Annotated in this window: 29 protein-coding genes (2 of these 29 only partly in view); 5 read left to right on the top strand and 24 right to left on the bottom strand. The window is 37.1% G+C overall.

Features of this window, described 5'->3' with window-relative positions:
* From ACT29I_RS00650 to ACT29I_RS00620, 7 genes are all read right to left on the bottom strand, one after another.
* Positions 1 to 354, bottom strand: the 5' portion of a protein-coding gene (locus ACT29I_RS00650) for a family 78 glycoside hydrolase catalytic domain (RefSeq protein ID WP_444792473.1). 2,430 nt of this gene lie to the left of the window's left edge; the window shows 354 of its 2,784 coding nt (coding positions 1-354); its start codon is at positions 352 to 354; the stop codon falls past the left edge of the window.
* Positions 355 to 379: 25 nt separating this feature from the next.
* Entirely contained in the window at positions 380 to 1,846 is a 1,467-nt protein-coding gene (locus ACT29I_RS00645) for a sulfatase family protein (RefSeq protein ID WP_430932572.1), read from the bottom strand.
* Between the two features lie 152 nt (positions 1,847 to 1,998).
* Positions 1,999 to 2,931: a hypothetical protein gene (locus tag ACT29I_RS00640; RefSeq protein WP_430932571.1), complete on the bottom strand. Its 933-nt coding sequence runs from the start codon at positions 2,929 to 2,931 to the stop codon at positions 1,999 to 2,001.
* A gap of 99 nt (positions 2,932 to 3,030) precedes the next feature.
* Positions 3,031 to 4,827, bottom strand: a complete 1,797-nt coding sequence (locus ACT29I_RS00635) for a RagB/SusD family nutrient uptake outer membrane protein (RefSeq protein WP_430932570.1) — start codon at positions 4,825 to 4,827, stop codon at positions 3,031 to 3,033.
* A gap of 56 nt (positions 4,828 to 4,883) precedes the next feature.
* Positions 4,884 to 7,925: a SusC/RagA family TonB-linked outer membrane protein gene (locus ACT29I_RS00630; protein ID WP_430932569.1), complete on the bottom strand. Its 3,042-nt coding sequence runs from the start codon at positions 7,923 to 7,925 to the stop codon at positions 4,884 to 4,886.
* A gap of 33 nt (positions 7,926 to 7,958) precedes the next feature.
* Positions 7,959 to 9,818, bottom strand: a complete 1,860-nt coding sequence (locus ACT29I_RS00625; RefSeq protein WP_430932567.1) for a RagB/SusD family nutrient uptake outer membrane protein — start codon at positions 9,816 to 9,818, stop codon at positions 7,959 to 7,961.
* A gap of 35 nt (positions 9,819 to 9,853) precedes the next feature.
* Positions 9,854 to 12,934: a SusC/RagA family TonB-linked outer membrane protein gene (locus tag ACT29I_RS00620; protein ID WP_444792472.1), complete on the bottom strand. Its 3,081-nt coding sequence runs from the start codon at positions 12,932 to 12,934 to the stop codon at positions 9,854 to 9,856.
* 466 nt (positions 12,935 to 13,400) lie between these two features.
* On the opposite strand from ACT29I_RS00620, the gene ACT29I_RS00615 reads away from it, so the two are divergent.
* Positions 13,401 to 17,483, top strand: a complete 4,083-nt coding sequence (locus ACT29I_RS00615; protein ID WP_444792471.1) for a hybrid sensor histidine kinase/response regulator transcription factor — start codon at positions 13,401 to 13,403, stop codon at positions 17,481 to 17,483.
* 135 nt (positions 17,484 to 17,618) lie between these two features.
* Here the strand turns inward: ACT29I_RS00615 and ACT29I_RS00610 are convergent, their stop codons facing one another.
* The 14 genes from ACT29I_RS00610 to ACT29I_RS00545 all read right to left on the bottom strand — a co-directional run bounded on the left by ACT29I_RS00610 (position 17,619) and on the right by ACT29I_RS00545 (position 44,689).
* Positions 17,619 to 19,298 (bottom strand): glycoside hydrolase family 88 protein, encoded by a 1,680-nt coding sequence (locus ACT29I_RS00610; RefSeq protein ID WP_444792470.1) that lies wholly within the window; start codon positions 19,296 to 19,298, stop codon positions 17,619 to 17,621.
* A gap of 173 nt (positions 19,299 to 19,471) precedes the next feature.
* Positions 19,472 to 21,190: a sulfatase gene (locus ACT29I_RS00605; protein WP_430937348.1), complete on the bottom strand. Its 1,719-nt coding sequence runs from the start codon at positions 21,188 to 21,190 to the stop codon at positions 19,472 to 19,474.
* A gap of 3 nt (positions 21,191 to 21,193) precedes the next feature.
* On the bottom strand, positions 21,194 to 21,904 hold the full coding sequence (locus tag ACT29I_RS00600; RefSeq protein ID WP_430937346.1) for a 3-keto-disaccharide hydrolase: 711 nt from the start codon (positions 21,902 to 21,904) through the stop codon (positions 21,194 to 21,196).
* A 102-nt stretch (positions 21,905 to 22,006) separates the two neighbouring features.
* Positions 22,007 to 22,870 carry a T9SS type A sorting domain-containing protein gene (locus ACT29I_RS00595; protein ID WP_444792469.1) on the bottom strand — a complete coding sequence of 288 codons (864 nt, stop codon included), beginning with the start codon at positions 22,868 to 22,870 and terminating at the stop codon, positions 22,007 to 22,009.
* Between the two features lie 60 nt (positions 22,871 to 22,930).
* Complete coding sequence (locus ACT29I_RS00590) at positions 22,931 to 26,197, bottom strand: glycosyl hydrolase (RefSeq protein ID WP_430937312.1); 3,267 nt, start codon at positions 26,195 to 26,197, stop codon at positions 22,931 to 22,933.
* Positions 26,198 to 26,733: 536 nt separating this feature from the next.
* Complete coding sequence (locus tag ACT29I_RS00585; RefSeq protein ID WP_430936937.1) at positions 26,734 to 29,901, bottom strand: BNR-4 repeat-containing protein; 3,168 nt, start codon at positions 29,899 to 29,901, stop codon at positions 26,734 to 26,736.
* A 288-nt stretch (positions 29,902 to 30,189) separates the two neighbouring features.
* Positions 30,190 to 31,518, bottom strand: a complete 1,329-nt coding sequence (locus tag ACT29I_RS00580) for a family 43 glycosylhydrolase (RefSeq protein ID WP_430936935.1) — start codon at positions 31,516 to 31,518, stop codon at positions 30,190 to 30,192.
* Between the two features lie 133 nt (positions 31,519 to 31,651).
* A complete protein-coding gene (locus ACT29I_RS00575; protein ID WP_430936933.1) occupies positions 31,652 to 35,197 on the bottom strand; it encodes an alpha-L-rhamnosidase-related protein in 3,546 nt (1,181 codons plus the stop codon).
* An 85-nt stretch (positions 35,198 to 35,282) separates the two neighbouring features.
* A complete protein-coding gene (locus ACT29I_RS00570) occupies positions 35,283 to 35,702 on the bottom strand; it encodes a LytR/AlgR family response regulator transcription factor (RefSeq protein WP_430936931.1) in 420 nt (139 codons plus the stop codon).
* A gap of 260 nt (positions 35,703 to 35,962) precedes the next feature.
* Positions 35,963 to 36,277 (bottom strand): L-rhamnose mutarotase, encoded by a 315-nt coding sequence (rhaM, locus tag ACT29I_RS00565; RefSeq protein ID WP_430936929.1) that lies wholly within the window; start codon positions 36,275 to 36,277, stop codon positions 35,963 to 35,965.
* 103 nt (positions 36,278 to 36,380) lie between these two features.
* The gene (locus ACT29I_RS00560) at positions 36,381 to 38,642 is read right to left on the bottom strand and encodes a glycoside hydrolase family 3 N-terminal domain-containing protein (RefSeq protein ID WP_430936927.1); all 2,262 of its coding nucleotides are present in this window, start codon (positions 38,640 to 38,642) and stop codon (positions 36,381 to 36,383) included.
* A 314-nt stretch (positions 38,643 to 38,956) separates the two neighbouring features.
* Positions 38,957 to 40,888: a hypothetical protein gene (locus ACT29I_RS00555; protein ID WP_430936925.1), complete on the bottom strand. Its 1,932-nt coding sequence runs from the start codon at positions 40,886 to 40,888 to the stop codon at positions 38,957 to 38,959.
* Between the two features lie 77 nt (positions 40,889 to 40,965).
* Positions 40,966 to 42,384, bottom strand: a complete 1,419-nt coding sequence (locus ACT29I_RS00550; protein WP_430936923.1) for a BNR repeat-containing protein — start codon at positions 42,382 to 42,384, stop codon at positions 40,966 to 40,968.
* A gap of 40 nt (positions 42,385 to 42,424) precedes the next feature.
* On the bottom strand, positions 42,425 to 44,689 hold the full coding sequence (locus tag ACT29I_RS00545; RefSeq protein ID WP_444792468.1) for a glycosyl hydrolase: 2,265 nt from the start codon (positions 44,687 to 44,689) through the stop codon (positions 42,425 to 42,427).
* Between the two features lie 407 nt (positions 44,690 to 45,096).
* Between ACT29I_RS00545 and ACT29I_RS00540 the strand changes: the two genes are divergently transcribed.
* Genes ACT29I_RS00540 through ACT29I_RS00530 form a run of 3 tightly spaced genes read left to right on the top strand, consistent with a single transcriptional unit; the run spans position 45,097 to position 50,788 of the window.
* Positions 45,097 to 49,152, top strand: a complete 4,056-nt coding sequence (locus tag ACT29I_RS00540) for a hybrid sensor histidine kinase/response regulator transcription factor (protein ID WP_444792467.1) — start codon at positions 45,097 to 45,099, stop codon at positions 49,150 to 49,152.
* Positions 49,149 to 50,363 (top strand): pyridoxal phosphate-dependent aminotransferase, encoded by a 1,215-nt coding sequence (locus ACT29I_RS00535; RefSeq protein WP_444792466.1) that lies wholly within the window; start codon positions 49,149 to 49,151, stop codon positions 50,361 to 50,363. Before ACT29I_RS00540 ends, ACT29I_RS00535 begins: the two co-directional genes overlap by 4 nt.
* Complete coding sequence (locus ACT29I_RS00530; RefSeq protein ID WP_430936915.1) at positions 50,360 to 50,788, top strand: RidA family protein; 429 nt, start codon at positions 50,360 to 50,362, stop codon at positions 50,786 to 50,788. Before ACT29I_RS00535 ends, ACT29I_RS00530 begins: the two co-directional genes overlap by 4 nt.
* A gap of 316 nt (positions 50,789 to 51,104) precedes the next feature.
* On the opposite strand, the gene ACT29I_RS00525 is transcribed toward ACT29I_RS00530, so the two are convergent.
* Genes ACT29I_RS00525 through ACT29I_RS00515 form a run of 3 tightly spaced genes read right to left on the bottom strand, consistent with a single transcriptional unit; the run spans position 51,105 to position 56,451 of the window.
* A complete protein-coding gene (locus tag ACT29I_RS00525) occupies positions 51,105 to 51,599 on the bottom strand; it encodes a hypothetical protein (RefSeq protein ID WP_430935298.1) in 495 nt (164 codons plus the stop codon).
* A 26-nt stretch (positions 51,600 to 51,625) separates the two neighbouring features.
* Positions 51,626 to 53,101, bottom strand: coding sequence for a RagB/SusD family nutrient uptake outer membrane protein (locus tag ACT29I_RS00520; RefSeq protein WP_444792465.1), 1,476 nt, complete (start codon positions 53,099 to 53,101; stop codon positions 51,626 to 51,628).
* An 11-nt stretch (positions 53,102 to 53,112) separates the two neighbouring features.
* Positions 53,113 to 56,451, bottom strand: coding sequence for a SusC/RagA family TonB-linked outer membrane protein (locus ACT29I_RS00515; protein WP_444792464.1), 3,339 nt, complete (start codon positions 56,449 to 56,451; stop codon positions 53,113 to 53,115).
* Between the two features lie 1,035 nt (positions 56,452 to 57,486).
* Here ACT29I_RS00515 and ACT29I_RS00510 point away from each other — a divergent pair.
* A protein-coding gene (locus ACT29I_RS00510; RefSeq protein ID WP_444792463.1) for a saccharopine dehydrogenase family protein crosses the window boundary here: on the top strand, positions 57,487 to 57,671 show its beginning. Its footprint extends 1,018 nt past the window's final position; only the first 185 of its 1,203 coding nucleotides appear in the window; the start codon lies at positions 57,487 to 57,489; its stop codon lies off the right edge, out of view.

Genomic DNA, 57,671 nt, shown 5'->3' with positions numbered 1-57,671 from the left:
ATAAAACAAACTACCATTATCCAGTTTCGGTCCATTATACTTTAGGCGTGAATTATTTCTAGTTTCTATTTTCCCTGAATCCCATACATTACCAACATTCCTTTCAATGTCATCCCTGTTGTTGGCAATAATTACCTGAACTGAAGACTCCATAAAATCGCTTACATTACTTTTTGTTTGCCATGAAAAAACTGGATGGTTATCTATATTTGTAATAAACTGTGTTTGGATAGATGTGATTTCAAATTGACTTTCCTCTCCTTTGCACCCTTGAAAAAACACGCTTATACCTAACAAGAGACAGACAAAGAAAATATTCTTAACAAGGTGCACTTTTATATGGTTAATCATCATTTTTTATTAATGTTAATTTTTAAGATCAGTTAAACAACCCAACAGGCCTTTTTTGTTGATAACTAGCAGAATCAGTCAATGCCACCAGCGAATCGATCTGTGATTTCTGATAGAACTCATCCCCTATACTCTCCATCCACCCCTGCGTTATTCCCCATAACTCATTTTTAATAACATTGGTGCTTGAATCATCAAAATTATTTGAAAGTTGATATGGGTCATTTACTCTATCAAAAAGCACGTTATGCAACTTGCTATCTCCCGCTTTTGAACGTGCATAGGTATATTCTTTTGTAATCACGCCCCTATAGCCATTCTCGTTGTGTAACCAGATGGGCAGAAAATCTACTGCATCCTCATTACCCGAAAGAATTGCTTCGGAAAGATTCTTACCTTGACATTCCTTAGGAACTTCCTGCTCCATTAAACCAAGTATGGTTGGCATAATATCAAGCGCGCTAAAAAGCAAACTGGTGGTTGTTTCTTTAATAATTTTATGAGGATAGCTGATAATAAACGGAACTTGCAATGAATAGTCGTGCGGATATTGTTTAGGATAAATAGCGTTCTGATATTCTAACATATCCCCATGATCCGAAGTAAAAATAACAATGGTATTTTCATCGGCACCAATTTCCTTTAATTTATTCATTAGATTCCCAAATGCAATATCAACACCAGTGGTCATGGCCATATGTCCATGATACATGTGCCGCAAGTCGGGTGTTGATTCAATGCCAGGGCGTACTTTAATGCTGTCGCGATTATAATAGGACATCAATTCCTGAGGGGCATCATAACGGTAATGCATTTTCCCATCTTCACCTTTAAACTTACCCCAATCGTGAGGAGGATGCCACGAAACAAATAGTGCAAAAGGACTTTCGCTGTCTTTTACACTTTCTAAAAAATCGATGGCCTGATTGGTTTGGCCATACACTTCCCATTCGTTAAAGTATTCCTTTTTATCGTTTTCGTTCCAGAAAAAGCATTTCCCCGGTCTAAAATCAACATGACAGTTATTGGAATAAAATACATCGTCGAAACCGTAGCGCATTGGCCCTTCCGGAATAGGGCGATTCCTATCCCCCCCCAACAAATGCCACTTCCCGACATACCCGGTATAATAGCCATCATCACGCAGCACTTCGGCAAACTTTTTACCATTACCCGGAAGAAGAGGCCGATCGTTAGTAAAACAACCATTATAAAGGGAATATTGCCCGCTCATCAACATTCCTCTATAAGGAGTACAAATTGGACTATTCGAAAAACAATTGGTGAAACGCAGACCTTCTGTAGCCAGTTTATCAATATTTGGTGTAATTATCTGCTTGTTACCATAACACCCTACCATGTCAAAGGCTTGCTGATCGCTAAAAACGAACAGCAGGTTTGGTTTTTGCTTTACAGGTGTATTGGTACATGATATCAACACCAATAAAAGAAATGATAAACTTCTTATTTTAAACGCGACAAAGTATTTCTTCATTATCCTAATTAATAGATCGTTAGATTTTAGATAAAACAGATATCTAATTTTTATTATTAACATTACAAATATGTTATATCGCACTCCTTTAATTTATTTATTCTGTTTTACTTTTTATTGATTTCGTGTTTTATTACTGATTTTTCGCCAGTTTAAGGAATGTTCTTACGGATTTCATATATTGATGATCTTATTTTTTCCAAATCATCAACAATCAAATAATAATCGTATTCGTACACCGATTTTTTGCCAAGTATAGCCTTTTTAACCGGTGCAATGTATGAGGTTGCGGCATCGTTGGCTTCAAAACCGGGATTACCTGCCATACCGGCTAAAAAATTGGAACAAATAGGCGTATATACTGCCATGCCCCAAAGATCATCATCAACAAAAGCCATCCAGTTTTCGGCAACCATTTGGTTTTTATACTTCCCCCAAAAACCATCCCTCAAATTTTTCACATGCGGATTACTTAATGGTTCTCCCGTAAAAGGTTTATCTCCAAAATAAGTATACAAGTTTTTCAAGGAGGATATGGGATATACGGCAGGCAACTCTTGGTTATTATTGGCTTCTTCTCCATAAATGCTATCAGTACGATGACAACTTAACTTATTGCGTACTTTTATTACATTTCCGCTTAAAGTAGTCCACTGTTCCATCACAGCCTCTGCAGCTTTATTATCCATATCCCATAACATGGGTACGCATTTTACATATAAGGTATTCACACTCTGTTTCTGTTCCAGAATCTTAGCCCTGTTCCTGTAACAGTCCCCTACCTGAATGGGGTTCCATGACCATGGTGACCAAGCTGACTTTTGACCTTCGGACTGTCGGTTAACCTTTTTGCCTGCATAATATGATTGCTGAATATATCGCCCTTCATCATGAATATTGACTATATTTCTATCACCTCCTGATTTGGAAATATAACAAATGGCACCTCCGCGGGTTAAATCAAGTTTTAAATGCAAAGTGTCATTATCCAATGACAAGTATTGCTGGCCATATAGACCTACACTGTAAAACAGTATGCTCAAGATAAATAGCGTACTTTTTTCAATCTTTATATATGCTTTCATTTTTTAATGATTTATTGAAGAAACAAGGTCCATAACTTAATGCCTAGATATGGACCTTCTGAAAAAAGAAACAATTTTACTTACCGTATTTGCCTATCTCTAATTCCATGCATCAGGTTGCCCCATACCTGTTAATCTTCTTGCTTCCTCAAAATGTATTGGGAGCACCAGATACCTGTCAGATGTTGCATTTCGAGGCACATCGATTTTAACCCTCTCATAAGAAAAAGGACCATTATCACCTCCTGTGCTTGTAATTTTCATACCACTAATAACTTCATTGGTTTGAGCAAGAACTTTCCATCTTCGTTGATCGTAAAAGCGATGTCCCTCAAAACAAAACTCAACTCGTCTTTCGTTACGTATTCTTTTGATGATAAACGCTTTGGTATTCTGAAAGCCAGGAACATCAGCAATAGCAGGCTGGCCAGCTCTTTGTCTCACCATATTTAATGCTATTTTTGCAGCATCTAAATTCCCTGCCTCACATTGAGCTTCCGCCAAATTCAAATATATCTCTGCTAATCTGAAATAAATTTTAAATGAGTTGGTGCCACCGGGTGTTGAACCCCAATATGAAGCAGAGCGGAACTTTTTACTATAATACCCCGTTGTACTGCGTCTTTTGTCCAACTCATCCTGCGAAGTAAAACTAGGGTTATATCCCGTGCCGTCTTTTCCTTCATAGGTATAAATGACTAGGTCTGAAGAAGCAGCAGGCTGTCCCGGATACCTGCCATAATTGATTCCATTATAGGCAATAGCGGCACTTAACCTCATATCTCTATTAGCATAGATATCCGCACCGGTTGTTTCATTGTAACCTTCAGCAAAGGTTACGTCTGTATGCTCCGCAGTATTATAAGCGCTTATCGGCAAGGTACCATCCGTCAACTCGAAACAATCCACCAACTCTTGAGTCGGTACTGCGCCGCAGTTACTACTTTGTTTTACCGTACCTAATGCTTTTAAATCAACTCCATTGTTTTCGTTTAATGTAGCTGCACTATTGGTATTGGAAGCGAGGATTATTTCATTATTTTGTGTAGTGTATGAATCACTAAACAGTAAACCATAGTCACTCATGGACAATAAACCATAATCGTTACCTATAGCACTCAAACATTCCTGCGCTGCAGTAGCTGCCCTTTGCCACTTTTCGGCATCCTCATTTGGGTTATTCAAGGTACTGGCATTATATAAAAGCACCCTGGATTTTAAGGCATATGCTACGGCTTTATTAACCAAACCATATTCACCAGCCACCTGATATCTTAAAGGTAAGTGATCATCTTCAATCACCTCATCACACTCTTGGGCAATACGCGACGCAATCTCCTCAAACGAAGGTCTTTTAAGATCAGCCCAACCGGCAAAACCCGGCTCCAATGGCTTGTCTACAAATGGTACGGCACCAAAATTTTTGATTAATTCAAAATGATACCATGCTCTTAGCAGTTTTGCTTCTGCCACCCACATATTTAAAGTCTCATCATCCAGTTTATCCTTAGGAACTGTTGATTTCGGTATATAAGTAATAGCCAAATTACACTTTCTGATCCCTTCCCAGCAATCGTTCCATATTTTTACACCCATAAATGTTTTAGTGGTACTCAATTGTGCATTATGCCAATCAAAAGTACTCCCCGTACCGGCCATAAAAGCATCATCACTATATACTTCAAGAGGAGCACCATCACTATGTACGGTAAATGACTTATTTAACTTTAAGTAACAATTATCTCTGAAATCTCTTAGAGGGTCTTCCTTATTTAATAACCTATCTATACTAACCTTGTCTGAAGGTGTTACTTCCAATACTTCTTCGCAAGAATTAAGCAATAAAAGAAAAAGGATGATCCCTAGATTTATATGAAAAATATTTTTTCTCTTCATTTTCTTTTTTTTAAAATGGTTTGATTCGACGTTCTCAAAACGTTAACTCTTCGTCTTTAAAACTTCAAATTAATTCCAAAGTTATAGGCTTTTTGGATTGGATAATTTGTCAGCGAAGCATTACCCGACTCCGGATCAAAGTAATCACTTGACAAGTGATCCCATGTCAATAAGTTTAACCCATTCGCATATATCCTTATCGAGCTTGCTTTTATTAAATTACATAACTTATCTGGCAAGGTAAATCCAAGCTCTATATTTCTTAATCGGACATATGAAGCATTGACCATCCAATAATCACTCTTGATGTAGTTACTTGATTCTTTACCTAACCGGGGATAACTAATATCCTCGCCTGCAGCAAACTTTTCAGCAGTCCATGATTTTTTCATCACTTCAGTGAAATTATCCTGGTTAGATGATACCCCTAGTCCGCTCATGTAAATATTACGATTTGCAGTCCCATGAACAAAAGCTGTTAAGTCGAACCATTTATAATTTACAGCCAGCTGAGCACCATAGGTTATTTCAGGAGTTTGCCCTATGCCTAACGGTGCTTTATCTTTCTCATCCACAACACCATCTCCTGTCAAATCCATATATTTTATATCGCCCGGTATTGGAGACCCTCCCAGTGCTGTTTGGTCTGCCCAACCCTCGATTTCCTCGTCTGAGCTGAACAGGCCATCCGTTTTATATCCCCAATGATACCCCCCTGCATATCCTTGGCTTCTGTAGGCATATGCATAGGTTTGATCATAAGGCATTTCTGCTGTAAACGTTTTTTCATTTTGGTTATAAGAAACATTACCATTCAAATTCACGAAGAAATCTTCATTAATTTCTTTGTTGTATCCAATTACCAATTCAAATCCTTTATTTATTGATTCACCAAGGTTGGCAGGTGGTAAAGAAGCACCCCCTAATCCCATCATTCCATCAGGAAGTATCGCAATATCTTTGATGATTAAATCAGAATTATCATGATAAAAGAAATCGGCTCCTACATATAAGGAATTAAACAATTCTGTTTCAATACCTACATTATATTTTGTTGACGTTTCCCACTGGATATTTTCATTTCCTAATTGATTTTCGGTAGAATTTGAGTTCCATGACGTAAGGTATAGATACTGGTTATCCTTACCATATGCGTACGCATTATTACCTACTTGACCAGCCGATGCGCGTAACTTTAAAAATGTTACTGTTGAATTATTCTCTAAGAATCCTTCGTTGGATACTACCCAGCCCAAAGCGAATGATGGGAAAAAGCCAAATCGGTTACTTTTTGCGAATTGCTCAGATCCCTGGTACGCAAAGCTGGCATCCATAAAATAACGGTTATTATATGCGTACGACATTCGCCCAGCCAATCCCATATAATTGGTAGGAAGATAAATCTCTTTCTGCTGCATTTGCCTTTGAGCCATCAACATGGCAGTTACATGATGTTTTTGACCAAAGGTTTGATCATAATCTAACGAAGCACGCATATTGTACATATAATAGAAATAGTTCGTACGAGAATCTGAGAGTGTTGAATTTTTTGTACCTACATTTTTAACATAGCCCAATGAGTCCAATCCATTTACATCTAACAAAGTCTGTACTTCATATCCTTCATAGGTTCTCTTACGGATTTGTGAATTGTTTGAGTTAACATCAAATGCCAATTGGGCTGTGGCTGAAAGCCCAGGTATTATTGATTCTAATTTTTGTCTGGCTCCAAAAGTATTGTTAAGTCTCAGGTTCGTACCTAAGGTAGATCCTGTGCGGTATAAATCACCATAAATGGAATTGTTGTTTCTAAAAGTCAACTTGTCCTTTTTAATGATTACTTCACCATCAGGGGTAAGATCCTGATAAGCATTATTGGGTGTTTTATATAATTTTTCTATTAAACTATTCCATCCTAATCCGCCAGCGTAAGGCGCATTCATTTTACCCATACTTCCCCCAATATTCAACCAAACATCCAGCTGTGGGTTGAGTGTGATATCCAGATTGGTACGAAAATTAAACAGGGTTGATTTTGATTCAGCATCATAGCTGTATTTATCAAATGGTTCATGTTCAAAAATAGAACCTTGCTGACTATACCCTAAAGAAGTAAAGTAACGCATCTGCTTTGATCCCCCCTGGAAGTTTACATTAACCCTGGTTTGCTTGGCATAATCCTTCATAAATTCGTCTGCCATATCCCTCACTGGATAAAAACCTGTTGAATCTGCCAGCATGTACCTTTCTATTTCTCGCTCAGTATAAGGTTCTCCTCCTGAACCATTATAAAGAAAATCATTTTCCAGTCGCTGATTATACAAATGAGCATAATCATAAGCCGAAACAAAAGAGGGTAGTCGTGTTGGTGCTTGCATTGAATGATCCAGAGATACCGAAATTTTTGATTTACCTACAAAACCACTCTTGGTGTTAATTAACAACACACCACCGGCACCACGCATACCATAGATTGCAGTAGCTGCCGCATCTTTAAGCACCGTTACTCTCTCTATTTCGTAAATATCAATACCTGCAGCCGAACGCTCAACTCCATCCACAACAAACATTACCCCATTAGAATTAGGAGAATCAAACCCTCTGATTTGTGTGTTAAAAGTTTCTTTTCCTGGTTCACCATCCTTTTGGATAATAGTTAATCCCGGCAACCTGCCTTGCAATGCAATCATCAGATTAGTAGACCGGCTCCTTAATAATTCCTCACCTGATATGGAAAAAATGGAGCTGGTAATACTATGCTTTGCTTTTTTACCGTATGCCACATATTCCATATCTTCTTTTACAAGCTTAATTTCAACATCATCGGTTGTCTTGTCAATAACCTGAAGCAACCTTTTGAAATCGGCCTTTTTAAAAATTAACGTAGTCGGAAGTTCTGCCACCTCTATTGAAAACTTACCGTCGATATCTGTAAACGCCTTATTGTTGTTTCCTTTTTCAGAAACAACTACACCGGGCAATACCACCCCCTTAGAATCTGCCACTGTACCTTTAATTACCGCAGCTGCATGGGTAACCAGTGAGGCCAGAAAAACTCCACAGACAATTAGTATATATCTTTTAAATATGTTTTTCATATGTTTTAATTTGAATTAATTCTTGAATATTAGCTATTGCCAAGCTTCCGGCTGTTCCAGGTTTGGTAAATATTTTCCGTCGACCAGAGGAATAGGGAGCACCTTATATTTTTCGTTATGGCAGGCCCAAACCCAAGGTGTCTGATAACGGGTATGCGTATAAGCAGCACCAACTTTCTCCACTAACATTCCACTAACAGTGTTGTTTTGTGTATTGCTGATGATATCCCACCTGCGTACATCATAGAAACGGTGATCTTCTAACACCAATTCCACGCGACGTTCGTTTCTGATTCTTCTCATCAACCAATCTGTATTGCCACTTTGATAATCCGGCACCGAGCTTATTGGAGGCTGGTTGGCTCTTACACGAGTCATATCTAAAGCGTAACAAGCTTCATCAAAATGACCTGCCCCACAAAGTGCCTCGGCATAATTCAAGTATATTTCTGCATAACGCATCATCATGCTGTGATGGTTAACGCGTCCGAAAGCTGCACCCTTTGATCCCTTCCCATAAAACAATGGGTCTCTGTCTTTACCATAATAATAACCGGTATAAGTTTGTCTTTGACTGCCTGATGTTACATTACCATTGGTTCCAGTACCCGGCGCTCCTTTATAAGTCCAAACTGTAATGGCCCCCATTTGATAGGATTGTCCAAAATTGTTTCCATTGTACATGATATCCCTGGAAAGTCGGTCGTCCCTGTTTTCGTAAGGAGCATTATAATCATCGTAACCTGCGGCAAGCGCTTCAGGTGTAAAGGTAGGATTGGCATGGGTTGCATCATATTCCTGTACTACCATGGCCCCGTTCTTCAGCTCATAACAGTCTACCATCTCCTGGGTCGGAGTTTCACCGCACTTAACAATGGTAAAATTAGACTTTTTAGGCACGGCCTTACCCAGGTTAATACCCTGTACATTACTCAGTTGCGCCACCCTATCTCTTGCCCTCCAAATCACTTCTGTTGCTTCCAGGTTTACAGAATATTCGGAGATATACATCTTTTTAGTATTCTCCCAGGGCTCTAATGAATAGGCTCCCAGATCAAGAAACTGTTTGGCTGCTGCTGCAGCTTTTTCATATTTATTTACATCTCCATCAGGGTTATTAAGCGGACTGGCATTATATAATAACACACGTGATTTCAGCCCATATACAAAACCTAATGGCATACGATATTTATCGGTAACATTAGAAGGATCGCGTTTCATAGGAAGGATACCTCGGTCTATCACGCCTTGCAGCTCCTCAGCAATCCTGTTGGCTACCTCATCGTATGTAGGCCGTGTCATATCTTTCCATCCATCATATTCCAATGGAAATACAAAGTCGATAAACGGTAGAGGGCCATACATACTGATTAACTTAAAATGAAAATAAGCTCTAAGCGCTATGACCTCTTCTCTCATAAGGTCTCTTTCTGCCTGAGGCAATTCTTCATCGGAGACAGTAACCTGGGGCAGATTTTCAAGAAAAACATTACAAAAATGAATACCTCCCCAATATCTGCCCCACCATGATCCGGTATTGGGTTGGCTATAGGTATTACTTCTTTCTCCGGCCCATACTGCACCATTGGATGGACTCAGATTACCGTTACGCCAATTTCCCATACTCTGGGCTTGCTGATCAAAACAGTTGTCAGTTAGTGCTTCTTCGGTTGTCCAGAAATAAAGATAAACCCTACTTTTGGGTATGCCCTGGTAACAAGCATGAAACATCCCTTTAACTTTCGTTGCATCCCCAAGCATTCCTTCAATTGATTCTCTTGAATCTGCTTCTCTTGCTAAAGCGTTGTCAAAAGCGTCTTCGCACCCTGTTGTTGTGAGCAGTAATAACAATACAAAAGGTATAATGCAAAATATTTTATTTCGTTTTTTCATTCGTTAAAATTTTAATGATTTACAAGTCTATTTTACTAGAAAGTAATGTTAATACCCGCATTATAATTTGCATATAATGGGTGATTTAAAGAATTAGTAAGCTCAGGATCCAAATATTTAAATGGCATATTATCAAAGGTTAATAGATTTAAACCATTCAAATAAATCCTAACATTGCTTAATCCTATAGACTTCATCATACTTTTAGGAAAAGTATAACCTAGCTCCACATTTTTTAATCTAACATACCACATGTCGATTAACCAATAATTACTAGGTAGCTTGCTTACTGAAGATCCATCGATATGCATTCTTGGATAACGGATATCACCACTATTAGCTTGTTTTTCAGGAGTCCAGGCATATTTATGCAATCCAAAATAGTTTTTAAGTCCATCGATATTATTACCATGCCAATCCCAAATTCCTCGTTGAGAGAAATCAAAAGTATAATTGGTGACTCCTTGTAATAATGCACTAAAATCAAATCCCTTATAATTTACTTTAAGTGAATAAGATAAGTTTAATTCTGGCACCTTTGTGTAGTTCATTCTAATCTTATCTCTTTCATCAATAATTCCATCGTCATTTTGATCCTTGTATTTTAAATCTCCCGGAAGTACTGCTCCTAAACTCTCATAAGACGACCATCCTGCTATTTCTTCTTCATCTTTAAAATACCCTAAACAGTCATAACCATAGATAGATCCTCTGGAAAAACCTTCTACGCGGTATGGGTAGGCAAAGTCATCTCCCAAAGAAACTTCGTTTGCATTTATAATTTTGTTCCGAGCAAAGGAACCGCCCAATGTAGTAGAAACCCTTAAATCATCGCTTAATTTTTTATTATAAGTTAACGAGGCTTCAATACCTTGGTTTGTCATTACCCCATCATTTCTTTTAGGTAATGCTGTTTGTCCGAACATATACACAGGAATTGGTACCTGACTCATTAGGATGGAACTCCTTTTTTCGTAGAACACGTCCACATCTAATTCAAACCCATTGATAAAGTTTGTTTCCAGACCAATATTGCTTTTGTTAGCTACCTCCCAAGTCACCAAAGTATTTGGCATAGACTTTTCATACACAGGAGTCGGTAAACCAGAATAACCACCTAATCCTCTAAAGAAATCACTTGATCCTTGTGTCCAGTTATCCAAATATGCAAATCGGCTTCCTCCCATTCTGTCGTTACCGACTTGTCCAAATGATCCTCGAAGTTTCATAAAGCTAATGGCGCTTGAGTTTTTCATGAAATTTTCTTCGCTGATAACCCAACCTAATGAAACCGAGGGGAAAAATCCAAATCGTCGTCCTTTAGCAAATTGTTCCGACCCGTTCATACCAAAGTTAAATTCTCCGAGGTAACGTTGTTTGTATCCATAGGTTGCGCGACCTACAATACCAACATATTTATACGGAACTGCACCATTTACTATTCTTTGAGTTTGGTTATACAGAAACAACCCGGTAACGTTATGATCTCCAAAAGAATTATTATAATTCAATGAAGCATCCAAATTAAAACGTGTAGAATTGCTTTGTGTTAATACCGGTATCAGTTCAGAATCTTCACGTGTACCTGTTTGGTTGTATACAACAGCTGAATCTTGCCCTGCTGCATCCTTTAGCATCTCTGCCCGAAATGAACTATAGGTTCTTCTAAACCCTCTGATGTGTGTATCTTTTGTATCGTACGACGCAACTACTTTAGCCTTTAGGCCTTTAGTTATCATTTTCAGGTCTTGTTCAAAACCTACTGTATTCTGAATATCATTATTTGTTGTTACACGATATCCGGTTCTGTTTAATTGACCATAAATTCCATCCACAACATTACCATCAGGATCTACATTAGGTCCTTTTAATATAGAGGCACGGTCGGCAAAACCTGCCAATAGAACATAGTACCACGATGCAGTGGTGGCTGCACTTGGCTGGTCACCTCTAATAATAGGGTCATTTTTATCTTGTAACGAACCAGAAAGATTCATCCAACCTTTTAACGTAGGTGTAATTTGTGTACTAAAGTTAGCACGGTAAGTAAACCTGTCTAATCGTTGCTCATTATCATAATTATATTCATCCCATCGTTCTGTTTTAAAAGGCCCTCCCTGACGGGTATATCCTAAACTGGCAAAATACTTGGTTTTTTTTGTTCCTCCACTCATGTTTACGTTTCCTTTAACCATGGGTGTATATTTGTTCACAAATTCCTCATACCAGTTTCTATCTCTGTAATATTCAGGAAAATCACCGTTGCGGTAATGATCTATCACCTCTTCCGGGTATGGAACAGGGTTGTTCGGATTATCAAGTGCAACAACTTCATTACGCACATTCATATAATCAATCGCATTCAACGGATCCGGCAACCTGGTTAGGGTTTGCATAGAATAATTCACATTAGCAGTAACTCTGGCCTTCCCTACCTCACCTTGCCTGGTTGTAACCAAAATAACACCATTTGCACCACGTACACCATAAACAGCTGTTGCTGATGCATCTTTTAATATAGAAATAGATTCAATATCATAAGGATCGATATTGTTTATTCCACGCTCAATACCATCCACTAATATTAAAGGATTAGTGCTATTCATAGAAGCCTGACCACGAATATATAAGTTAACATTCTCAGCTCCTAGCTCACCACTTGTTTGCATGATAGTTAGACCAGGCATTTTACCTGCCAATCCTACAGATAAATTCGCTGCTGGCGATCTTACAATATCAGTACTACTTATAGTAGATATTGCAGCCACCACACTTTCTTTTTTCTGTGTACCATATCCCACTACAACCACTTCTTCAATATCAGAAAATTCAGGTTTTAATTGTACATCTAACTTTTTTCTTCCATCCAGATCAATTTCCTGAGATTCCATCCCGATAAAAGAAAACACTAGCTTCGCATTGGAATCGCTTAGCTGAAGAGAATATACTCCTTCAAAATTCGTTATTGTTCCTTGTGTTGTTCCCTTTATTATTATGCTGGCCCCCACAACCGGCTCCATAGCTTCATCAGTAACACGTCCTGTCACCAAATGTTGCTGCGACATACCCCAAACCGACATGAAGCATAAGAGAAACATTAGCAATGATTTTTTCATAAATTATTTTTATTAATTAGACTTAAAACACCGCTAAAGTATTAGATGTGCAATCGCATTTTTCTCACATTTACACTTCGTTTTCTTTATTCCGTTCCAACATCTCCATAAATCGATTTTTCGTTAAAATAAGTTGCAATCGTCAGTTACCCTTGAAATATCACTGTCCCATATCCATCCACCAGAAAAGATACATCGACAGGCAAAAACATTAATATCCCGACCTCATTAAGTCTAATTTATTTAGAAACCACCACCTTTAACACATCCGCTTGAAACGGTAACAAGTCTGTTTTATCGTTTTTGTTTCAGCTTTTATCACTTTTGAAACACCAAGAAAGCATACCGAATAGTTTCTTTACTTTCTTGATTCATATTTGCCTTATTTTATAACTTTAAAAAGTATATTTATTTAACTTTGCGTTACTTCTGCAATTGACAAATTGAAACTTAAGACAATCCATAAATGCTGAACTATTTCTTTCTTAATGCAATTAGTTTTAAAATCATAAATACAAGCTTAAAAAAGTGTCTATTTGCATTGTCTTTATTTACTACTGCATTATTATATTCGCAAGATGATTTTACTTACCTCCCCCCAAAATTTCAAAACCTATCTTTAAAAGATGGATTATCTAACCTGGCTATACATTCAATTTGTCAGGATAATTTGGGATATATTTGGATTGGTACTGCCAGGGGACTTAATAGATATGATGGGATTTCGTTTAAACACTATTATTACAACGATGATGAAAATTCATTATTCCATGATAATATCATTGAGCTGCACAAAGCTCCCAATGGAGATATTTTTTGCAGAACAAGCTCAGGCATTAATATATATAGCATTGAAAAGGAAAAGCTAATAAAAAAGAAATCTATCGTTTCCTGGCATAAGTCCTTCACCAACTATGATTCTGTGGTTTACTCAACCAAACAATCCAAAGGACTTTATCAATACAATACCGATCACAAACAAATTAAACAAGTAGAAAACTTCCCAAAGAATGACCTCATAGACGAACTCCTAAGTGAAGAAATGACTGGAATCTGGGGGAAATCTATCAATAATCAATTCATCATAAACTATAATCCTAAAACTTCAGATTACAAAAAGTATTTCCTTCCTGATTCTGACACACTTATAGTTGGTGGCACCCTTTCACTTATTCAAAAGCACTTAATAATAACTACAAATACAAACATCTCAATATTTAATATAGAGAAAGAACAATTTGAAGATTTACATGAGAACTATGGTGGCTTAGTTGCTATTCAAAACCAAACAATTAGTTTTATAAAGCAAGTAGAAAAAAACATTTTATGGATAGGTACAAAATCGCATGGGCTTTACGTATACAATACAATAAGTCAATCGCTTAAAAACTATCACAAAACAAAAGATTCAAACACACTAAATTCGAATCACCTGACTTGCTTTTTCAAGGATATTAACAATAACATTTGGTTAGGTACATTTGACAGAGGGGTAGAAATAGCTTTTGAAAGTCGTAAAAACTTTAATTTTGATTTAACCTTACAGGATTTTACAAAGGACAAATTTGTGACTTCGATATGCACCGACTACAAAGGCAATTATTATATAGGAACCAGATTAAGCGGACTTTTTACATATAATACAAAAACAAAAAAAACATCCGTTTTAAACGAGAAAAACAGTTTTATTAAAGACAATAATATTAGAAGCTTATTATTGAGCTCCAACAACGAACTGTGGATAAGCTCAGAAAAACAATTGCATATTTTAAACCTAAAAAACGGTAAGCACAGGAATATCGAAATTCCGAAACCCAACAATGGTCTGGTTAACTTTTGTGAAACAGACCATCAAATATTTGCAGGTTCTGACAAACAAGGGTTACTTGTTTTCTCCATTGATGGTAAACTACTGGATACAATAACTAAGTTTAATAAAAATGTTACTCAAATATTACAGCAAAAAGATGGTAAGCTAATTGTTGCTGCACATTCTGTTGGATGTTTTATTTATGACTATAAAAACAATCAGAGTGAAAATATCCAAAAAATAATCGCACCGACCCTAAAAAATTTAGGACAGATAGTTACCATTTATTTGGATTCGAAAGAGAACCTATGGATAGGTAATTTTAAATTTGGTTTGTACCGAATATCGAAGGATAAAAAAGAGGTAACAATTTATACCATGAAAAATGGACTTCCCAGCAATGATATTACGGGTATCATTGAAGATGAAAAAGGAAACATGTGGATTAGTACTGCCTATGGTTTGTCTATGCTAAACAAGAAAAGTGAATTTATAAACTACTCCTACAACGAAGGACTTGAGAATATTCAATTTCACCAAAAAGCCACCTTGAAAGATGAATTTGGCACACTATTCTTTGGTGGAAACTTTGGCCTTACTTTCTTTAATCCCAAAGTTTTTGACTTTGAAAACAAACAAGCACCCAAAATACGACTTGAAACATTGAAAGTTTCCAACCGCCAGGTAACACCCGATGACGACACTAATATTTTAACTAAAAGCCTGGCACTTACATCTGAAATAACCTTATCACATCATTATCCCAGTTTTAGCATCGAATATAAAGGCTTTGACTATGTTTCCGCCAAAAACATGAAATATGCCTACATACTGGAAGGTTCTGACACGGATTGGAACTATGTGGACAACAGGACTTTTGCCAGTTATCAGAATTTAAAACCCGGTGATTATATTTTTAAAGCAAGAGTTCAAAACGACAACGGAAACTGGTCAAGTAACTTAGCAACACTAAATATTAAAATTAAACCAGCCCCTTGGCTTACAATATGGGCTTTAGCAGGCTACATTTTGTTTTTAGCTCTATTAATACTGGGTGCATTTAAGTTTGTTTTATACATAAAACACTACAAAAAAGAACTTGAAGTTGAACAAAACGAACGAATTCGAGAAAATGAAGTTTCACAAATGAAGCTGAGATTCTTCACCAACATATCCCACGAGATAAGGACTCCGGTAACTTTAATAAAAGGAAATGTCGATTATCTTAAATCAGAATTAAATGAGAAGAAAATGACATTAAATTCTATTGGTAGTTTAAGTAACAGTACCGACAGATTATTAAAACTAATCAACCAACTACTTTCTTTCCGCCAATTGGAAAACGATGCGCTTGATTTAGAAATTAAAAATCAGGATATTATAGAAATAACAAAAGAGCTGGTTATATCGTTTCAATACACGGCTAAGCTTAAACATATTTCTATAGAAATTGATACAAAAGTCAAAGACTTAATTATTCCTGTTGATAAAGACAAATACGAGAAGATATTAAACAACCTACTGTCCAATTCTCTTAAGTTTTCGAAAAAAAACGGTCAAATTAAAGTTGTCATTGAAAAACTAAACGCAAAAGACCTTGCCCATGAATTTAAAGTTGACAATACCATAAATAACTTTATTAAGGTTTCTGTTATTGACAATGGTAAAGGTATATCACCCGATCAGTTACCCCATATTTTTGACAGATACATTCAATATAACAATAACAACAGCAAACCGGACTACTCAAGTACTGGGATAGGGTTAAATTTTACCAAACGACTTATTGAACTCCACCATGGAGCTATTGCGGTTACCAGTGAAAAAAATGTGTTGACTTGCATGCGTTTTATTTTACCAATAGATGCACATGTTTATGCATTGAAAGATATGGCGGTAAAAGAAAGAGAACAAACATCAATATTCACTGAAGAGCTTGTACCTGATTTGCACAAAGTAAATAAACCCGAAAAAGTGATTTTATTAGCTGAAGATGACATTGAGCTAAACAAGTTTATTCAAAAAGCATTGTCGGGAATGTTTCAAGTTATTCCCACCTATGATGGAAAAGATGCGCTTAAACTGGCAAAAAAATCACTTCCTGATATTATAATATCTGATGTTATGATGCCCGAGATGGATGGCATTACTTTGTGTAAATCAATCAGAGAAGACAATTTAATATCGCACATTCCCATAGTTTTGCTAACAGCTAAAGCTGAAATTGAAAATAAAATATTAGGCTTTGATTATGGTGCAGATGAATACATTACCAAACCTTTTGATTTGAATATTTTAAAAGCCCGCATTCAAAATTTAATAAAACAAAGAAGTGCACTTCAAGAATATTATAAAAAAGCAATGCCGGTTGAATATAAAACAGATACAGTAAATCAATTTGAAGTTAACTTTATGAAAAAGATTAATTCTGTAGTTGAAGAAAACTATAAATCTGTAGAATTTAATGTTCATCTATTAGCCGAAAAAATGAACATGAGCCGCACAAGTTTCTATCGAAAGTTTATGAATATCACAGAAACCCCTCCAAAAGATTATATCACAAATTTCAGAATCAACAAATCATTAGAGTTAATCCATAAAGGATACGAAAGTCTGGGCGAAATTAGCTTCATGTGTGGTTTTAGCAGTCAAACCATTTTTTCTAATTCTTTTAGAAAAGCAAAAGGAGTATTACCTCTTCAGTATAAAAAATCATTAAAACAAGCACACAACAACTAAACAAATAAAGCCCCTTTGTTCAATGGTTTGGCTCCTTCTATAGGCGCAAAACAACGTATTCCCAAATGTTTATCATTTATCATCAACAATAAGAAGCCGTTTCTGAAAATTAAATAAGATTAAAGTTTACATACACTAATTAATTACAAGTTTCGTATTAACATTAAAACCTCGACCTTTAATATTCAGGATGTATATTCCATTTGAAATATCATTCATTAATAGTTTGGTAGGCAAGCCATTGTTTAACAATTCAAGATTTTGATATAAAAATAATTTACCTTTAGTATCAAAAACCTGAGCCGTCGCTTTGCCTTTAATGTTAGTGCTTGTTTTAATGTATATATAATCCTGATTTACAGGATTGGGATATACACTTATTTTCGGATTCATTTGACGATGTCTATCCAGCGAGGTGAACTGATCCCTATTTACCCAAAAATATTTACCACTTGCGTTAGCGATAGTTTTACCTGAAACGCTTGTAATATTATTGAATGATATTCCGTAGCCCCCATTGTAAATATTAGATAACGTTAACTCGCAACTTAAGCCATCTTGCGAAAGAATGGCATATTCAACATTTACATCTTTATTAATTAGGTAGCTTGAAACATCTTGCGCAGAACACTTTTCTGCAGGTTCAAAAAAGTCAATTTTAAGTATTGAAGCATCATTCATTTTAACACTCTTCACAAAAAAGTCATTGGGCTTGGGCATTTCCCCTTCTGCCAATTGAATAACTTCCGTTCCTGCCAACAAAAAATTCCCCTCACCATATTCGCGGGAAGTATTTATGGTGACTGGCTGTGCATCTTTAGGTTCATCAGCTACCCCTTGTACATAACCTATACGACCATTAGACGTTAAAGCTGTTGAAACTAAACCATTCCACCCTTTAATTACAGTCGGCAAATATGTTTCTTTATCCAAAAGTCCATTATTGATGCCCCATGCCATACCGTAAACAAAAAAGGCAGTACCACTGGTTTCCTGTCCCGGGAATTCTGTTGGATCTCCCAAACTCACATTCCAAAAACCATCACTTCGCTGTACACTTTTAAGTGCTTCTGCCATTTTTTTGAATGTATCAATATATTCCTGACGGTGAATATCATTCTCCGGCAAATATTTAAGCGTGCGTACATGGCCTCCAAATACCCATCCATTTCCTCTCGACCAGTAGCATTTTTTACCCCCTGAAGTTGTATATGGAGGGTCAAACCGCTTATCGCGATGCCATAAACCAAACGAAGCATCGTATAATCCCTGACTCACTTTTGTACTATGATACAAGGCATACAACTTTTCGAAATAACGTGAGTCGTTATTCCATATACCGTATCGGGTTAACACTGGCATAGCCATATAAAGTGCGTCAATCCAATCCCAGTCATCAACAGCGGTGCGATTAACCAAATTGCTTACACTTGTGCCGACTTTACTTATCATATATGTATCCTTAGCCCCATAGGCATAATAAATATCCATGTAAACTTGACCTACACATTGATTGTCGGCCTCGTGAGGTCTATTTCCTATATTCCAATCATTATTAATACCCCACTGCAATGCATAATCCAAGCCCTCTTGGGTCGGGTGCAAATCAAATAAAGCCATATGCCCGTTAAAATACGATCCCTCTAACCAGTTTGACGCTCCTGAAGATACCGTTTCTGTTTCCGGATTCGCATTCATATAATACTGGTTCACTTTTATAAGGTCCGCTAAAACTTCGGCTTTTGAGGGCAATTCTTGTGCATTGTTTACTGCTGCTATTCCCCAAAAAAAGATGATAAATATAATTCTATACATACGTTTAAATTTTGTTTTTTACAGTCGCATAGTCTGCTCCGTAATTTAAGCGGTGGAACTCGCAAAATATAATCATACTCATGTACCGGCATTAGGCATGTAAAAAAATAATTATCCAGCTCGTTTCATATGGCTTGTATTTAAGCAATATGGACTAATTTGGTTTATACTTTTTAATTGGCACTAAAAGCTACATTCCCTCCTCTTCGATAGATGTCTATCAAGTTTATAAACTTGGCCTTGCGAGGATCATTTAACGTATTATAATCTGGATTTACTTTGGGCCAATATGTACTTTTAGCATTGTTATCGAGCCAAACTATCAACTTATGAAATAACGCATTGGTAAGTTCAGGCATTTGTTTTGCCAGGTTATTAGTTTCAGAAATATCTTCTTTAATATTAAACAGCTTAAGTCTTCCATGCCAATCAAAAATCAGCTTGTAGTCTCCTTCTCTAATTACAGAGTGAGGTGTTAAATTATAACCATCGTATGGATTAGTATAGATAACGTTGAATGGATAATGCCAAAAATGTGTATTGCGCGTATATGTTTGTTTTGTATTACTTACGTCATTCATAAGTCCAACAATACTGCGTCCATCAATACCACCTTCTTTAGTATAGTGAGGGTTTGGATCATAACCTGCAGCTTCAATAAATGTAGGAAAGATATCGCAGCAATCTACTGGCACGTTACTCCATTTTCCACCTTCGATTTTTCCTTTCCATCTAAATATCAATGGAACCCGTATTCCTCCTTCTGTAACACATGCTTTACCTCCATTAAGTGGAAAGTTACTGGTTACTTTCCCGTTTGGTGTTACCCTGCCATCAATACCACCATTATCGGACATAAAAACCACTAGAGTATTCTCATCCAGCCCTGTTTCTTCCAACTTTTTTAGAATTCTTCCTACTGAGTTATCCAAACCACGTATCATACCCGCATAAGTCGCATCCTTATGATTGTTCCAACCTTTGGTCGGCTTATTTTCAAAGTAATTGATATCCTCTTGCTTTGCCTGGTATGGGCCATGTACGGCAAAATGACAGAAATATAGAAAGAAAGGTTGATCTTTTATAATAGAACGTTTCTCAATATAACGAACTGCCTGTTCTGTTAAATCCTCAGTTAAAAAATCCTTCCCTGTTTCTTCTCCGGCTGAACCCACCAAAAGTTCTTTTTGAGGAATATTGGGAAATGAGGTTATAGCCCGATTATTCCATATTCCTCTCCATTTAAAATAGGTTGAAGCTCCGGCATCACACCAAGCTAATGTCTCAAACCCCTGATCACTTGGGGTATATCCTTCAGCTCCATGCCCTCCAATATGCCATTTCCCAATAAATGCAGAATGGTAATCAGGAAGTGCCTCTGCAATCGTAATTTCATCGAGGCCATTATCTGCAGGTGCCCCAGACGGCACTGCCGTATTTGAACTGCCGTTGAGCAATGCCATCTCTATTTTTATATTATCGTGATGATCCAATACATCATGCACATAACTGCCTTCCGGGACTTCTTGGTTGGTATTGTAATACGTTTTTCTTCGTGGAGTTGCTGTTGTAAATCCAAGACGTGCTGCATATTTGCCAGTAATTAAGCTGGCTCGTGTTGGGGAACACAATTGGTTGGCATAAGCCTGTTCAAATGCAACTCCTTCATTTACAAGGCGGTCTATATTAGGTGTTTCATAATACATACTATCTTTTGAAACACCCATAACATGTTCTGCATACGCTTGCGTATCCATGTAGCCATAATCATCAGCTAAAATAAAAATGATATTAGGTTTCGAAAGTTTGTCTTCACTCTCATTAGAACCAATGCATGCAACCAATAGCAAAGTCTGCATTATTACTGTTAAATATACTAGTTGTTTTTGCATGTTTTAAAGCTCCCTGATTTTAAGATTTCGCCAATGGATAATACCTTGTTTTCCTCCATGAACCTGCAGAGCAATAAATCCTTTGGGGAATTGATTTTTTTCATCAACCCAGTGTGCAGCAGGCAATCCATTAATCCATGTTTTGACTACATTTCCTTCAACCATAACTGTAATTCTATTCCATCCGCTTCTATCAATGGCACTTTTTAATGCTTTGTGTTCTGGGGCTCTTAAGGGATAAAACCATCCACCACAGTTTTGTCCATAAATTCCCCCTGACCAACCACGACCATTTTTTGCCAGATCTTCCATCTCCACTTGAGGACCAATCACTGTATTTTTGTTAGGATCTTTTCTGATTCTGGACCGGATTTGAACGCCGGTATTTCCATCCACTTCCCATTTTACCTCACAAGTAAAAATAAAATCGACATATTCTTTATCAGTGCATAAAAAAGTACTTGGCCCTTCACTGCATCTTCCCACTATCTCACCATCTTTTACTTCAAAAACCATGGTTCCTTGTTTAGTGCTCCACCCATCCAATGTTTTACCATCAAAAAGAGAAACAAAGTTTGCACCTTTTAACTTTGGCTCTTTGTCGTGATTGATAAGTTGTGTTTTTGCATTCACAGGTTTCTTCTTTTGATAATCCTGGGATTTAACACTAAAGGTTAGCAATAAGAAACTTAGTACAAGTAATAATCCTTTCATTGTATTTAATATAAAGGTTAAAATGAAAAAGCATCAAAATTCATATGAATATCAAATTTTGATGCATTTATGTTATTCTAAATAAATTATGGATGTACTTATTTACTTCTTCATGATTTTTTTCCTGCAAACATCTCCATTAGCACTTAGTACCTCTACAACATAAGGACCAGCAATTAAAACAGATAAAGAAACAACTGCTTGATTTTTAACAGCCAACACTTGTTGTCCTGTTAAAGAATATACATTAACTGCGCTAACTTCTTCATGAGAAGAAATAGTAATATTATTCTCTACCATTGTTGGGAATATTGATACCGTTGAAGCTTCAACTTCATTGTTAATAGCCGTGGCAAAAGTGTGCGGTGTAATGGAAGTAACAACTACAGGATCCATAATAACTTCAATACATGCTTGTGTATTGATACCTAGTGCATCATTCCATACAATAGTGCAGTATTTAGCTTGAGAATTTGTTGAAGTACCTCCTCTTGCATAACCTCTGCTATCAATATCTGTATATAGTTCTGTTACTGTGGTTTCAGAAGCTCTCTGTATTGAATATCCTTGCGTTTGTGTTGCGCCAGTCATATCCACTTTTAGCCAAATGGCAATCTGCTCATTCTTATCCACTTCTTTTACCGCTTCTGCTTTCCATGCATCGACTCCTCCATCATAACCCATTGCTTCAATAGGGTAAGTTCCTGGGGCTGGAGAGCCAATCCAAAGTCCTGCTGCTGCCAAAGAACTGTTCCAGGCAAAATCAGTTTCATTTTCATGTAAAATAACCGCACATTCTTTACCTAAAAAATAATCATTTAGTTGTACTACTATTTTCACATATCCCGTAGTCGTAATCGGTGTAGTTAGTTCTACTGTTTTAACAACCACATGGGCTGCATAACTCAATGTTGAGCATAAAAGTGCGATTGCTAACATCGCGATAACCTTGTTGAAGTTTTTCATAAAAATTAAATTTAAGTTGATTAATAAAAATGTTTGAATTGTGTTTCCTCGTTTTTAAAATTATCTTATTGTTTCGATTGTAACCGGACCTAACAGTCCTGAAGAATGTGGCTTTTCTCCTTCTTTTACATCATCAATAACCAACCAGGTATACCTTTGGTCATCAGGTAATTTTTCATCCTTTATCAGTTGATTCCTCCAAAGGTTTACAACTTCAATCTCCAAATCGTTTTTCCCTTTTTTTAACGCATTTGTAACGTTTAATCGATATGGAGATATCCAGACACCTCCCAACGCTTTCCCATTTATCTTAACCTCGGCCATTACACTTACTTTACCCAGATTGATATAAAACTCACCGTTTGCAGGAAGTTGATCAATGCTAAAGGTTGTTTTATAAATAGCAGAACCAGAATAGAACTTAATTTTATCATTATCTGATAACGACCAGTCTGTAAGTGTATTAAATACAATAGGTTCTTTAGGGCCGATTTCCTTATTTGTAAAATCCACACTAAAAGGTTGCTCAATAGTTTGTAGCAATTCCGGCTCAGGAAAATTAGTTGCATATCCTTCTTTCACACTCCTTCTTTCAGTATTTACAAAGACAACAAAGCAACTTTGAGCTGATTTTAATTTAATAGGTACAATGGATCCTTCATCTGTAATTTTATAATCATTTAAAGCCCTTACTTCACCGCTAACAGCATCCCATAACTGTGGTTTTAAAGATTGATCTACGCGAAAAGTTGGTTTAATATCAATCTCTCCATCACTCTGGTTAGTGATAAAATAAATCTCCATGCCAGGCATTCTACGATGCGTCCATAGTAAAGGAACATCTTCGGGTAAACCAAAATCCTTTTTCAAGCTTAATGCTGTAAAAACTTCTGATAAATTGTATCCATCCAATACCTTTCCTTTACCATAGGAATTACTCATTTTGCCTTCAACGTATGGTGCTGCCCAAAGCTTATCGGCCATTTTTTTAACATCAACATCACATTGCGGATAATCTTGAAGACTTGGAGACTTAAGTGGTTTTTGTCCTAAAATAATTCCCCCTTGTTTTATCAATTGTTCCAACTTAGCTAATACTTCCGGACGCATGGTTTTTACTGGAGGCAACACTAAAATACTATAGGACATTCCATCGGGTAATACAAACTTGCCCTCTTTAACTGTCAAACGATCAAGAATGACTTCTGCGTTGATATAATCATATGAGTAACCATGAGGGATTTCCGGGACACGCCCCCCTGTCATTATCGGGGCATCTTCTCCTATAAAGTAACATACATCAGCTGCATAGTTACCCTGTTGTAAAAGATGTTGACACCTGCGCAAATAATCAAAATAGTTATCGGCTTGATTGAACCAGGTGTTGTGCCGGTTAAACTCTGTACTAAACCAGGCATTCATCCCCGGTTTTCTGTTATCATCAGGTTGCTGAATATATAGATGAAGTACAAAGTGATTAATTCCTTCAGTCAAGGACCAATCGCCACGTTTTTTTAGCATAGCCGGATGCCTTAGATAGGATTTACGGCTTGCGGTAAATGCCTCGGCCGAGGTTATTCGTTTTCCATAAGTGTGCGATGTTGATGAAGAAGCCTTGCATTCAATATTACCCAAACTTCCTTCGTTCCAGAACTCCCCTCCTATTAAATCTGACTGTCCGCCATACATCATAAATTCTCCTGGAAATCCCCAATGCCCGTAATTCTCTAACCAGGTTTTTAAATTATGTTGTTTACTTGCTTTACGCAAACCACCCACATATTCATACGCTACATCATCGGCTATCGACCGACGTAAATCCCATAAAAAACGCTCCGATTCCTCAACACTACCAACGATTCTGCCGGATAATACAGGCAAGTATTTAACCGGGTCGTATCCATATTTTTCTTTGAACTTAACTTCATAACCGTCTGTCCAGTTTTGCGATCCCATCTCATAACTATCAGCAATCACATATTTAAAGGCAGACTTACTTTCTTCCGGGATACGTTTCAGGAATTCCCCCACAAAATTATCGAAATGGAACTGTGCTAATTCACCATTCATTTTATCTATTTCGTATCCTTGTCCCTGCGGTGCAGAAGGTGAGTTCTTAGTTCCGGTAGGTGACATTCCAATACGCAATATTGTCCACTCCCCCACTGGTGCTTCCCAAGTTAGCAATCCATTGGAATCCAACTTATCACTGATATCAATAAGCTCTTTAACATCTATACACAACTCTCTTGATACTTGATCACCTTGCATTTCCCAACTATATGTGTTCCATTGAGGCGTTGGTGTCGGGTGCATTTTGCCCAGTTGTTTTTCGATATATCTATCCAGTACAGGTGCTTCTGAAATATTTATTTCGGCAAAACCATATTTTCTTGAACGAAGACTTTTAAAGTTATTACAAACTAATTTGAATCGCTTTGATTCTGCATTGGGTAAACTCAATGCTAAAGCGCCTTTAGTAATGGGGCCAACATTTACACTTAGGTTGCTACGGTCAAATACAAAAGCCTTCACTAACTTTTCTTCTCCATTTAGTTCGGCATACAATTTACAGTTGCAGCTAAATGGCTGACTTGGGTTTATGGTTATTTGACGAGCTTTAATCGCCTCGCTCAAATTAAAATTAAAACTTAGTTCTAGATTTTTTTTCGCGGGAAAAGTAATTGCCGTTGTTAGATTATTATCGATTAAATTATTTAGCTCAAATCCTTTTTTACTGCAATTTAATATAGTGGGAATATTAATTAAATCTCTTTTTTCACCATCAGCAGTTTTAAATGCCAAAGTATGCGTATCCTGAAATTCTTCTTTAGGCTTAGGCAAATGCACTTTTATAAGCTTACTGCCTTGAACCTTAGTCTCACTATAAGTAAGGTAGCGCATGGCTTTTGTATAATCAACCCAGGGACCACCTGACTGACTCCATCCCGGACAATTAAATATACCTATGTCAACCCCTATTCTCTTTCCTTCAGTAACGGCATGCACCATGTGCGACCACCAATCTTCACTTAGCATGGGTACTTCTCCGTCGACACCTGCCGGATTAATATTACCTATAAGAGCCACCCCAATACCAGCTTCTTTCATTGCCAAAAGATCTTTTGTAATTCCATCCTTCGAAATATCGTCGTTTATCCAATACCAGTAACACCATACCGTATTGGTATCCGATGGAGTTTCAAAGCCAGATTTTATTTGCTGAAACTTAGTTTCTGGAAATTGCGGGCCATTATTACAAGAACAAAATATAAGAATCGCAGAAATGAAATAGAATAAACATCTCAATGAAAAACCTGACTTCATGATTGAATTATTAACAATTAATTTAAAATACTATACTAAATAAGCTTATTACCACCCAAACTTTTATGGTAATTATCTCAATATTTCTTTGTTTTGTACCAAGAGCACCTACAATAATGAATATTAGCACATTAAAAACCTCAAATCAATACTACTTCTATACTTTAGGGGGCATAATTAGGTATAAAAACAAAACCCTATTTTCAGAAATAAATACCAAAAAACAGGATTTTATATGGTATAAAAAAGTTTGAAGTATTATACCATTTTGACTATGAAATTTGCACTTGTTAAAACCGGATTATGTATTGGAGGTTCGTCATAAGCATTGCAAGTACAATAAAACAAGGCATTACTGAAACGAGGCATAACTTGTCCCGATTACTTTCGGGAGCATCGTTCTGGTGAGTTGAAGTGATGCAACGAAGTGCCTTGTTTTAAAGTAATTTCAATGTGTAATATAATTTCTAATGCATATTGCGGGTTAAAATGCCTGTAGATTAATTCAATCATTGGAAAGTTTGAATTAACAATTTCTATCTCACAGATAATTTCTTAGTCATAGTTACGTTATTACTAGTGACTTTAACTACATAAATACCGGTTTGTATGTTTAGTGTTTTAGTATAATGTGTAGAATCAAACTGTTCACTCAATATCAGCTCTCCTGTAATTGTATATAAAGACACTTCATTACCGTAAGCGAAATTCGACTCAACAAATAGTTGGTTGTTAGCAACATAAGCATTAATCTCTGAGCTTTTAGTTTTTGACACGGGGGTACTCTCATCAAAAATCAATACCAATTCATTTATACTCACCCAATTACTTGCGTAATTATGACACTCAGTAACAGTAAGTTTGACGTACCGTCCTTTTTGAGTTGAAAAATCATCTGAGATAGGCTGAGATGTATGTGTATTGCTGGTTCTGTCAACCACTTGTGTAAAATCGCCTGAAGATGAATTTGAAACTTCAATTTTAAACTGATAAGCTCTACTTTGATAAGTCCATAACCTTGATCCAATAATTTCTTTTTCAACACCCAAATCAATAACTACAGATTTAGGAAACTCCTGAGCACTCCAGCGAGCATCATCTGTTATATTTCCATCAAATAAGTTCACGGCCAAATTAGGGTCCTGTTCCCCATCCACTGAAGATATGGTATAATCCTTTTGCGAAACATAATCCGGAACATCATTTCCAGGATCGGTGGCATCCCCCGACTTTGCCTTAATTTGAATCCAATCCAAATTAAAACCTCCAACCACTCCAACAATACGTATTTTTTGAACTCCTGCCATTAGGCTTACATTTTCTGTTGTAGTTTTAAAATTAGTTAAGCTAGGAGTTGTGGTTAAATTGGTTGTTGCCAGGGTGGTACTTCCGGATGTTACTTTTACACTTTTAGTACCTCCCGGAGCTGCAGCGTGTATGTCTATTGGGTAAGTTCCATCCTCTGGCACGTCGATGGTAAACTCGGCATAATCGTTGACTCCCCATGCATTTAAATAGAATACTGTATTGCTCCATCGAGTCACATTAACGCCACTCTTTCTGGTATAATACTCAGCCTCAATTTTTGCAGGAACATTAAATGTTTTTGAATTGACTACTAAAGTTTTTTGTACAGTAGCTGAAGTAAAATAATCATCTCCGGTATCAGAAACGGTAATTGTTGCACTTCCTGTGCCTAGGACATGTCTTACTATATCATCCCAAACAATGGCCACCTGATTATTAGGGCAGACAAAACGTAAATTGGCGTTGGGATTATTACTGGTGGCCACAAGGTTAAATTCAGGATCTCCTGATGTTTTTGGCGAAATAGCCTCAAAAGTAATAACTTGTGTTTGCTTAGGGACCGTAAGCGTTTGGCTAATGATAGGAGCCGCATTATAGGTTACATCACCAGGCTGCCTAGCCTTAATGATTGTAATACCAGCTCTTTTAACTTGTAGCTTACCATCCACAATTACAGCTACATCTTCGTTAGAGCTTGAATATTCCACATCCAAACCAGAGGTAGCTGTTCCCGATAATACTTCACCCGCAGAACCCCATACGTGGGTACTATTAACTAAAGTAAAGCTAATTGTTTGATTGCTTTTACCGGTATTCGCATTTACCGTTAATGTTTGAGATACATCAGGTGCATTATCATATTCACCATTACCCATCTGGCTAGCAACGATATCACAGGAACCTACTCCCATTATTTTCACCTTATTTCCTTCAAGAATTTGTGCCACATCAGGATTTGATGAAGAATATGTTACTGTGAGTCCGGAACTGGCTGTAGCCGATAATGTAAAGTCGGCATCACTTTCACTTACTGCAGGTAGCGCATCAAAAGTAATAGTTTGAGCCGTATACTCAAGCTTTATTATATCGAAAACATAACAATGAATAGGTACTTTATCGCTTGCTTTTTTTTCGGCATAAACAGCTACGATTTTGCCATTTTCCATTTGGACCTGACTCTTTTGAACGTCGATTCCCGTGTTCAAGATATAATCTGTGCGCCACTCATAACTACCTGCCTGACAACTTTGCACTGTTAAAACACCATTGCTCGAAGTACATTTAAACATTCTGTTTCCATAAAACATACCAGGACTACCTTTACCTCTTTCTTCAGTAAATTCTGTTTCACCATCTTTCCTCAGATAATTATAATGAGTGGTATTCTTTGGACTTATTTTTAAATAGATGTCATTTTTAGGAGAAATAGCTGCATCCGGTCCACCTGCCCATCCTTCAGTAGTCGGAATACTACGAGGATCTGCTATTAAAAACGGGGCATGGTCAATAATGGGGAGGTTATACGTTTTGCCATCAACAGTAGTAGCGGTTTTATCCATTCTGGGTCCTAAATTTGCTATATACACACCTTCATTTAATCTGGTAGGTGATTCTGCCCATCTCACAGAGTACACATAGTAAAAGTTCCCATTAAAAAGATAAGGCTTACCATAACAATAATTTCTTTCTCCCTGCGTAACTTCAGCACCTTTCCCTTGCAGTACTTTTACTTCATTCGTCCAAGTATTACCATTGTAATAGCTAACCATCATATCTCCACCAACAGCAGAACCATTTCTTCTCTCAAAGAATAATTCCCCTTGATCGTTATTTATCATTTTGGGATAAGTTACACCAGTAACCTTTTTACCTGAAACTAAATAATCTCTCTGAGGCAGAAAATTATCAGCCATAAATTCTCCATCGGCAGCAAAAGCAATATTCTTTTTGGAAACAATATAATTCAGGTCTTCATTATGGTGGTCATACATAATATGAACGGTACCATCAATAGGACATATCCCTATGTTGGTGGTCAGGTGGGTATCTCCTTTTCCGCCTACCAGGCTTAATTTACCAGGTAACGCAACATTCACCCAACTTCCTGCTCCAATTTTCTTTCTAGAAACCATTAATGTTCTATCCAAAAAACCACCTCTGTACCATGTATAAAAAACATAACCGTTGGATACTTTTACACAATTACCATGCGGGTTTATTGCCGCACCATAATGGTATGGTTCCGGGTCGTCTGCCTTCCAAAAAAACAAAGCTTCATCGGTAACCTTGGTATTTTCAACAAACGTTACTTGCGCATTACTAATATTAATACAAAAAACAGGAAAGAGGTATATTAAGACATTGGACTTTATTAGCTGAAGTAATTTTTCTTTCATAGCATTTTAATTAATCATTGATTATTGAATTTGGATTATATGGTTTAGAATAAAGTATAAATCCTTGTAACTGGGATTATACCTGAATTCATTTTACTTTACCAAAGTAAGTATAGGTGTTTGACAATAAATTTTTTAATTGAATTGTATCAGGTTTTATCGAAAATGAACCATCTCCAAGTAGAATACCAATTTTCTTATTTATCCAGCAATCAAGCATATTTAGATGAAGTAAATTTCAGATTCAACAAATCCAGTACATTGTTAAATACCAAACAAAAAAGCATTTTACTTCTCAAACACAAAGTAATCCAGACGCATTAAATCATCGCCCTTTCCCACAAAATGAAAACAAATATCCTCTACCTCCTTCGCATCTACCAGATTACAAGAAACGTAAGTGTACTTATCATTTCCTCCTGTAGGTTTCACAATCGCTTTTCCCAACAATTTTCCATTTGCATGGCCAGATCTAACCTCAATAACCCCTCCTACAGATGAAGCGAGGTGAAATTTAACAGATTTTTGACTTTGTATATTTGCCATATTGGGATAAATAAGCGTTGCCCCATGCTGAATATTCTGCAATTCAAAACCACCCGTTAGGCACTCTCGCTTCGCTGCTCCATTTGCTTTCATATACCATTCGGCCTGAATACAGTCCCATGATGCATCATATTGACCAACTCCTGTTTCAAAATGAGCATCTAAATAGGCTACATCGCTTACCATTCTTCCATCATCGGTATAATGTAAATAGGTCATATACGACTCTCTGTATCGGGCTATATCTTTACCTAAATGAAAATGACACCAGGTATGAAACCATTGGTTATTCCAGGTAAAATAGTTGCCATGTGCTCTACTATGTAACCCATACTTCCCATTTCCGGAATTCCCGATTACTTTATATGGGCCATATACATTTTTTGAAGTGGCATAATGCGAACCAGCCGACAAATAATATATCCCATTTCGTTTATGCAGATTAGGTTTATCGTTGGCTGTCATTATATCAAAGGCATTCTCCACAACAATTTCTTTGGGTTGCTCAGCTAACGAAATCATATCTTCATTTAGTCGGGCGATATACCAGGCCAATGCTTGCGTATCTTTCCGGTAATGACCGAATACGATATATGCTTTATTATCTTCATCAACCAATACAGTAGGATCATACTCCTGAGTTGAAGTTAATTCAACATCGAGTAATGGTTTACCTAATGCATCTTTATATGGTCCTTCAGGTTTATCAGCTACCATAACACCGGTATTGGTATTTCCGTTGGAAAAATAGAAATAATACTTGCCATTCATGCTCGCTGTTTCTGTAGCCCAACATCTGTCAGACTCGCCCATATAAGTTTCTTTAGGATAGATGTAACGTTCCAATTTCCAGTCCGTCAAATCATCTGAAGACCATATTTGCCAATCGGGCATATTAAATTTATTGGATGTATTACTTGCATCACGTGTAGTGAATAAATAAGCCTTATTATTAAAAATATAACAATGCGGATCTGCCATTCCAAAATCCTTTTTGATTGGATTTTGCGCAAACAAGCCATGGGTTGAAAGAATGACTATTAGTAAAACAGATAGATTTAACGGTCTCATTTTTAAATGTTTTTCAAATATTAAAAAAGGGCTTTAACAGATTAATTAAAGCCCTTTTACTTGTTACGTTGAAATTAAAAAACACAATTTTATCAGATATGTGATGCAGTGTGAATTCTCAATCCATCTTTCATTAAAATGAATTCACTTTGATCTTAATTTTATTAACACCCGGGGTTAAACGCACTGAACCAAACAAAGTATTAACCGTTTTACCGTTCAGGCTAATTTCATCTTCCGGAGCCAGATCTATCACAAACTCACCAACCATATTAGCCGGTAATTCAATGGTATACTCTTTCATGCGTGCACCTATCTTTTTATAATCAGCTTTGATATTACCCTTAATAGTTGGCACTTCAATGGAACTCTTTTGTAAAGTAGACAATTGAGGCTTAAGGGTTACCACATCAAATCCGGGAGTTTTAGGCTGAATACCCCACATACCACGTGGAATGATATTAGCAGGTGCGGCACCCCAGGCATGGTTCCAATCTCCATTACTTTTATACTTCATATCCCAGGCTTCTAAAGCAACAGTAGAACCGATTTTAATCATGTTATACCAGCTTCGGTCGTGTGTAGCCGTCATTAATTCCAACGCATAATCGGCCTCGCCGGCTTTATATAATGCTTCCATTAAATACTGGGCTCCGTACACACTACATGCCATTCCTCTTGATTTTACATGCTCCACAACACCCGCCTTGCGAGATTCTGGCACGACATCAAAAGCTAATAATATCATATTGGCATGTAAAGAACCATGATCGGTACCTACTCCATCAACATAATACCCTTTATTCTTGTCGTACAATTGCTCATTAATCGATTTTTTAACTTTTGAAGCTCTATAAGCATAATCCGCAGCTTCCTCTGGTTTATTTAGTACCGTTGCAAACTGTTCCATGATTTTCATATTGTGGTAATAGAAACCATTTACAACCGTATTTATCGGTTTAAACACATATCCATCGCGCTCTCCGGGAATTGGGCCTTTGCCTCCAAAGTTTTTTGATTGAGGAGGCCAATCTACAATGTCTTTTAAAACCCTTGTGGTATCTCTAAAACCAAGCCTTTTAATTAAGTCAACATTGTGGTTAGGCGACGTGGTACTAATGAATCCATCTTCAACCTCCAGCTCCATTAAGGTTTTGACTTTTAAACGCTCGTAATACTTTTCAATCAATTCAGTGTTACCGGTATACATGTAATCCTGGTACATCATCATAGCTACATGTAATTGCCATTCGGTTGGCCAGGTCGGCTTACTCACAAAGAAGAACTCAATTGTTTTACGCGCAATCGAATACTCGCTATCAACACTATAATGACTTAATTGATTCAAATAAGCATCAGCTTCATATGGAATACGCTCACGGTCTCCATCTACATAGTATCCTGCAAAAGAAGTAGCCTTTTGCGTGTACTTACACATTTCCCAAACCTGGTTTAACACATCACTCGAACTTTTAAAAGAACTGTTATTGTCGTTGAAGTAATAAAAATACGCTTCTTGATTTACATCGTCCTCTTTTAAATCGTTTTCGCCTTCAATCTCGGCATAGCGGAATGGTAATAAAACAGGGAAAGAATCTGGCAAGGCTACTGCCAGGTGGTTGGTATTACGCTCATCCGCAACAAGCGGTAATTGGTAACTTCTTTTACCCGGTTTTACATCAATTTTAACTTCGGCATAACGGATTGTTCCACCCGGCTTTCTATCGATTTTACTATCTTTCAACTTTTCTCCTACGCGAACCGTCAATGTTTCTGCGTTTTTTGCTGAATAATTAATGTTCATATTAGCAAATGCATGCTTACCAAAGTCAATAAAGTACGATCCATCTTCTCTTTTTTCGAAAGAAGCTGGTTGAATGTGCTCTACCAAAAACGAGTTATGAGAAGTAAGCTTTTCTCCAAACTCACCTGTAGTGAATTGTTGAGCCTCAGAATACTCAGAAATACGATTGTAGGCATCAAAGTATCTTACCTTCCAAAAATAAGTTGAGTTTGCTTTTAACGGCTTGCTACCCAACTCCACGTTTGTTGATTTATTGCTACGCACATTTCCACTATTCCAAACATCACCATTGTTCTTGTCGATGGCTTCTTTAGATGAAGCAACAAGAATTTGGTAACCTTTTTGAATCTCAGCAGATACAGGTAACATCCAGCTAAATTCAGGCTTGTTATCAATAATTTTTAAGGCTGCCGGTTCCTTCAAATATTCAACTGTTAGCCCGGTAGGTTTCATCGCAAATGGGTCCGCATATCTTTCAGCTAATTCGTCATTCTTGGCTCTAAGTTCCTCTAATACTTTTTGGTATTTTGTTTTACCGGCAAGGTTTTTAATCTCTTTCGGGTCTTTAGTTAGATCATATAACTCTTCGTAGGTCTTGTCGTTTACATAACGTAAGTATTTCCATTTTGAGGTTCTTACCCCTTCGCTTGGCGGAATAGGATCAAACTCCCACAGGTGCTCAATCAATACGGTATCACGTTCTAAAGAAGATTTTAACCCTGAGACAACCGGTGCCAAACTTTTTCCCTGATATGTTTCCGGGATAATGACATCTGCTAAATCTAATATGGTTGCAGGAATATCAATGTTTAACGCCATATCATCAAGATCAAGATGCTTTCCGGCTCTGGGATCAAAAACGATGAGGGGCACCCGCACCGAATTATCGTACATCAGCCACTTACCTGCAATTTGACGCTCACCCAAAAACTGGCCATTATCGCCCATTAGTATAATAACAGTATTTTTATCCTGACCTGTTTCTTCAAGTTTCTTTCTGATTTTGGCTATCTCCAGGTCAACACCGTAAATCATTCGGTAATATCCTTTCACACTATGCTGATACTTTTCGGGAGTATCATATCTCCAGCCCCAGCGTAAACGGTTAAACCCATCTCTTACCATTTTTGGTAGTGCTTCAAAATACTTATCATCTGAGATGCTCGCTTGTGGCAAATCTCTATCATTATATAATTCACCTGGCTCTTCCTGCCAGAAATATTGCAAAGGAGCCCCATCGTGTGCATGTGGTGCGCTAAAACTTAATGACAAGCAAAACGGTTTGTCTTTAGGCGCTTCATCAATAAAATCCAAGGCTTTTTGTCCGGTATATCTTGTAAGGTGAACGGTATCTCCATCCAATGTTTTATAATAATAACCGCGATAATCTTTATAGCGATTCTCCCTGTCATAATCCTCAATCTTATCAAACATTTCATCTTTACCTGAAAACTTAACGCCAAATTTCCCATAAAAACCAGTGTAATACCCAGCTTCTTTCAGCAACTTTGGATAGGCCACTTCCATAAATTCTTCTCGAATTTCACCGGTTTGAAAAGTATACCTGTGCGTACGTTCGTGGATTCCTGTAAATAAACTGGCCCGGCTAGCAGAGCATATTGGAGTAGCAGCAATTGCTGTAGTAAAATATGTCCCTTGCTCAGCTAATTTATCCATCTCAGGGGTTTGAATTTCTTTGTTGCCGGCATACCCCAATGCATCCCAGCGTTGATCGTCGGTTAGGACAAAAATAATATTTGGTTTGTCATCTCTTTTATTTTCACTACCCTTTGTTACTCCATTTTTTGCGTACAGCTGAAAAGATACAGCTAACAGTATAGCTATAAATGAGATTTTAACACTTATTTTTTTCATTATTATGATCTTTATTGTTCCACTAGAAACTTATAACACTCGATTATTAATTGAAACTATAATCAGTTCTACTTCATCATATCAACTACTGATCTATCCAGTCCTTAAAAGGTTTCGCATTTTGTTTACTGACAATTATTTTAGTAGGAAACTCGGGAATAGTTTTAACCACTAATTTACCATTAAAATAAGGTTCTATTCGATAAATAGAATTGACATTTAAGATTACCTGTCTGTTAACACGCCTAAAAATATCCGGGTTTAAGTCCTCTTCTACATTTTTAATCTGCAAATCAATGCGAAACTCCTCTTTACTAAAATTCACAGCATATAAAATACCATTAGACATATAGAAAAATGCAACGTCCTCAACATTAATCTTTATCAGGAACGTTCCTTTATTGACAAGAAACCTAGACCTATATTGTTGGGGTTTTTGGATTAAAATAGGTTCTAATATAGGAAACTGGTCAGTTGTTTTACCCTCAGGATAAACTACTTTCATAAATCAATTTGTTATCGTTGCCTGGAGTTAAACTTACAGACCAAATTTAAACCCGCAATATGCATTAGAAATTCTATTACTCATTGAAATTACTTTAAAACAAGACACTTCGTTGCATCACTTCAATTCACCAGAACGATGCTCCCGAAAGTAATCGGGACAAGTTATGCCTCGTTTCAGTAATGCCTTGTTTTATTGTACTTGCAATGCTCATGACGAACCTCCAATACATAATCCGGGTTAAAGCTATTTATCCGTTATTACTCCATATAAAAAACCTCTTCCAACGCAACTGATACAGGTGAGTTATCCGGATTAGTTTTCATTACATCTGACATAAACTTCCACCATTTTTGTACAATCTCCGTTTTACCAAGATCCTGTGAGCCCCCTTCGCCACTAACCTTCTGAAAGGCAAATAGCGCATTTGTTTCTTCATCTAAAAATATTGAGTATTCGCTAACGCCTGCTCCTTTTAGTAGCTGTTTTAGCTCAGGCCAAATTTCATCGTGACGCTTAATGTACTCTTCTTTTTGGCCTTCATTCAGGTGCATTTTAAAAGCTAATCTTTTCATGCGCTGTTAATTTTCTTTATTTGTAAAATTAGTAACCAAAGACATACGGTCTCTGGCTACTATAAAAACTACTAAAAACTACTATTTCAAACTATATTATAAATTACTCAACCTTGAAGCCTTTGGTATCAAAAGATGCACAGTTGCTACCTATCCTAACTTCAAAGGATCCTGTCTCCACTTTTTTTGCCATGTCCAATCCTGTCATTGCTAACATATCTGGAGTTATTTCAAAAGTTATCGTTTTGCTTTCTCCTGGATTAAGTTCAATCTTTTGAAATCCTTTAAGCTCTTGCATGGGTCTAACAACCGAACCATACAAATCTTTAATATATAATTGAACAACTTCTTTACCTTTGATCTCACCAGTATTTTTCACAGAAATACTGGCTGTTATTTTCCCATTTACAGCCATAGTACTATCAGATATCTGCAAATCTGTATATTCAAAATTAGTATATGACAGCCCAAAACCGAATGGATATAATGGGGCATTTTTAGCAAATAGGTAACCTTTCTTATAATTGATTTCTTTTTGACTGTAATGAAATGGTAGCTGTCCGATAGAGGCTGGAACTGTTACTGGCAATTTACCAGATGGATTAACTTTTCCAAAAATCACTTCTGCAATCGCAATATTCCCTTGTTCACTTAGATCCCAACAATCTACAATAGCATCCGCCTCTTCGGCAAAGGTGTTGATAGACAATGTACGGCGGTGTTTTAATACTACGATTACCGGTTTCCCTACTTTTTTAAGCTTTAACAATAACTCGTCTTGTAATCCAACAGGGTCAATATTGTCGCGATCGCCTAAGGCATCATTAAAAAATCCTTCTTTTGAGGTAAACCCATCACCTCCTGCAAATAAAACAATAACATCGGCAGCTTTTGCGGTTTTAACTATTTTATCGATTCCTTTTAATTGCTTTTCTTCCGTGGTAAGTTGCGGAACTCCTTTAACACCATTGGTTAAATCATAGCCTTTTTCTCCCACAAATTTCACCCTATTGCCCGCAATGGTTTCAAAATCAGTTTTTATATGCTCGTTGTACAATGGACCCACTAAAGCAACTTTCATTTTTTTGTCGGCACCAACCGGAAGCACATCCTCATTCTTAAGTAAGATGATCGATTCTCTATCCGCTTCAAGGGCAATTTGCAGGTTTTCTTCTGAACGTACTTTTTTGCTTACCTCTTCTACATTAACAAAAGGGTTATCGAACAACCCAAGGATAAACTTGGTTCTTAACACCCTTCGTGTAGACCTGTCGATATATTTCATTAGAGTTGGATCCTTTTCTGCCATTTCAGGCAACAGCGCATAGGCTTTCTCTCCGTATAAATCCACATCGATTCCTGCCTTTAATCCTAATAGCGCAGCTTCTTCAAGGGTCTCTGCGACCTTCATAAAATAATTTAATCTCTCCACATCATGGGAATCAGAAACCACATATCCTTTAAATCCCCATTCTTTGCGCAATACATCGGTAAGCAACCAAGGGTTAGCATGACTGGCCACACCATTTATATCGCCATGAGAAGCCATAATTCCTAAAGAATTGGCTTGTTTAACGGCGGCTTCGAACGGAGGAAATATCTCATCAATTAAGGTACGCGGAGAAATTTCGATGGAAGCAAAATTGGTTCCGCCGGAAACCTGTGCATAACCCGCAAAATGCTTTGTGACAGCTCCAATATGCGTACGCTTCAAACCTTCATAATCTCCCTGCATTCCTGTAACAGCACTCAATACCATTTGTGTTGTCAGGTAAGTATCTTCACTAAACGCTTCGCTCATTCTTCCAAAACGAGGGTCTCTAACAATATCAGCCTCTGGCGAATGCGTTAAGTGTAAACCTCTTAAACGAGCTTCTCTTCCTACTGCATCATAAACTTTTTTCACCAATTCAGGGTTAAAAGTAGATGCCATATTGATTGGGCGGCCATAACTGGTACACCCTTCAGCATCCACACCATTATATGATTCTGTCACGAAAAAGGCTGGTATTCCCAATCTGTTATTTTCTATGATATGTTTTTGCAGCTGATTGTTTAATATGGCTGCTTTTTCGGGTGAATCGTACTCTCCCGGGTTTTTTATACCTCCAATACCAATTTTTAGTTTTTTAAGTACCCTATCCGAAAGCACCATTTTATCATTCCCATCAAGTTCTACCCCAATATTGGCATGAAACATGCGCATTTGAGCCACTTTCTCTTCCAATGTCATACGAGAAAGCAAATCCTCTACCCGCTCATCGATTCCAGCATCCTGTTGCTTGTATATTGTAACATCTGACTGACTGCACGAACTAGCCATCAGCACCAACACAAATAATATTATGGCATTTTTAATTATCATAACTTAACATTTCGTATTTACTTAAATTTTACGCCTTTTGAAAAACATCAACACGTCATTCAAAAAAATTCATAATCCAAATAAAATTAAAATCTCCCATTGCAAATTTCAATTAACGACCACTTTTATGAACAATTGCTTCATCTATGAACGAATAATTCAGGTTGAAACATATGTTCATTTATCAATTTTCGATGTAAACGAATAAACAATATTTAAAGTCACAGGTACCCCTCAAAACAGAACCAATAGTCACCATCGAAAGCGATTTGATTTTATGCTCAATTTTCAAGACATGACCTATTGTTCCATTTCTATACGTTTTCTACCCAAATATTGACTTTCAGTTCGTTCATACCTTTTTGAAACCTGGCATAAACCGGAACTGCCTCAACCCCTGGGACCAAATTAAAAACCCTTCCTTTATCTGTTGGTTTTATCCATATTGGTACAGTAGCTTCCAGTACAACTTTACCTTGAGGTTTCAATATTTCAATCTTATGGGGAGCTACCTGCATTACCTTTTCTTTATTGACAGATGCTAGTGGCAAAACCAAAGAAGCGCCTTTGCTTAAATAAGTATTTCCTTTTGATGCTTTTGCGACAATTTCCAGCTTGTCGGCAATAAAATTATAGTTCAAACTAAAAGTAGAATTGTTTCCAGGCAATTTGTGTCTGGCTTCATTTTGAATTTCAGTATTAACATTAAAAGAAATCATATCTCCAGCATTAGTGCAACCCACCTTTGCTTCCAGGTCATACAAATTTGTGTACCACTCGCCTTCGTCCCTTACTTCAACACGAGGTGTCAAAGCAAACTCCTCACCATCGTACAGTTGTTGGTTATTTTTTTCAACTATGATATAACGAGCCATACTGGCTGCAAACAACAATCCTACTTTATGGTGATACAACATCGAAAGTGCTCCGCCTGTAGCCTGCTGCACAGGCAAGGTTTTATGATATAATGCATCGTAACTGGTTACCGTGGCCCGCCATACGTTATTTGAAACTAACCAGGTAGAAATTTCAGGAAACTCTTTTACTCCATAGTTATTTTCACAAGGCAATGGTGTATCCGGGGATATCTTTGGAAGTTTTTTTCCGGCATCTAATAGGGTAGCCAAGGGTTTAGCATGAGCAAAAGTATGATGTATACAAGGTTTAACTCCATGCGAAATATAATGCGGTCCGCCATGTAACAAACCACCGGCGGTACATTCTTTTAATAGCTTTGTATTTTGGTAAGCCACCCTACCAAAAGCCTGGTTTCTAGAAGCCATCATACCATACCCTACCTGACAACCATCCGTTGTTCTACTGCCCCAATAGCTCCATTTGTTATGACGAGTACCCCAGGTGTTATCCCAGCCTCCATCCGGCAACATAAACTCCATATGGCTGGCAAGAGACTTGTCCAGCAGGGCTAGTAACTCTTCGTCCTTTTCATCGAGTGCATACAACACGATACTGTTTAAAGATTCTTCGACATTGTAGCCCAGATCAACGCCTAAAAGGTTTTTTTGACTTCGTTTATCTATGGGTTTAGCTTCGCCCCATAACAACTTATTTGGCTCCGTAAAGTAGTTTTTCACCTCCTTGGCCAATTGTTTACTCCGTGCTGAATATCTGGGCTCGTTCAGCTCCTTGCCTATTAAGTGTAAAGCATAAATAGCTGTAAAACCATAATTTACATTGGTGAAGTCAATCGAGAATGTGTTATAAATATATTCAGCGACCCTACCTAAGCGGATCTTCCAGCTATTATAGGTTGCTTTATCCAAAACATGACCATGGTAGTGCAAAGCTTCACCCAATGCTATTGCACCAAAAACGCTAATTCCTTTCCACGATTTCGGATTGGGAATTACGGTCCAGCTCCCATCAGCCTGCGAAACATTGTTCTCGGCCCATTCCATCGCCAGCATAGCCGCATCCAGATATTTTTTATCTCCTGTTTCATCCGCCATATACAGAAATGGATAAACGGCATCCATACATCGCCCATGGATATGTTGGCACGATGGACAACTGAGCGCCCCATGTGCTCCCAGACTATCAGGTTTTATAATCTGATGTTTGATCATCCCATCACACCAGTCGCGTAATAAATCCCGGACCATGCTCCTAAATTCGTCCTGCTTTTCAATATGTTCGCTGCAACCTGATGTTAGAAGTCCTCCCAATGGCATGCCTGCCAAAACGCTTCCCAGCGTAATGTTTTTTATAAATGTTCTTCTTTGCATTCTGTTATTTTATAAATATTAGCTTCTTGAATTAAAAAGTCCCAACAATAGTATTTAACGAGTCCACCAATAAATTCCTATTCTATGCAAAATGAGAAATCTATAACTTTTAATGGGCTGGGTTTCCCACTGGCCTTTGGCTTATCTTGTACAATAACCGACAATATTCCCTCACTTTTCCAACGATAAAAGTCGCCTAACATATCATTTAAAAAAGGCCCCTCAACAGCGTGTGCAACATGCCAATCTTTCCAATTATTTTTTGCCGTCGCAATGGCTACAACCAAGTCCTTATCCCTTTCTGTTACTCGTTTTATATTCTTTTCATCAATCCCACTAAATATCATTATCAGGTTGTCCATTTTATCGATGAATATCTTGGGACGATTCCCTACTTTAAGGTCCATTTCAAAGTGATGCCATTCTCCCATTAAATCGCGCCAATAATGATGATACCTTTGCGCCCCTGGAGGTCCCCAGCGAGTTGCGCCAGGCACACTCCCTGCTTCATTAATGCTTTGCTCGGTACAATGGTACATCACTACATGCATTCGCCCTTCCGAGTCGATAGCTTGACCATGATCGTTCATTAGACCCAATACTCGGGGAATGGATTGCACAACAATTCCAGGTGAGTTTACATTTGGTATATCATTCAATAATTCCCCTGCATTATTTCTCCATGTAAAACCTTTATCCTCGCTATAAACATAAATCAAATCATGATTTGCCCCCTTGCTGTCTTCCCGCCAAACCCATGTTACATGCAAGTTTCCTTCCGCATCGTAATCATAGCCATTGGGGTAGGAACAACGCGTTTCACTTTCTCCTAATTGGTCTTTAAAATAGCCTTGTGCGGCATCTATCTGCCGGGTATTTTCCCATTTCCCGTTTTTGGCATCATAATCTACCAGCATACGGTCACCATTGCCCGAACCTCGCACTCGATAGTTAAACTGCAGGTTTCCATCCGGAGTCTGCCAAAACTTGGGATAAGTAATTTTAATAGGTTTATTCTCTTCAAGTTCAGAAAGCACTGGAGTAAACATAGATGTATTCCATTCCATAGATTCCGGTTTGTTGGTCAGTCCCTTTTTTGAAACCCTGTAATGTAAAGGATGTACATGATGGTCGAACGCCAAATGAATGGTCCCATCATTAGGACAGATTCCCATAGATACCACATTGTGCGCATCGTTACTCTCGAAAAAATAATCTGTGAATCGAATCGTCTCCCAATTGCCATTATCAAGTTTTCTTCTCGACAAGCAAACATGCCGTTCTTTGTCGTAATAGGCAAAGTATTGATAATTGTTATACGAAACTATTGCATCCTTCTGAAAGGTTCTTCCGTTAATTGCTGATGCAAATCTTCCGTCAACAGTTAATGCAGCACTATCTACTAAAGAAGTGTTATGCTGAACCACTTTTACTTGTGCAAGAATAGTTACAGACATGATAAATTGTAAGCACAGGGTAATAAATGCAAACTTCATAAAATTCTAATATTTATTGTAATTTATTCCAGTGTATCGTCTACTCACACGAAATGTAAAAAACAGAACTTACCGGCTTTATTTTCAGATTACACTGCGTAAAATATTGTTCGCCTTCCAATTGGTAACCTACATTTTCAATTTTAGAAAATACACAACTATGAGGATTCCAAGATTCAAGGGATAACTTACCTTTTATCGTTACTTCCACATCAATTACTTCATCGCTTGAATTGGTAAAGTAGTATATATCAAGCCCGTCCTTTACTTTGTGTATATAGTTTAGTTTGCCCAATTCCGATTCTATTTTGGGGCTACCCACAAAACGAACATCAGGAGCATCTTCATTTTTCTCCAATACGTTGGCCAGTATTTCAGCATCGGGATTTGGGATAAACAAGGCTTTACCTTTAGCAAAATTTGACGATTGAACAAGCTCAGTATAACCGTCCTGCTTTAAAGGGTTAATCCCAAATATTTCTTTTACCATATCAACCACCATCTGGTCCTTGCCCATTTCGGAGGACTTATATGGTAAATGGGTGGTCGCGATAATGGTACCTCCATTATCGTAAAACTTCCGCAGCTTTTGAAGCGTTTTATACGAAATCACTTTACATCCCGTAAGAATCATCGTACGGTAACTTTGGGTGTTTTCTTTGTTGTTTAAAAAGACACGGCCTTTTTTAATAATGTATTTATCATCTAAAAACAACTCCGGATGTATAAATGTAAAATCCCTGCGAATATCGTTGGTAAGCCAACAACCAACGTCTTGATAATCCGTCTCCGGAGAGATGTAAAATCCTTGACGGATATTTTCAGGGTTATCAAAACAAAACCACCCTGCCAGTTCCTCGAAAGGATATAAAACACCTATCTCACTGACCCTACGCCCACCTCTGAGCAACATACTCGCTCTTCCAACATAATCAGAATATGCAGGTAAGGCTGCTGCGATTTTCTTACTATAAGGCGATACGAGCGGCTGTATATACACCTTATTAGGGTCGTACCACATACCATGCGGAACCACTAAATTAACACCCCGTGCAAACAGATCCATTGTGGAACGGTACAACATCAAAGAGTCGAAATCAGCTTCTCTATAGGCTCCAAAAACTTCTGTTGACACAATAGGTTTATCGTAATAATCTGCCGCAGAGCTCACCAACTTATGCCCATCTTTTCCAAAACCATAGTCTATAATATCATCGGTTAACGGGATCGCTGTATGTCGGTAGAACTTGAATATATCACCATTCATATCTATGGGCGTTGGATCGTAATTACCGGGAGGATGACCTGTATCTTTTACACCATGCTTTTTAGCCCATTCTCCTACTAACTTTGGAAAACCTTCGGCCAACAATTCGGCACGGGTTTTAAAAAAAGCATTGCGCACAGCTTCTGTTTCTGCTCCTATATCATACCATAATGCAGGATAATAAGGACGAGGGTCAAATCCATTTATTTCTATGAATTTTTCATTGAAGCGACCTGTCCAGCTGCGGGGATGACGCCAGAAACCCACATCATCGAAAAAAGTCATTTTAATGGTGTTTCCAAAATACTTACCGAAACGTTCATAATATTTGTTGTAGGTTTGATTAATCATATGACGAACGGCTGTCGTATCCATAAAATCAACACAGAGGTACTTTTTGTGAAAACTGTCTTTCACCAAAGGAAACAGCATAACATTCCATTCTCCTTTAGGTGCTCGCCATTTTATTACACCATCTACCGCGCAATCACTAATTTCAACACGCTCGTTTGTATGAATATGAGTAGCAACCGCAGACATCAATTTGATACCGGGAATACTATCTGTAAATAGTCTAGGCCCTATAACCCTATGCTCAATTTTGTCCAAACGTTTCATGGTATGGTCAGGATATAGTTCTTCCATTTTTCCTCCTGCCATACCACTGGGAAAGTCGTTATCGTCATACAATATAATTTGCATCTCCAGCTCTTGTGCCACATCAATCATATCCTGATAACGTTGAAAATATTCTTCCGATAAAAACCTGGGACTTGTTCCTATCTTTTTTCCATCTGAAGCTAATGGCAAAAGGCTAACACCTGAAAAACCTGCTAATTCTTTGGCATCTTTCATTTGCTGACGAATACCTACTCGGGTCAATTCACCGTTAATGTGCCAAAAAGGCATGGGTTTATACTGTTTGGGAGGATTGACAAACTGCTTTTTAAGTTTATTGGAATGTGTACATGAAGTTGCAACTCCAATAACAATAATTAACATATAAAATAAAAACCTGTTTTTGCGCGGAAAACTCATATATACAAGACCTTAATAACTATTCCAATAAAATCTAATTTATCAAATTCAATATTAATATCTTTTATTTTAGGACATTGAAAATTCCAGCGCATAATCATGAACATATATCCATATTATGCACGAATGTGCCATTTCGGAACAATTGTTCATACTGATAAATACACGTCATATAACCGGTATCATTTATAATTCTAGCACTTACGAGTTAAACCATGATTTGCTATATAATTAATATAATATATTATTTGCTTTACTTTCTGTCAGATAAGAGATTCAATCAGTTCAACCATTTAGCACAAACATGAACTAATTCATCAACATGCCACATTATTTACATTATCAAATAATTACAAAGGCATAAAACTTTTCATTTTATCGTATTTTGGGATATCAATAAGTTCTCTATGCGACAGACATTAATCGTTATATTCATTCTCATTTCTCAGTTACTATTTGGGAATAACTCCAAATATTTTTTTGAGAAAATTTCTCCCGGATCAGGTTTTGCTTATGATGCGATAACTACCATTGCCGAAGACAGTAATGGAATGGTTTGGTTTGGTTGCAGCAATGGGCTTTATTATTATAATACTTCTACAATAGAAAAAATTGAGCTTTACAATGACACCTCCACTATAGCATATAATATAGAATACATTTATAAGGACAATGACAGTAATATTTGGGTGTGCACACAAAAGGGGCTGTTTAAAAAAAACAAATACGACAACACTTTTACCAAAATAATACCCAAAGGTGGAAAAACCTATGGAATACAAAGTATTGTTCAATTTAACAATGATAACTTCCTTATAATTATAGAAGGAGAATTATATTATTTTACACCGGAAGATAAAACACTCACCAAAATAAAGTATAACTCTGGCTTAAAAACGGATATCACGTTTTTGAATGTTGATAATACTGGCCATATTATATTTGGAACAAAAGATGGATGTATCTTTAAAGGAAAGCATCCAACCTCCAACTTTAATTTGGTTTACAAATCAATTTCTGCGCCCATTAAAAGTATCTGCCAGGACAACAATAATACATATATAGGGTATGACAAAGAGGGTGTTGTTGTAATTGACCATAACGGAAAGAAGTTATATGAAATTAATAAAAGTGTTTCGTCGAAATATCATCTACCCGATAACCGTGTTAGGGATATTATTAAAACCAATAATGGAGAAATATGGATTGGTACGTATAAGGGAATTATGGTTATTGACGATGATGAAAACGAAATAATTACCAGTAACAAAAATACAGGACTACCCTTTAACAGTATCTATGACTTTCAATTAGGGATAAACGGCGGTGTGTGGGTTGGCACATGGGCTGGAGGATTAGCATATTACAAAGATGTCAATTATCGATTCCGTCACATACGTAAAGTTCCTAACGAAAAAACCGAATCACAAAGTATTATATCATCATTTACAGAAGACACAGATGGTAATATTTTAATTGGGAGCGAACAATCAGGAATAAATCTTTTTTCGAACCACCACAGCGAATTTAACTCTAACTCCCCTCTTTTTGAAAACGAAAAACTCTCTGCTATAAAATCATTTGCTAAAGGCGATGGCAAAGATATCTTTATTGGAACAATATTTCAGGGGATATGGCACTACAACAGCAAACTCAAAAAAATTAAAAAGTTAAATCGGAACATTTCGCTTGATTCTTCTGTAATATCTTCAATTGCTTATAACAAAAATGGAGAGCTATGGATTGCTTCCCGAAGTTCATATATTGGATTAAGTAAGTATGACTTTCAGCAAAAACAGTTTATTCATCACGTCAAACACACAAACCCAGCGAACTCAGAGGGGCAACTGCTTATTAATAAGTTATTATTCGACTCTAAGAACAGGCTCTGGTTATGTACTGAGAATGGGTTGCTTTACAAAAATGAAAATGAAGATTCTTTGAAACGTTATTTTAGCAAAGATTCCGTCGATTTTTTCAATAACATGTGGTTATATACCATATTGCAAGATCGCAAAGGAGATTTTTGGGTGGGTACGAGAGGAAATGGTGTTTATAAATTATCGCTTACTTCTGGTGAATTAATTCCTATCGGTAAGGATAACACCCTAAGTCAATCAGACGTATATGGAATAGTTCAGGATAACCGGAAGAATATCTGGCTTAGCACAAATCACGGAATTTTCTCATGTGATTACAATACAAATAAACTAAAGCAATTTAATTTAAGAGATGGTATTTCCGGCAACCTTTTTAACCCCAACGCCATTTATTCATCGCAAAACGGGACGGTGTTTTTTGGTTCCTCCAACGGTTTTTGTTTTATAGACCCAAATCATATCAAAACAAATTCAATTGCGCCTGATGTATTTTTATCCAAATTATTGATCAATAACAAACCTATTAACGAAAAAAGCAAGATCGAAACTAACTCAATGCCTATTGGGCAGGTTAAAAATATAACACTAAACTATAATCAAAACTCATTAACCTTGGGTGTGGTGGCCAATAACTTTATCAAACCTCAGAAAAACAAGTTTCGTTACCGCCTAATCAACTATCAAAATGAGTGGGTTGAAATTAAACACAATAAAGACATTACATTTACAAAGATACCTTCGGGCGAATATACCTTAGAGATTTTAGGCTCTAACAATGATAATTTGTGGAGCCACACCCCATTAACAATTCAAATAAAAATTCTTGCTCCAATCTGGAGAAGATGGTACGCTGTATTACTTTATTTAATAGTTACTCTATTTTTAAGCATTATTGTATGGAGGGAGTTAAACCTGAAAATAAAACTAAGAAAAGAAATACTTACCGAAAAATATAAAAGCGAAGCTAATAAAGTGGTATTTGATGAAAAACTTAGGTTCTTTACCAATATTTCGCATGAAATAAGGACTCCGCTGACACTGGTTATTTCACCTTTAAACAGCTTATTGAATATATTCCAATATGACGAAAAAACTACCAAACACTTGTTAATCATTAAAAGAAACTCATCGCGTTTACTGAGACTTACAAACCAAATACTTGATTTTAGATTGTTAGAAGTAGGGAAACTGAAAGCAAACTTTAAAAAGACTGATATTGTGTCTGTTTGCAACGATGTTCTCATGTGTTTTGAGCATCAGGCCACTGAAAAACAAATCGAACTAATATTTAATTCTGCCTACAAATCAATGTGGGTAACGGTGGATATGGACATGATCGAGAAAATAATTTACAATTTGGTTGCCAACGCACTGAAATTCTCGAATGAAAAAAGTCAAATATTTCTTTCACTTGAGAATAAAGACCTTACCGAAGAAAGCTACAACAACTATATTTTCACCGGCAAACGAATAATTGGCAAATCAATTGAAATTAAAGTACGCGATTTTGGCAAAGGCATTAAAAAGGAAATTCTTCCAACCATTATGGACCGTTTTTTTGTTGACCCCAACGAAAAGGGAAGCGGAACGGGTATAGGCTTACACTTATGTCAGGAGTATGCCAAATTAAACAATGGCAACCTGTTAATTTCATCAGAAGAAGACAAAGGTTCTACATTTATATTGAACATGCCTTATCAAAAGAATAGTGAATTCATAAGAGAAAGCATTGTCTCCCAGTTTTCAAATTTTAATAACACCAATGACCATGCCATTACTGAAGATATAAGCAGTAATAAAAGCAGTAGAAAATCAGTTATTTTATTGGCAGAAGATAATGACGAACTAAGATCCTATTTAAAAGATTTTCTGGCAGAATATTATAAAGTATTAACGGCAAAAAACGGACAGCAGGCCTTTGAAATTGCCAATGAGATAGTCCCTGACTTATTGATATCTGATATCTTAATGCCAGTTTTAAGTGGTAATGAGTTGGTTCAAAAAATAAAAGACAACAAGAAGACCTCAGCTATCCCTATCGTTATTTTAACTGCACTCTCCGAAAGCAAATATCAAAAAGAAAGTTTAATGAAAGGCGTTGACTCTTATCTTACCAAACCGGTTGACGAGACTTTATTGCTGGCACAAATAGAAAACATTCTTACCAAGGTGGATAAGGTATCTCGTGAAAATGAATTAATGAAACAGCAACACAATTATTCTTCAACAGCAGAACCTTCACTAATTAAAAAACTGGAAACCATAGTAGAGACTAATTTAAGAAATTCAAACTTTAAATTTGAAAATGTATTGAAAGAACTACATATTAGTAAAAGCACATTACATCGAAAAATCAAAGCCTATTCAAACCAAAGTCCTACCGAATTTGTTCGTGATATCCGGCTAACGCACGCTGTTAAATTAATGAAGTCTCAAAAATACAATATTGATGAAATTGGCACACTGGTTGGCTTTAATTCGACTTCTTATTTTATCAGATCGTTCAAAAAGAAGTATGGAACAACCCCTAAAGAATATCGTTTTAAAATTAAAGAGGCAAAAAATATTAATCTTACAAGATGATGACACTTGATGAGAAATTTAAAATCCTAGAAGCTGACAATGCTCCTGGTCAAGAGATTCGGCAAGTTATGACGGATCTTAGTACAATAATGCGCGGTGGTAAAATGAATGGTATACCCGTTGATTTCTCCCATGGAGATGTAGATGCCTTTCCTCCACCTCCAGGTTCTGATAAAATTTGGAACGATGGATTTAGGAAAGGAGCCCAACAGGCCTATACAGAGTATCGCGGTGCTTTTGAAATTAGAGAAAGATTAGCTGAGCGTATAGGTAAGTTTACCGGCCGAGCAATTTCGGCAGATAATGAATTGATTATAACACCCGGAACACAAGGTGCTTTATTTATGGCATTAGCTACTTCCGTTACAGAAGGCACTAAAGTTGCTGTTATAGAGCCCGACTATTTTGCCAATCGTAAACTTGTTAGATTCTTCGGTGGTGAAGTCGTGCCGATTCCATTAAATTATCAAAAACCATCCCCTACAAATAGCATAGATCTTGACCGGTTGGAAGATGCGCTAAAAAAAGGAACTAAGGTGTTGATTTTTTCAACACCTAACAATCCAACAGGTCTGGTATATTCCCATACTACAATACATCATATTGGGACGTTGACAGCAAAGTATGGCGTTACGGTAATTGTGGATCAACTTTATTCAAGAATGTTATATAGTGGGGAAAATTACACTCATTTTTGTTCCTGTAAAGTGCAACCGGAAAATACTATCACCATAATGGGTCCCTCCAAGACAGAATCACTTAGTGGATTTCGTTTGGGAGTTGCATTTGGCACACCTAAATTAATTGATAGGATGGAACGTCTTCAAGCCATCGTATCATTGCGTGCTTCAGGGTATAATCAGGCAGTTCTGGAAACTTGGTTTCAAGAACCTAAGGGCTGGTTAGAAAAGCGAATTAGTGAACATGAGGCTATTCGGGATAGATTATTGAAAATTTTCAATGAAGCTCACCTAAAAACATCGATTCCTCAGGCTGGTAGTTACCTTTTTCCTACACTTCCACCATTAGGTATCGATTTAAATACTTTTGTACGCCTGCTTCGCTACCAAGCCAAGGTCACTGTTACTCCGGGTACCGAATTTGCCCCTTCCTTCAGCAATCATATCCGACTAAACTTTTCGCAGGATCACAAAGCCGCAATTGATGCAGCAAAACGCATTGTAAAAATAGCAGAAATTTATAGCGTATGACAGAAAAGGCAAAGGAACAGCCCATCCCACAAGGTAAGTATCTACCTGCTGTGCGAACCAATAATCTGATTTATACTTCTGGTATGACACCTCGGCAAGCAGGGAAACTTATTTATTCTGGACAGATTAGAGCTAGTGACCTAGCAGATCGTCATAAAAATGCGATACAACTGGCCACCTTAAATGCCTTGGCTGCTGCACAATCATGTCTGCAAAAAAATGAAAAAATAGCTAAGGTCATTCAGCTAAACGTATATCTGAATACTGAAAATCAATTTTCAGCGCATACAAAGATGGCTGATTTTGCTACTGATATACTGATAGAAGAACTTGGTTCCAATGGTATTGGAAGTCGTGTAGTGATAGGTGTTGCTTCTTTACCTTCTAATGCTCCGGTTGAAATAGCATTGATTGCTAAAATCTAATCATTTAACCCGGATTATGTATTGGAGGTTCGTCATGAGCATTGCAAGTACAATAAAACAAGGCATTACTGAAACGAGGCATAAATTGTCCCGATTACTTTCGGGAGCATCGTTATGGTGAGTTGAAGTGAAGCAGCGGAGTGTCTTGTTTTGAAACAATTTCAATGTGTAATAGATTTTCTAATGCATAATCCGGATTTAACTTACTAAACCATCCAATTCTTTGGTTTGTCCCCTATTTTTTTTGATAAAAAATAAGGGCTGTCTCACTAGTACTTTTTAAGACAGCCCTTTTATCATTCAAATCTCCCTTTGATTACTCAATGGTAATGTCAAATGGGAATGTTCTCTGATCAAATTCGTAAGAATCATAACCATGATTGGTGGCAACCACTGTCATTGTAAACGTACCGGATTCCGGATAGGTATACAATGCATTCCAACCAATTTCTTCATTTAAACTAGTTTTTATGCCTTTTGCTCGTAGCAAACCATAGTCACTGTAGTAATTACTTTTCGTCAATACCTGATTGCCATTAATATCTATAGAGTCGGTCACATTATCAACCATTTTCATTACCTCTCGTTCTGATCCGGGCCAAAACACAATAATGTCAGCATCACTATCAACGGCAACCGTATATCTTACACCACTTACCGGGTTAGTTACCTCTTCGTATTTACTCTTTTCATTAAGGATATAAAACTTTACGCCATTCACTTTAGGTGTAGGTATATCCTCCTTTAAACATGATACAAATACCACCGAAAACAGAAGTAGTATCATAGATATAATTCTAAATTGTTTCATTTTCATAATATTATATTATTACCTTATTAATAGCCTGCGTTTTGCGGAAGCGTTTGGTCCTTTTGAATTTCTGCTGTAGGAATTGGAAATAGCAACTGGTATGGTTCGATGGGTTGATCTTCTTGTCCATAATCTTCACCTGTAACAGTCATTAGTGCTTCCGAAATAATTTCAACAGCTTTCCCCGTACGTTTTAAGTCCCAGAATCGATGGCACTCAAAAGCAAGCTCTGCCCTTCTTTCATGTAAAATCCTATAAATATCCAGATTAAAATCAGCGGCCAGAGGTGTGGCATTTGATCTTTCCCTTACCATATTTACATAAGGAATAGCATCACTTGTTTTACCGTTGTTCATTAAACATTCTGCATACATTAACAACGCATCAGCATAGCGGAAAACAATAAAGTTGTAATCTGTGCCTAAATCTTTTACAGCAACCCTTCCAGCTCTATCCGGAGCCATCTTTTTAGGAAACGCCTGATATTCAGGAGTAGCTCCTTCAACATAACCGGAATCAACAGATAAGTCTAAACGTTCAAAATCTCCCGCATCATGAAGTTCTTGAAGATAGTCGTGTGTTACCATAAAAACATTGGTATATGTTGTACCTATTACGTAAGATATATCATTGGTCATGTTTCTAAAATACCATGAAGGTTGGCCTGCCGCGACATTAAAGTTCACCTCAAAAAGTGATTCTTTACCGAACTTATTAGCTGGGTCAAATACTTCGGTTAAGTTATCCATTAAACCATACTCCCCAACCTCCTTATCCACAATCATTCTTTTTAAGGTAGCTTCCGCTGCAGAATAGTCCCGAATTTCCATTTGTGCTTTGGCCAACCCCATCAACGCACTTCCTTTATGGGCACGCGCTTCTTCACCACTAAGCTGACTGGCACCTTTTTCAAAACACATTGCTACAGCCTTTGTGAAATCCGGGATAATTATATCACTGTAAATCTCTGAAACCTGGGTTCGACCAATACCAAATGCATCGGAAGGGTCTCCAAAAACACTAACTACCTTTGGAACATCTCCATAGGTTCGAACCAAATTCATATAGGCAAGTCCACGTAAAAAGTAACACTCCCCTTTCATGGCATCAACTTCTAATATTTCGGCATTATCTTCGCTAATATAACTATCCAAGATACCGAGCAAAACGTTACAACGGTAAATCATTAAATAGTTATCCTGCCATACTCTGGAAGCTGAATTCGCGTTGGTTTTCTTAAAGGTATGAATTGCATCAACCATATAACGGTCTTTTCCATCGTCTGATGCCATTTCTATATTTTCATACATACCACCATCATAATCATAAACCTCCTGAAGCACTTTATAACAACCAGCTAATCCGGTCTTTAACTCATCCACATTATTATAGTATACATCAGGCGACAATTTGTCTTCCGGTTGCTTGTCCAAAAAGTCATCGCATCCAAAAAGCAACACTGTGAACAATAATATCAATATATTTATTTTATTTTTATACATAGTATTTCGATTTAAAAGTCAAGATTAATACCAAAAGTTAAGGTTCTTGGCAAAGGATAATCACCTGTTCTATCTACACCTTGCGAAAGGGCAGAGTCACCTTTATAGTTACCCATTGGGTTATATCCAGGGTAATCAGAAACTAAAAACGCATTATCCAGGCTTACATAAATGCGGGCACGTGAAATTGAAGCCTTTTTTGTTATTTTACCCGGAAGGGTGTAACCTAAGGCAATATTTTCACAAAGTATATAACTTGCATCAAACAATAAGCCTCCTGTAAGATTCCTGGTATTTGAATCATATGACTTACGGTTTGGTGCAGGATATTTAGCGTTAGGGTTATCTTCTGTCCAATAATTGTTAAAATAATCATAGGTAGTGTTCGATCGTCCTTGCCCGCGGAATAAGAAAAAGTTGTAATCTTGTGTCATCATTTTTTCTCCACCCTGGCGACCTGTAAGCTTAAATGACATATCAAAACCTTTATATGAAAAGATATTAGATAAACCCCAAATAAAATCGGGTGTTGCATTACCTAATACGGTTTTATCAGAATCATCCAATATTCCATCACCGTTAACATCTGCACTCTTTGGTGAACCCGGTTGTGAACGGTTAGCCCAATTAGTTTTTGTTGAGCCATAAATAGGATTTGTCTTCACGTCTTCCCAATCGCTGTAAGCGCCTAAAGAATGAACCCCCCAAAGGCCGGCTAGTGGACGACCTTCTGTTGTATAACCTGAATTATTAACAATAGGACGTTTATCGGAACCGATATTTGTAACCATATTTCTATAATAAGAAAGTGTGGCTGTAGTAGTCCAAGTAAATTCACCTTCAAAATTACGGGTGGTTAGCAGATACTCAAATCCTTTATTTGTCATGCTACCTAAATTCTGCATAACGCTGCTATGTCCTGTTATTAAAGGTAAAGGTCGGTTGAACAACATATCTTCAGTATCTCTTTCAAAATAATCCGCAGAGACACTAATGCGGCTATCAAATAAGGATAAATCTACTCCAAAACTTAAATCTTTAGTTGTTTCCCAACCTAATGTTGGGTTAGGAATTTTACTATTATAATATCCTGTTGTAGCATCAGATCCTGCTCCAAAGGGATATGTAGCACTTCCCAGGTCTGCTATTGCTAAATAGTTAGTAATACCGGAGTTACCAATTTTACCCCAACCTGCACGAAGTTTCATATCACCCACAAAAGCGTTAAGAGGGCTAAAGAAGCTTTCGTCAGAAATACGCCATGCTACTGAAAAAGATGGAAATACCGCCCATTTTTTTTCAAGCCCAAATTTAGAAGAACCATCTCTACGAACAGAGGCGGTTAAGTAATATTTACTTGCATAGTTATAACTTGCACGAGCAAACGAACCAATCATACTCTGACTGTTTTTATTTGTTCTTGCATCATTTTGCATATCCTTCACTAATGTACCCTGGTTAAGGGTATTAATGATATCTTGTGCAAACTCATACTTTCTGATGTAAGCCGAGTTGTAACTCGACTCTTCCATAGAGAAACCGGCCATAGCTGAAATGGAGTGGTTTCCAATGTTTTTTTTATAAGTTAAAAAAGACTGCACATCCCAGTATTGGCTACTACTATACTCGAATCTTCCCTCGTTAGGCTGCGTTTTTTTACTACTTGTTGGCACAAAGCTTGGCAAGTAGAAATTACGTTCTCTATAGTTAAGATTATGATTGAAAGATGATTTCCAAACCAAATCTTTCATCAAGGTAATATCGGTATAAAACTTAGAATTTAATCGTGCCGTCTTACGTTGATCCGTTACATCCGCAAAGGTTAATGGGTTGGCCAAAAACGCGACGTTCCAGTCCCATGGGCTGTTTAGCTCCATGCCTGTGCGGTAGAAAGTACCATCTTCGTTATGCGTAGGAAAAATGGGAGCAAGTTGTGCAGCTACAAGAAGAGGGTTGTTCGATCCACTGGTTGATGTTGAATTGTGAAGCACATCGGTTTTTTCAATAGTTGGAGCAAGGTTCAGTCCAATCGTCAACCAGTTGTTTACTTTCTGTTCGATCTTAGAACGGAATCCATACCGATCATACCCGGTACTTTTTATCATACCATCATTTAAGTATATACCTCCCGAAACGTAATATGTTAAATTATCAGTACCGCCGGAAAAAGAAATTTGCGCATCCGTTACGCTACCTGTTCCAAAGAACTCATCTTGCCAATCGGTATCATAGGGCATATCTTTTAACTCGTCTGATACTGTAATCCATCTGTAGTGCTTACTTGTAGGGCTTTGCATAGCTGATGCATGACGAGAATACTCCATCCAATTGGCAATTCGTGTTTCATCAGAGTCTAAACGTGACCATAATGGTGCGTTTGGATCATCAGAACCTAAATTTGGATCTTCCACCAGATAGGCATTTGCTCTGGAATCTTCGTAATACTGTAAAAAGTCATCACGATTTAATGCATCATACTTGCGTAGTACTTCTTGAACGCCTCGTTTTAAAGAAACACTGACTTTAGTTTTACCTTTTTTCCCCGATTTGGTAGTAATTAAAACAACACCATTAGCTGCACGCGTACCATAAATAGCACTTGAGGCCGCATCCTTTAAAATCTCTATCGATTGAATATCATCCGGGTTAATAAAGTTAATTGGCGATTCCGAAGCACTAAATCCAGCAGGCAAAGGTTGTCCATCTAGCACATACAAAGGGGCATTGGATGCATTTACAGAAGAAAGACCACGAATAACAATATTACTACCTCCACCAGGAGCACCATTGGTTTGTGATACAGAAACTCCCGCTACACTACCACTTATCCCTTGCGCAAAGTTAGCTACAGGTCTATCCTTAAATACCTCTGCATCAACAGAAGCAATTGCGGAAGAAACATCTCGCTTTTTTTGCACACCATATCCAATAGCAACTACCTCTTCGATACCAATCGCATCAGGAATCAATTGGATATTAATGATTGTTTTGTTCTCGATGGCTACTTCTTCGGAAAGCATACCTACAAACGAAAACACTAAGGTTTCTGTACCATTTAGGTTTGTTAAAGAATATTTACCATCCATATCTGTTATGATACCCATGGTTGTTCCTTTCACTATAATAGTTACACCGGGAAGTGGGCTTCCTGTTTCATCTGTTACCACTCCCGTAACAGTATGGTCTTTAGTTTGCTGCATTTCAGTTGCAGCTCCTATATTATGCAACCCATTCTTTGCCACTAGCGTTCCTAAACCCATAAAGAGCCCAAGGCAAGTTAAACTTGCTATTTTTAAATACTGGGTATTTAAAAGGTTCAGAATTTTTACATTCTTTCGGTTTTTTTTCATGTAATTAAAATTTAGTAAGTCATTAATTAAGATTTATTTACAATAACATAATACACAAGATCAGAATCCAACCTTAACTGAAGGATATTGCCAGACCTATTCAACCAGTTTCTTAACCTTGTTAAGGTTTGTTGAATAATGTTAAAATTATGCGATGGAAAGAAGTCTGAATAATAAACCTGTATCATTCAATTGCACAAATGCGCCATTATTGAACTTATTTCCCAATGTGAGATTTTAGTAGGATAATCCGCATGGCTAAAAACCCTTAAAAACGGATGATGTAAGCGGCTGATGTAAGACTTATTTGAAGTGTGCCCTTAATTGTTAATGAGGCACAGTTATATACCAAGAGATAATAAAGCTTAATTAGAACATTGGTTTTGTTTCACATTCCAAGAATCTCCTGCTACTACAATCCATAAAGATTCATGAGTATTATTCACTCGTATAAAACAGACATGATTGGATGCACTATTTCTATCTTACAAGTAAGTTTTTTTCCTACTACGCCAGGCCTTTTACTGCTATACCGTGCTGTTGAAAAAAACCACAAATGCCGGAATGTATCGATTTCATTAAATCCCATCAATTATTAGGCTTTGAATTTCTCAACGAAATTTATTGAACACACTACTAACAAATCACTAATTATAATAGATGAAAGGTCGTAATTATGAAATATTGGTATGCAAGGCTCTCCATCCAAAGATAGATGAGAAGCTCCCATATTATTTGTAATCAACGGAGCGATAACCCTGGTTTCAAAGGCTATCTTGCTAACCGGCAAATCGGCAATTTATAACCAATACTTAGCTTTCTCTTTTTTAAAATTAATGTAGTCCTGCGTACTGTCGGCAAAAGTTTTTTTCCTTATTGTTTTTTCAATCACAAAATTTAGTACATTTGTCAGCATTTTTTTCAGAATCTAAAACAACACATACATTTCTGAAAACATGCTAATTACAAGTGTTTTTCGTGAGTAGGACTAAAGCGTAATCTGCTCTATCTTTTACTTTTTATAACTAAAAAAAAATGAACAAGGTTCTCATTATTGGAGCTGGAGGAGTTAGTAATGTTGTGGTACACAAATGTGCCGCTATTCCTGAGGTATTTGGAGAAATAATTTTGGCTTCCCGTACCAAAAGCAAATGCGATGTTATCGCAAAATCTGTAAAAGACAAATTGGGAAAGGAAATTATCACTGAAGCCCTAGATGC

The organism is Saccharicrinis sp. GN24d3, assembly GCF_052400645.1.
In the GTDB taxonomy this organism is placed as follows: domain Bacteria; phylum Bacteroidota; class Bacteroidia; order Bacteroidales; family Marinilabiliaceae; genus Saccharicrinis.
Note: the sequence above shows the minus strand (reverse complement) of the source record. Positions and strands in the feature narration are given on the sequence as shown.

Excerpts from the sequence above, each read along its gene's own strand:
- ACT29I_RS00645 (WP_430932572.1), bottom strand. The coding sequence starts at position 1,846 with ATGAAGAAATACTTTGTCGCGTTTAAAATAAGAAGTTTATCATTTCTT.
- ACT29I_RS00640 (WP_430932571.1), bottom strand. The coding sequence starts at position 2,931 with ATGAAAGCATATATAAAGATTGAAAAAAGTACGCTATTTATCTTGAGC.
- ACT29I_RS00635 (WP_430932570.1), bottom strand. The coding sequence starts at position 4,827 with ATGAAGAGAAAAAATATTTTTCATATAAATCTAGGGATCATCCTTTTT.
- ACT29I_RS00630 (WP_430932569.1), bottom strand. The coding sequence starts at position 7,925 with ATGAAAAACATATTTAAAAGATATATACTAATTGTCTGTGGAGTTTTT.
- ACT29I_RS00625 (WP_430932567.1), bottom strand. The coding sequence starts at position 9,818 with ATGAAAAAACGAAATAAAATATTTTGCATTATACCTTTTGTATTGTTA.
- ACT29I_RS00620 (WP_444792472.1), bottom strand. The coding sequence starts at position 12,934 with ATGAAAAAATCATTGCTAATGTTTCTCTTATGCTTCATGTCGGTTTGG.
- ACT29I_RS00615 (WP_444792471.1), top strand. The coding sequence starts at position 13,401 with ATGCTGAACTATTTCTTTCTTAATGCAATTAGTTTTAAAATCATAAAT.
- ACT29I_RS00610 (WP_444792470.1), bottom strand. The coding sequence starts at position 19,298 with ATGTATAGAATTATATTTATCATCTTTTTTTGGGGAATAGCAGCAGTA.
- ACT29I_RS00605 (WP_430937348.1), bottom strand. The coding sequence starts at position 21,190 with ATGCAAAAACAACTAGTATATTTAACAGTAATAATGCAGACTTTGCTA.
- ACT29I_RS00600 (WP_430937346.1), bottom strand. The coding sequence starts at position 21,904 with ATGAAAGGATTATTACTTGTACTAAGTTTCTTATTGCTAACCTTTAGT.
- ACT29I_RS00595 (WP_444792469.1), bottom strand. The coding sequence starts at position 22,870 with ATGAAAAACTTCAACAAGGTTATCGCGATGTTAGCAATCGCACTTTTA.
- ACT29I_RS00590 (WP_430937312.1), bottom strand. The coding sequence starts at position 26,197 with ATGAAGTCAGGTTTTTCATTGAGATGTTTATTCTATTTCATTTCTGCG.
- ACT29I_RS00585 (WP_430936937.1), bottom strand. The coding sequence starts at position 29,901 with ATGAAAGAAAAATTACTTCAGCTAATAAAGTCCAATGTCTTAATATAC.
- ACT29I_RS00580 (WP_430936935.1), bottom strand. The coding sequence starts at position 31,518 with ATGAGACCGTTAAATCTATCTGTTTTACTAATAGTCATTCTTTCAACC.
- ACT29I_RS00575 (WP_430936933.1), bottom strand. The coding sequence starts at position 35,197 with ATGAAAAAAATAAGTGTTAAAATCTCATTTATAGCTATACTGTTAGCT.
- ACT29I_RS00570 (WP_430936931.1), bottom strand. The coding sequence starts at position 35,702 with ATGAAAGTAGTTTATCCTGAGGGTAAAACAACTGACCAGTTTCCTATA.
- rhaM (WP_430936929.1), bottom strand. The coding sequence starts at position 36,277 with ATGAAAAGATTAGCTTTTAAAATGCACCTGAATGAAGGCCAAAAAGAA.
- ACT29I_RS00560 (WP_430936927.1), bottom strand. The coding sequence starts at position 38,642 with ATGATAATTAAAAATGCCATAATATTATTTGTGTTGGTGCTGATGGCT.
- ACT29I_RS00555 (WP_430936925.1), bottom strand. The coding sequence starts at position 40,888 with ATGCAAAGAAGAACATTTATAAAAAACATTACGCTGGGAAGCGTTTTG.
- ACT29I_RS00550 (WP_430936923.1), bottom strand. The coding sequence starts at position 42,384 with ATGAAGTTTGCATTTATTACCCTGTGCTTACAATTTATCATGTCTGTA.
- ACT29I_RS00545 (WP_444792468.1), bottom strand. The coding sequence starts at position 44,689 with ATGAGTTTTCCGCGCAAAAACAGGTTTTTATTTTATATGTTAATTATT.
- ACT29I_RS00540 (WP_444792467.1), top strand. The coding sequence starts at position 45,097 with ATGCGACAGACATTAATCGTTATATTCATTCTCATTTCTCAGTTACTA.
- ACT29I_RS00535 (WP_444792466.1), top strand. The coding sequence starts at position 49,149 with ATGATGACACTTGATGAGAAATTTAAAATCCTAGAAGCTGACAATGCT.
- ACT29I_RS00530 (WP_430936915.1), top strand. The coding sequence starts at position 50,360 with ATGACAGAAAAGGCAAAGGAACAGCCCATCCCACAAGGTAAGTATCTA.
- ACT29I_RS00525 (WP_430935298.1), bottom strand. The coding sequence starts at position 51,599 with ATGAAACAATTTAGAATTATATCTATGATACTACTTCTGTTTTCGGTG.
- ACT29I_RS00520 (WP_444792465.1), bottom strand. The coding sequence starts at position 53,101 with ATGTATAAAAATAAAATAAATATATTGATATTATTGTTCACAGTGTTG.
- ACT29I_RS00515 (WP_444792464.1), bottom strand. The coding sequence starts at position 56,451 with ATGAAAAAAAACCGAAAGAATGTAAAAATTCTGAACCTTTTAAATACC.